Below are 57516 nucleotides of genomic sequence, written 5' to 3'. Positions count from 1 at the left end.
GACGTGCGAAACATTTCGCAAGAATCTACGAATTGTTTCGCAGCAACATATGACGCCTCCCGTATCCCGGCAACCAAGGCCGGATCCCGAGCCGTGATCAGCCCGGACAACGATGAAATGTTCACGGAGGTTGAGCAGGGGGCTACTCATGTGCCGCAAGGGGCGCGGCAGGAAGGTCGCCCCCATGAGACATCCAATGATGCGAAAGTTCCGCGCTTTGCTCGTGTCGAGTGCCGTGGTCGTCGTCCTCGGCGGATCGGGTACGGCACTCGCCGCGGCCGCCGCCCCGGACGATATGAACGGCTGCATCAACCGCTTGCTCGGTACGCTGCGAATCATCGACCCGGCGAAGGGCCAGCGCTGCCTGAACCAGGTCGAGACGGCCGTCTCCTGGAACAAGATCGGCCCAGCTGGACCACAGGGAATCCAGGGCCCTGCCGGCCCCCAAGGTGATCCAGGCGCGCAGGGGCCTATAGGTCCTCCGGGCGCGAAGGGAGAACAGGGCCCCGCCGGACCTGGCCTGGCCTCTCTCGACGAACTGGAAGGCAAGCCCTGCAATGTGGGCAAACCATTGGCGGGCGTCACCCACGTGTCGATCGACGACACCACCCACGCCATCGCCCTGACGTGCGCCCCCGCCCAGCACCGCCTCACCGTGACGACCACCGGCGACGGCACGGTGACCAGCGTCTACCCCGGCACGGTCAACCCCGCCTTCGGCATCGACTGCGGCGATTACTGTACGGGCACTTACGACAACACCACCAAAATCGGCCTACGCCCTGACAACGGCACCCGAGGTTGGTTCACCGGCTGGACCGGCGACTGCACCGGTACGGACCCCCGCTGCACCGTCACCATGACCGAGGCCAGAAACGTCACCGCCACCTTCGCCCCCGCGACTTACCTCAAACTCAGCATCAAGGTCCTCTCCGACATCTGCATCGGCAACTGCGACCTCAACCGCGTCTACCCCCGAGCCGAGGCCACCACCAACGGCTCCTCCCTCGACGGCCCCTCGTGCTACGCGTTCAGCGCGATCTACCGTCCCGGCGGCTACACAGGCGCCCAATGCTCCTTCAAATACCCCGCAACCGGCCAAGCCGAAGTCACCCCCAGCGACCTGGCCCCAGTCGACGGCCACAAATCCGTCTTCGACCACTGGGAAGGCGCCTGCACCGGCACCACCACCCCCTGCCACCTCACCGACATGACCACCGACCGCGAACTCACCGCCGTCTTCCGCGCCGTGTAACCACCACCCACTAGGAGGTCCAGGGCCACACGCCGCTCTGGACCTCCTAGGGCTGGGGTGGATCCCCCACCCACCCGCCCTTTGGGACGCTCGCGCTCGGCCCCATCGGCCTTCGGCCCCGGGAGCGGCTTTGGCCATGAAAGCGTGGCGGGGTCCCGGAGCGAGGCTTTCGCCAAAAGGCGGGCAGAGCTCGCGCGCGATTCGGTGGAATCGAAGAAGGTCAGCTTGCCACCCAGCCGCAACGCCCGGAAGAAATCGCGCATCGTCCCGCGGGTATCGCGTAGCCCCCACGGGCGTCTGGGGGCGTTCCGTAGGGACTCCAGAGAGGTTGGTGGGGCGGTGCCGATGTTCGGCCGAGGGACTCCGGCTCGTGAGCCGGGTGCGCCAGGTCGAAGCCGCCGCCCCACCGCCGACGGCCTATCCAGCTCGACCGACGCGCTACTTCAGGACCCGATACCGCAGGTGAGTGGCATGGCGGGACTCGATCACCTCGGCCCGTTCCAGTTGGATCTGACCGCCCAGGTGCTCGAACAGCCGGGTGCCGTCGCCCAGGATCACCGGGGCGACGTGCAGGAACAGCTCGTCGATCAGCCCGGCCGCCAGTGCCTGCTGGATGATGCTGGCGCCGCCCATGATGTGCACCAGCTTGTCCCCGGCGGCCGCGGTCGCTTGCTCGATGGCCTGCTCGATGCCCCCGGTGATGAACGTGAACGTGGTCTTGTCCTTCACGACGACCTCGTGCGGGTGGTGGGTGATCACGAACACCGGCATCCGGTGGAACCCGTCGACGCCCCAGCCGCTGGTCTCCTCGTACACCTTGCGGCTGGTGATGACCGCCCCGGCGATCTGGCGCTCCTCCCCGATGGCGAAGTCCATGCCTCGATCCTCCTTGACCCAGTCATGCAGGATCTCGCCGCCCTCGCCCAGTCCCGGGTACTGACCGAGGTTCGGGCCGGTGACGAAGCCGTCCAGCGACATCGAGATGTTCGCCTCCACAAATCCCATCCTCTTGCTGTCCTTCTATGGGTCCGTTCACCCATACAGACGTGCCTGCCCGGGGAACTCATCGCTCGTTCGTGAGTGCTGGCCCACGCGAGACCGGTGACGGCTCGTGACCGCGGTCATCGCGATGGCCACGGCACGCGAGTACGCGTACACCCGCGCCAGAATGGGCGTGGCCCGGACAGGAGGAGCACCCGTGAACGGAGACGAGCCGGACTTCGACGACCTCACACGCAGATACCGGCGCGAGTTGCACGTGCACTGCTACCGGATGCTCGGGTTGTACGACGAGGCCGAGGATCACGTCCAGGAGATGTTCTTGCGCGCCTGGCGCTCGCGCGAGAACTTCCAGGGCCGATCGAGTGCGCGCACCTGGCTCTACCGGATCGCGACCAACGCCTGCCTGGACACGCTGCGCCGCGACGCCCGCCGAGCCACCGGGGCGCCATCGGGCACCGACCCATCCGTCGCGGCCATGCCATGGCTGCAGCCCTATCCGGACGCGGAGCTGGTCGCCGATCAGCCTGACCCGGAGGCGACGGCGGTGAGCCGGGAGACGATCTCGCTGGCGTTCCTGGCCGCGATCCAGTTGCTGCCGCCACGGCAGCGCGCGGTGCTGATCCTGCGCGACGTGCTGACCTGGCCCGCCACCGAGGTCGCCGCCCTCATCGAGACGACCGTGCCCGCAGTCAACAGCGCCCTGCAACGCGCCCACGCGACGCTGCACCACCGCTGGCCCAGAGGCAGGCTGGACTGGTCCCCGGCCGCCGAACCCGACCCGGAGCAAAGCCGTTTGCTCCAGCGCTACATCGCCGCCCACGAACAGGCTGACCCGGAGGCGTTGATCGCCGTGCTGCACGAGGACGTCCGCCTGTCCATCTCCCCGGCGATCGGACAGTGGACAGGCCGCGAGCAGGTCGCCCGCGCCTTGCGCGCCGGCATGACCACCCTCGGCCGCTGGCGACTCCTCCCAACCACCGCCAACGGCCAGCCCGCCGTAGCCGGCTACCTACGCCGCCCTACCGACGAGGCGTTCCACCCGTTCGTCCTCTCCGTCCTCCACATCGAGTACGGCCAGCTAGCCGATATCACCGCCTTCGAACAACCATCGCTGTTCCCAGCCTTCGGCCTGCCCACCAGCCTGTGACCCACGCCCACCCGGATTCGACATCGTTTCGACTGCGGCGCACCATTCCCACACGATCGTGCCCACCGCAACCGCGATGGCGGGGGGCGAGCGAGCCCGAGGGAGGACAAAGGGGCGAGTCTCACCGTGTGGCGGCTGTGGTTCGTGTGGGGAATCACGGGGACGGTGGGCTCGGGCGGAGCTCGGCGGAGGACAAGGGGAGTTCCACCGTGTGGTGGCTGTGGTTCGTGGGACGGCGAGCTCGGAGGAAACGAAAGGGTGGATGGGAGAACCACGGCGATGCGCCTGTCGTTTCCTTCGGGCGACCACGGTGATGGCGGGGTCGGGCAGAGCCCGTGGGAAAACAAACGGGCTGGGTGGGTGGGAGAACCACGCGGATCAAGCTGTCGCTTCCTTCGGGCGACCGCGGTGATGGCGGGGGCGGGCGGAGCCCGAGGGGAACAAACGGGCTGGGTGGGTGGGAGTTCCACGGCGATCAATTGGTGCCGGGGGCAGCGGTACCAGTCATTCGCTCTTCACGTGACGGCGCTCGGTGCTAGCGAAGGGCTTAGTACACGTAGGCGCTGTTGGCTGTTAGGCCTACTGGGGACACCAGTTGGTTAGGGAATATGTACTGGAATGGGCCGCCGAGGGTGCAGTTGGTGGAGGTGTAGAGGACGGCGGTTTTGGTGTTGCGGTTCACGGCGGATTTGACTCGGCCGCCGCCCCAGCCGTGGGCGGTGAGGTCCACGCATACGCCGGTCGGGTTGAGGGCGCTGGCGGTGAAGACGGTGCCAGTGAAGGAGGGGCCGTCGTACAAGCAGAGGGCTCCGGGGGACGGGCAGGGGGTGGCGGCGTTCGCGGGGGCGGGGAGCAGGACGGTGGCCGCGGTTACGGCGAGGGCGGTTTGGACCCATTTTCCCGGCATGTCGTCTCCTGTTGGTCGATAGGTGTTCGTCCTATCAGGAGCCCCGTAGGCGGGGTCAACAATGCGTGATAGTCGGGCGACCGACCATTTTCCCGGAAATTTCGTTGCATAGGGTGTCACCTGCGTTATCGGCCTGACCTGGTCTATCGCGTACAACTGGGACTCCAGATGAAAGCTTCACCGATCCATTGACTCGTGGAGTCTGGACGTGGAGCGGTCGTCTGTGTAATTTCCGGGACATGCCGGACTCGGGAGTGAGGCACGCCCGCGCCATCGCCAGTCGTTACCGATTGGTTCGGGAACTGGGGCGCGGTGGCACGGGTTCGGTGTGGCAGGCCCACGATGAGGTGCTCTCGCGGGACGTGGCGCTCAAACGGGTGCCTGTCCCCGTGCACGCCACGCCGGCTGATCGAGACCAGGCGGCGCGCCGGATCCGGCGCTGGTCCAGGGCGACAGCGCGATTACGGCATCCATCCGTGATCCGGGTCCACGACGTCGTCGACGACTCCGACGGCCTGTGGATCGTCATGGAACTGCTCGACGTGGAGTCGCTGGAGGACCGGCTGGCACGCCTCGGCCCGCTGCCGGAGCGCGAGGCGGCCCGGATCGTCCTGCACGTGCTGGACGCGCTGCGGGTCGCGCACGCGGCGGGAATCGCGCACGGCGACATCAGGCCAGGAACCATCCTCCTCGGTCCCGACGGGGAGGTGGTCTTAACGGATTTCGGCATCGCGCCGCCGTCGGGCTATCCGACGATCACCACCCGCGGGACGATCGTGGGCTCGTTGTCGTACATGGCGCCGGAGCGGATCAGAGGCGAGGAAGGCGGCGCGGAGAGCGATCTCTGGTCGCTCGGGGCGACGCTGTTCGCGGCCGTCGAAGGCGAGCCGCCCTACGACCGGCGCGACCCGGTGGCCGCCCTGACCCAGGAGCCGCCGCCCGTGCAGCGGACCTGGCTGCTGCGCCCTGCCCTGCTCGGACTGCTCCGCCGGGATCGCGCCTCGCGGATCACGGCCGACCAGGCCATCGACCTGCTCACCATCGCGGTCGCCGATCTGGAGCGGGAGATCATGGAAGTGCCCGACGCGGTCCGGAGCTCGGGGGAGTTCGCCTGGTTCACCCGTCGCGAGAACCCCGCTCCAGGACAGCGCGGCGAGGGGGTGCCACGTAGACGCGGCGCGCATGGCGTGACCTGGTGGGATCGGGGTTCCGCGGTGCTGCGGGAGGGAACCGCCCACTGGGCCGCCTGGCTGGAGGCCACCTACGGCGCCCCGGACGTCGTCCGTACCCCCACCACCGCCGGGCGACATGTCCGGAAATCTCGCTTCTTCGGGCTATTGGGTCTCAAGGACTCGCGCGCCCAGACGGGGTTCACCGCGTCGCTGCTGAGCATGGTCGTCACCACGCTCGTCGCGTTCTCGCTGCCGGTCTCGGTCCCGTGGATGATCGTTCTGCCGCCCGCCTTCATGGCCCTGCTCGTCCTGATCGCTCCATCCCTGCCGGAATCCCTGACCCCCGACGCGGGCTGGCCGCGCTGGACCCTCGTGGCCGGCACCCTCCTGCCGTTCAGCGGCGCGACCATCCTGCTCGCCTCCGCCGGCGCGTTCCAGATCGCGATGATCGGCGCCGGCCTCTGGCTCGGCTACCTCAGCATGCTCACCTGGCGTCTCAGCCCGGTCGCCGCCGTCGCCCCCCTGGTCGGAGCGGCCATCTACCTGGTCAGCCTCGCCGTAGGCCTGCTCGAACTCTATTCCGGTACGCCCCTGCTGCGCCTGCCCGCCGCCATCCTCCTGGCCCAGGTCGGCGCCCTCGCCGCGGCTTGGTGGTCGGGCTGGGCGGCCTCGGTGGTCTGGCGGCAGCAGTACCGCCCGATCTCCCTGACCGCGCTCCAGGAGAGCTCCTGAATGTCAGTGGGAACCTCTAGATTCTGACCCATGGGTGTGAGCGTCGACGAGTTCCTGGACATGCTGAACGAGCTGCCCGAGGTCACGCAGGGCCACGGCGGCGAGTGGATCTCCCTGAAGGTCAACGGCAAGGGTTTCGGCTACCTGTGGGAGCGAACCGAAACCGTGGGCCTCAAGTCGACGATCGAGGAGCAGCTGGCCCTGGTGGCCGAACGCCCCGACATCTTCGAGATCCAGTTCACCGCCGGGCGGTTCGGCTGGGTGGTCGTGCACCTGACCAAGATCGACCGCGAAGAGCTCTTCGAACTGGTCACCGAGGCCTGGCGTCTCACCGCCCCCAAACGCCTGCTCCAAGCCGCCGGCCTGGATGATCTCCCCTAATATCAGACCCATGATCCCCGACCTTCCTTTCCGTCCCACGCCTCTCACCGACGAGGAGGAGGCCCGCTTCCGATCCGCGATGACCGGCGAGGTGATCCGCCACCTCACGACCTCGGGCACGTTCTCCATCTCGGCCGACACCCCGGAAAGCCGCGCCCGCTTCCAGGACATCGCCCGCCTCGTGAGCGACGCCCTCCACCGCCCGGTGACCAGCTACTCCAACGGCCGCCGGATCACCATCACCTTCCCTCCCGACGCCACCGCATAGCAGCCCGTCCGAGAAACAAGCAGGTCGCGGGTCGGACTGGAGTCGCTCGGCCTCTTCGTGCATGCGCTCCGTGAGGCACTGGTCAGGGGATGGCCTGGCGGATGGTGTGGAGGGCCGGGGTCAGGATGTCGGCTGGCTGGGTGAGCGAGATTCGGAAGCAGCCGGGGGCGGTGGCGGAGTAGACCTCGCCTGCGGAGACGAGGATCTTGTGCTGCCGGAGGCGGTCGGTGAGTTGCAGGCCGGTCAGGCCGGTGGCGGAGGCGTCGGCCCAGGCGTAGAAGCCGCCGAGTCGGCCGGGGGAGTGCGCGGGAATCAGGTCGCCGAGTATGCGCTGGGCCAGGGCGTAGCGTTCGGCGTAGCAGGCGGAATGGTGGGTGGGGGTGGGGCCGCGGCCGTCTAGGGCGGCGATGGCGGCGTATTGGGCGATGGCGGGGGCGCAGCCGGCGGTTGTTCCGTGGAGGGCGGCGACGGGGGTGCGGTACGAGGGTGGGGAGATCAGGGCGCCTACCCGCCAGCCGGTCATCGCGTGGCTTTTGGAGAAGGTGCGGCAGGCGAAGGTGAGGTCGGGGCCGGTGGTCAGGGGTGAGGGGGCACGGGTGCCGTCGAAGACGATGGACTCGTAGGCCTCGTCGCTGAGGATGGTGGCGCCGTGGGATCTGACCAGGTCGACGAGGGTGGCCAGCAGGTCGGCGGAGGCGACGGCGCCGGTCGGGTTGGCGGGGGAGTTGACGACGACCAGGCGGGCGCCGGCGGTGAGTCCTCGGTCGATTTCGTCCAGGTCCAGGAAGGCGGCGCCGCCTGGGCCCTGGCGGTAGGTCAGGACGGGGATTCCGAGGGACGCGGCCAGCACCCGGTAGTTGGGCCAGGCGGGGTCGGGAACCAGCAGCGGACGGCCGGGGGAGCAGGCGGCCGCGATGGCGACAGCGACGGCGCCGGTGCCGCCGATCGTGATGACCACGTCCTCGGGGGAGGGGCGGTGGCCGGTCGCGGTGGCGATGTCCTCGGCCATCAGGGTACGGAGTTCGGCCAGGCCGAGCTTGGGCGTGTAGCCGGTCCGGCCTTCGGCGATGGCCGCGATGCCGGCCTGGCGGAGCGCGGGGGCCACCTGCTGGTCCGGTTGGCCGACGCTCAGGTCGATCTCGTCGGCGAGCGGTGCGGCGGCCATCATCCTGGTCACTGCCGAGTCAGGCAACGGTCTCCCCCAATCGGTTCGACCGACACCGTATAGGCCCGAACCTGTCTAAAACATGTCGATATGGGCGGAAGAAACATTAAGGGTACATATCAGCAATTCTGGTGAAACGGGGCGGGCCTCGAATGCCTCTCGGAGGGCAGAGATGGCTCCGTTCCTCCGGCGAGCAATCCCTACCAGCCAGGAGGACCCGCCCATGACCGTTGCCCGTGTCCGTTCCCGCCGATCGATGATCGTCGCCGTTGTGTCGGCGGCCCTGACCCTCGGCGTGACGTCCTGTTCTTCGTCCTCGGACTCCGCGGGTGCGGCGGCGTCCGCCCCAGCCACGTCCGCCACGCTGGTCGCGGCGGCCGATCCGTCGCTGGTGCCGTACAACTTCCTCGACGACGACGGCGCGACCTGGAAAGGGCTCAACGTCGACCTGGCCGCGGCGCTCGGGGAGAAGCTGGGCCGGACCATCACGTTCGAGAACGTCGCGTTCGACTCGATCATCCCGGGGCTCACATCCGGCCGGTACGACCTCGCGCTGACGGGCATGTTCGACACCAAGGAGCGGGAGAAGCAGGTCGACTTCGTCGACTACATCACCTCCAAGAACAACTTCCTGATGAAAACGTCCTTCGCCAAGGACATCCAGGGGTTCGACGACCTGTGCGGGGTGACAGTGGGCATCCCCAGCGGGGCGCTGGAGGGGCAGTACCTGGACGAGGCGTCCAAGAAGTGCGTCTCCGGCGGGAAGCCGAAGATCACCGTCAACGAGTACAAGGATCTGAGCGCGACGCTGCTGGCGCTGACCAGTGACCGGATCGAGGTCACTCCGAACGACTCGGCTGCCAACGCGTACGCGATGACCCGGCAGCAAGGGCTCAAGGTCACCGGCGGCTACGCCACCGACGGCTACTTCGCCGCCGCGTTCCCCAAGAACAGCGCGCTGACCCAGGAGGTCAGGGACGCCTTCGCCGCGATCATCAAGGATGGGGCCTACGGCAGGATCCTCCAGACCTGGGGAGTCGACGACCGGGGACTCACCGAGCCGCTCATCAACTCCGCGGCCTTCTGACCCGCCGATGGTTCAACGACCGGTGATACCGGCAGCCGAGCACCACAGACCTGTCGACCAGGTCGCCGATCAGGATCACGTCGTCGTCCCGCGGTCCAGGCCATGGCGCTGGGTGGGGATCGTGGTGATCCTCGTGGTGACCGCCCAGGTGGTCTCCTCGGTGCTGACCAACCCCAACTACCAGTGGGACATCGTCGGAAAATACCTTTTCGACAGCCGGATCCTGGCCGGTCTCGGCACCACGCTGCTGCTCACCACGGTGGCGATGGCGCTGGCCTGCCTGCTCGGCCTGGCGCTGGCGTTGATGCGCCGGGCGGACAGCAGGATCCTGCGCGCGACCGCCGGCGGCTACGTCTGGCTGTTCCGCGGCACGCCCGTGCTGGTCCAACTGATCATCTGGTACAACCTGGCGATCCTGGTCCCGGTCATCTCCATCGGGATCCCGTTCGGCCCGCAGTTCTGGGCCGCCCAGACCAATGACCTGATCTCGCCGTGGACGGCCGCCATCCTCGGGCTCGCCCTGAACGAGGCGGCCTACCTCTGCGAGATCATCAGGTCCGGGATCACCGCGGTCGACCACGGCCAGACCGAGGCGGCTCAGGCGCTCGGCATGAGCCGTACGCACAGTTTCCGCAGGATCGTGCTGCCGCAGGCGTTGCGGGTGATCGTCCCCCCGGCCTCCAACGAGGCGATCGGGCTGCTCAAGTACTCCTCGGTGGTCAGCGTGATCGCGCTGCCCGAACTGCTCTACGCCGGGCAGCTCATCTACGGCCGCACCTACGAGACCATCCCGGTGCTGATCGTGGTCAGCATCTGGTATCTGGTCGTCGTCACCCTGCTGACCTGGCTCGAACATCGGCTGGAGCGGCGGCTCGGGGCCGGTTTCGCCGCGCGGCACGGTTCGGCGGCGCCCTACCGGGCGGGGAGGTGGAGCCGATGGCTGGCCCCGAACCGGTGACCGCGCGGGACGAGCCGCTGGTCCGGCTGACCGGCGTGCGGAAGCGCTTCGGCGACCACCAGGTCCTGCACGGCGTCGACCTGGAGGTGGCGCGCGGCGAGGTGCTCTGCCTGATCGGCGCCTCGGGGTCCGGCAAATCCACCCTGCTCCGGTGCGTCAACCACCTGGAGCGCCCCAACGCGGGACGGGTGTACGTCGGCGGCGAGCTGATCGGCTACGAGGAGCGCGGCGGGAGGCTGCACGAGCTGCACGAGCGCCGGATCCGCGCGCAGCGGGCCCGGATCGGCATGGTCTTCCAGCATTTCAACCTGTTCCCGCATCTCACCGTCCTGGAAAATGTGATCGAGGCTCCCATCCGGGTGAACCGGCAGCCCCGGGAGCCGGCGACACGCGCGGCCCGTGCCCTGCTCGACCGGGTCGGGCTGGGCGACAAGGTGAACGCCTATCCGCGCAGCCTGTCCGGTGGGCAGCAGCAGCGGGTCGCCATCGCCCGCGGGCTGGCCATGCGCCCCGAGCTGATGCTCTTCGACGAGCCGACCTCCGCGCTCGACCCGGAACTGGTCGGCGAGGTCCTCGACGTGATGCGCGACCTCGCGGCCGGCGGCATGACCATGATCGTGGTGACCCACGAGATGGGTTTCGCCCGTGAGGTGGCCACCCGGGTGGCCTTCATGGACGGCGGCCGGATCCTCGAGCAGGGCACGCCGCGCCAGGTTCTGGCCGATCCCCGGCACGAACGCACCCGATCCTTCCTCTCCAAGGTGCTGTAGATCGTGATGACCTCACCCGCGTACGGCCGGCCCGCCCGCATCATGACCCGCAAGGAGGCCGCCCTGCTCTCCCCGACGGTGCTCTGCAGCGAGCCGGACCGCCCGGCGCTCGCGCCCGTGGCGGCCCTCCAGGGGCAACGGGAGTGGGCGGTCGGCGCGTTCGAGGACGTCCAGCGCGCCGCGCACCAGGCGTCGGTACGGGAGACCAGGCTGGTCCTGATCGCCGGAGCGAACCCGGGCTGGCTGCTCAGGGCGACCAAGTCGCTGCGCGCGGCCTGCGCCTCCCCGATCGCCGTGGTGGCGGGGCCGCTCGACCATGACCAGGTGCTCGCGCTGCTCGGCGCCGGCGCGAACCTGCTGATCGACCGGCATTGCGGCCCCCGTGAGGTGCTCGCCCGGCTGACCGCGCTCTGCCGGGGAGCGCGCCGCGACGAGACGCTGCGGATCCGCTGGCTCCAGGCCGGCGAACTCCGGGTCGACCTGGGAGCCCGCCGGTGTGTGCTCGGCGAGGACGCGGTCCAGCTCAGCCAGAACGAGTTCGACCTGCTCGTCTACCTGATGCGCCGGTCGCAGCAGACGGTGCCGCCGCACGAGATCGTGCACGGGGTGTGGCGGTGGAAGCACGGGGACGGGCTGAACACCCTGCGCATCCACATCGGGCGGCTGCGCCGCAAGCTGGGCGACACCCCGTCCGGATCGCGGTGGATCGCTTCCGTACGCGGGGTGGGTTACCAGTTCCTCCCGCCGGTGGCCGAGTTCGGGGACGACCGGAGCGAGGAGCGGCTGCGCGAGACGGTGGCCACCCTCAACGCCCAGAACGACGCGCTCTATTCGATCGTCGACAACCTGCTCGCCATGCCGGACGTGACCGCGCTCGCCGACACCGTGGTGCGCTGGGCCGTGGACCGCAACTTCTGCGACGCGGCCACCGTGTTCCGGCTGGGGCGGGACGGCCGGGGCGCGGACATCTCCACCCTGGTGGCCTCGGCGGGGATGTCGTCCCGGTGGACGCAGTCGCTGGCCGCCGGGCATCCGGTGGAACCGGGGTTCATGGGCGCGCACGCCTATCGGAGCGGCAAGGTCGTGCAACTGTCGGACGTGAGCAGGCTGGCCGGCCGCTTCCCGGTGACCGCCCGGATGTCGTCGGCCGAGGACCTGCACGCCTGTGTGCTCTTCCCGCTCTTCGTCGGCGGGCGGGTCTGGGGGGACCTGGCCTTCGTGAGCCGTACTGTCCGGGCGTTCGACCCGGCCCGTACCGCCTTTCTGCGGGCGGTCGCCGGCATGGTCTCGCTGGCGCTGGCCGCCCTGTACGGGAGCGGGGGTGACGGCGGTGCGGAGGATGACTGACGCCGACGTGGCGGCGGTGGGCATCGAGCCGCGGACGCTCACCGCGGCGGTGGCCGCCGCGCTCGCCGACCTGGGGGCGGGGTTGGCCAGTCAGCTTCCCAAGCAGACCCTGTCCACCGGCGACGGCGGCTTCTTCCTCACCGTGGCCGGCGTGGTGCCCGCACTCGACCTGGCCATCAGCAAGTGGGCGTCCTACCGGCCAGGACGCGCCGGGTCCCCGGGGGTGTCCACCTCGGCCATCCTGGCCACCCGGTACGGCGACGCCGCCAACCTGGCGTTCATCGAAGGGATGCTGGCCACCTGGCTGCGTACCGCCGCCACGGCGACCGCGACCGCCCAGGCGCTGTGCGCGGAGCCGCCCGCCCGGCTGGCCCTGGTCGGCTTCGGGCCGACCAACCAGTGGACGCTCCGCTACCTGGCGGCCGTGCTGCCGCCGCGCGAGGTCCGGGTGGCCGTACGGTCCGCGGCCTCGGCGGCCCGGGCGGAGGCGGCACCCGGAATGCTGCCGGAGAGCTGCACGGTCTCGGTCACCACCGACGTGGCGGCGGCGGTGCGCGGCGCCGATCTCGCCGTGTCGGCGACCGGCGCGCGGACGGCGCTGGCCGATCTCGGCACGCTGGCGGAGCGCGGGGTCGCGGTGAGCCTGGACGGCAGCCTGACCTGGCGCACCGGCGCGCGGGACCTGGTGGTGACCGACCGGGCCGCCGACCCGACGGCGATCTTCACCCCCGGAGCATGGCCTGGTCACGGGGAGGGCCGCCGGGTGCTGGCCGACCTCGCCGGCTCGGCGGTGGCGGACGTGGCGCTGGTCGCGGCGTTGCTGGGGATTACCCGCGGGGAGGCACGGCTGTGATCGCCGTACCCGCCGTCGAAAGGTCCCACCAGGCCGGTCCCGCCGCGGCACTGGCCGTGGCCGCCGCGTTCAGCGCCTTCCCCAGTCCTTTCTACCGGGACTACGCGGCGCTGCTCGGCGGCGGTGCCTGGCCGACCGCGCTGCTGTTCAGCGTGCACGGCGCGACGGTCGCCGGCGTGATGGGCCTGGTCGGGACGGGGCGGCTCGCCGGCCTGATCGCCCGCGCTGAGCCCCGGCGGGTGCTGGCCGCGGCGATGCTCATCGACGCCGCCGCAGGGCTGCTCTATCTGGTCTCACCCGACCTGGCCGTGCTGGTGACGGCGCGGATCGGGACGGGGGTCGCGCTCGGCGTCGTCTCCCCGGTGGCCACCTCGGCGCTGACGGCGCACGCTCGCGGAGCGTCGATCGCCACCGCCTGCCTGCTGGGCGGGGTGGGAGCCGGCGCGTGCTGCGCCGGGCTGGCCGCGAGCCTGGGGAACAGGAGCGCCGCGTTCGGCGCCGGGATCGCGCTGCTCGTGATTACCGCGCTGCTGGTGGGCCGGAATCGGGCCGTCGCATGGGCACCATTGTCGCGGCCCGGTGAGGGCGGCACACAGGTACGCGACCCCGGCACGACTCCGCTCGCCGCCTGCGTGGTGGCATTCGCCGCCAACGGTGTGCTCGGCCTGTTCACCTCGGTGCTTCCGGGGGAGGTCGCCGCAGCCGCTGGCCGGGACGGCGACCCGCTGATCACCGGCGCTGTCGTGGCGCTGGTGCTGCTGAGCGCCGGGGCCTGCCGGCTGCCGGCCCGGCCGGTGGGCGCGCTGCCGACCGGGGCGCTGCTGGCGGCGGGCGCCGGCGGGCTGGCGGCCGGATGGGCCGCCGGCGTGCTCTGGCTCGCGCTGCTCGGCGGGGCGCTGCTGGGCGCAGCCGCCGGATTGGGCTACGCCGCGGCGGTCCGCGCCGCCTCGACAGGCAGGAACGGGGCGGCGCGGCTGACCGCGCTGGCCAGGGTCCAGTTCGGCGGCCAGCTCGGCCTGGTCCTGCCCGTGCTGATCTACGCATCCGTCAGGTAAAGGAAATCGATCATGATCAACCCAGTGGCCCAGGCCGGGCAGCACGGAGGAGGCGGTCAGGCGTGCGCGTGAGCTTCGACATCGGAGGCACCTTCACCGACCTGGTGCTGCTCGACGAGCGGACCGGCCTGGCCTGGCTGGGCAAGTGCCTGACCACCTACGACGACTTCTCCCGCGCCATCGAGCAGGGCGTCGGGGAGGTGCTGGCCGCCGCGGGCGCGACGGCCGCCGACATCGACCGGCCCGCGGTCGGCGCCACCACCCTGGTCACCAACGCGCTGATCGAACGGCGCGGAGCCCGGACCGCACTGGTCACCACCCGCGGCTTCCGCGACGTGCTCGACATCGGCCGGGAGTGGCGCTACGACCTCTACGACCAGCGGCTGGTCAGGCCCGACCCGCTGGTTCCCGGCGAGCTGCGGCTGGAGGTCGCCGAACGGCTCCGCGCGGACGGCACGGTCGAGATCGCCCCCGATCCGGCGGACCTCGCGGCGGTGGCCGACCGGCTGGCCGAACTGGGCGTGGAGTCGGTCGCGGTCTGCCTGATCAACGCGTACGTGGACGCCGCGCACGAGCAGGCGGTCGCCGCCGCGCTCGCCGAGCGGCTGCCGGGCGTCCCGGTAACCCTCTCCGCCGAGCTGGCGCCGATCATCAGGGAGTACGAGCGCACGGTCACCACGGTCGCCAACGCGTACGTCCGCCCGGTGGCCGGTGAGCACTTCCAGGACATCGAACGTGCGCTGACCCGCCTGGGCCTGGCCGTGCCGCTGGTGCTGATGCAGTCCAACGGCGGCGTCGTCACCACCGGGACCGCGCGCCGCCACCCGCTGCGGCTGCTCGAGTCGGGACCGGCCGCGGGCGCGATCGGCGCCGCGCACATCGGGACGCTGCTCAGGGTGCCCGACCTGATCGCCTTCGACATGGGCGGCACCACCGCCAAGGTGTGCGTGATCACCAACGGCGAGCCTGGCGTGCTGTCAGGCTTCGAGGTCGGCCGGGTGCACCGGCTCAAAGCCGGCAGCGGCCTGCCGGTGACCATGCCGGTGGTCGACATGCTGGAGATCGGCGCCGGCGGCGGCTCCATCGCCGCACTCGACGACCTCGGCCTGCTCAAGGTGGGCCCGCACAGCGCCGGCTCCCGCCCAGGCCCCGCCGCGTACGGCCTGGGCGGCGACCTGCCGACGGTCACCGACGCCGACACCGTGCTCGGCTACCTGGACCCGGACTACTTCCTCGGCGGCCGGATGCGCCTGGACGTGGCCGCCGCCGGACGGGCGATGACCGAGCACCTCGGCGCGGCCTTCGGCGGGGATCCGCTGGCCGCCGCGGCCGGCGTGGTCCGGGTGGTGGACGAGCACATGGCGCTGGCCATGCGGGTGCACGCCACCGAGCGCGGCCACGACCCCCGGGATTTCACCATGGTGGCCTTCGGCGGCGCCGCCCCCGTGCACGCCGCCAGGGTCGCCCGCATCCTGGGCATGCGCCGGGTGGTGGTGCCCAGCGCGGCGGGAGTGCTGTCGGCGACGGGACTGCTGGTGGCGCCCCCGCTGGTGGAGGTGTCCCGCACCCAGCTCACCCGGCTGTCGGCCTGGCCCGCCGACGCGGTCGAGCAGGTCTTCGCCGACCTGCGCCGGCAGGCGGAGGCGGAGCTGGCAGAACCCGCCGTCCGGTTCGAGCACGCCGCGGACATGCGCTTCGCCGGCCAGGGGTTCGAGATCGAGGTGCGGACCGAGCCGGGGGACGGCCCGGCGGAGTACGCGGCCAGGTTCGCCGCCGAGTACAGCCGGATCTACGGCGTGCCGGCCGGGCACGGCGACGCCGAGGTGGTGACCTGGCGGATCCGCGCCTACGGCCGTTTCGACCGGCCCGAGCTGGTGCGCACGGTGCCGCCGGCGGCCTCGGGCGGGGCCTCGGGCCGGACCAGGCGGGTGTGGTTCCCCGAGACCGGCCTGGTCGATGCGCCGGTGCTGCGCCTGCTTGAGGAGCCGCCCGGCACCCGGGTGGTCGGGCCCGCGGTGTTCCAGATGCCGGAGAGCACTGCCGTGGTCGGCCCCGGCGACCTGGCCGAGATCGACGAGCACGGCAACCTGCACATCGCGGTCGCAGGCTCGCCCGGCCGGGCCGTGACCGAGCGAAGCGGGACTGAGCGGAGCGGGGCGACGGCATGACGCTCGACGAGATCCGCGGCTACCTGGCCGCGGCCGGGCTGCCTGGCCGGGATCCGGACACCCCGCCGACCAGCACGGGAAGGTTCGCCGACGGCGGCTGGTACAAGTGGGAGGTCGCCGGCGCCCTGCTCGGCCCGACCGTGCGCGCGCTGGCCGGCCGGTTGCGGCCGTACGGGATCAGGCTCCACCAGGTGACCAACACGGTCGGCACCATGCGGCTGCTCGACGCCGAGCTGGCCGACCTGGTGGCGGCCTGCGCCGAGCACGACGCACAGCTGCGGGTCGCGATCGGGCCGCGCGGCATGTTCGACATCGGCGGTCAGCGGCTCGCCGCCGGGGAGGTGGCCGCGGCCAGCGCCTACCGGCTGCGCGGCATGGAGCAGGTGGTGCGCGCCGCCGACGACGCGCTGCACGCCGCCGAGCTCGGGGTCCGCGGCTTCCTGGTCTTCGACGAGGGCGTGCTCTGGCTGCTCGACCGGATGCGGGCCGACGGGCTGCTGCCCGACACCGTACGGCTGAAGGCGTCCTCCAACATGGGCGCGGGCAACCCGCTGCACGCCAGGCTCCTGGCCGGTCTCGGCGCCGACTCCGTCAACCTTCAGCGTGACCTGGACCTCCGCATGATCGCCGCGGTCCGGCAGGCCACCCCGGCCGCGCTGGACCTGCACACCGACAACCCGCGCGCCACCGGCGGCTTCGTCCGCGGCTACGACGTGCCGGAGATGGTGCGGGTGGCCGCGCCCGTCTATCTGAAGTCGGGCAACGCCGCCCAGGACTTCGCCGACGAGGCCCCCAGCGAGGAGGCGGTCGGCCGGATCGCCCGGCAACTCGCCCTGGACGCGCAACTCCTCGCCCGGCTGTTCCCTGCGGCCACCCCGTCCGACACCAGAGAGCTCTAGGAGACCACCATGATGACCTGGGATGCCGCGACGCTGCAGATCGTCTGGCAGCGGCTGATCTCGGTCGCGGACGAGATGGCGGCGGTGCTGCTGCGGACGGCGTTCAGCTCCGTCGTCCGCGAGTCCAACGACCTGGCCTGCGCGGTGCTCACCGCCGACCTGGACCTGCTGGTCGAGTACGGCAGGTCGGTGCCGGTGTTCACCGGGACGGTGGCAGGCACGGTCCGGGCCATGGTCGAGGAGATCGGCCGGGACCGGCTGGAGCCGGGCGACGTGCTCGCCACCAACGACCCGTGGGTCGGCAACACCCACCTGCCCGACCTGACGGCCGCCACCCCGGTCTTCCACAACGGGGAGATCGTGGCGTTCGTCGCCAGTATCTGCCACCTCTCCGACATCGGCGGCGCCTCCGAGGGCGCCTTCGCCCAGGACATCTTCGAGGAGGGCTTCTGCCTGCCGCCCGTGAAACTGGTCGAACGCGGGACCCCGAACGCGCTGATCCGGCGGATCCTGGCCCGCAACGTGCGGGTGCCGCGGCAGGTGCTCGGCGACGTGGACGCGCTGGTCGCAGCCAACGCCCTCGGCGTGCGGCGGATCACCGCGATGCTGGCCGACGACCCCGACCTGGACCTGACCGAGGCAGGCCGGCGGATCTGCGCCGCGACGGAGTCCGCGGTGCGCACCGCCATCCTGGGCATCCCCGACGGTTCCTACGGCGCCACGGTCGAGCTGGACGGGTTCGAGGAGCCCAAGCAGATCACGGTGACCGTCGAGGTCGCCGGGGACACGATGGTGGTGGACTACGCCGGCACCTCCGGCCAGAGCAGGTACGGCATCAACTCCGGCTCGCCGACCCTCGGCTACACCCGGTACGGCCTGGCCTGTCTGCTCGCGCCCGACCTGCCCAACAATGAGGGCGCGCTCCGCCCGGTCACGATCAGGATCCCGGACGGCTCGCTGCTCAATCCGGACAAGCCGGCTGCGCTCAGCGCCAACTTCCCGGCGCACGCCATCCCGGCCGTGCTCTCCCGTGCGCTGCTCGGCCCGCTGCCTGCCAGGGTCGCGGCGGCGGCCGGCACCCCGTTCTGGGTCGTCGGCGTACGCGGCAGGGACGACGCCGGCCCGTTCGCCTCGCTGCTGTGCTTCAACGGCGGGCAGGGCGCGTGCGAGGGCCAGGACGGGCATCCCACGCTCAGCACGCCGAGCAACGTCTCCAACACCCCGGTGGAGGTGATCGAGGCCCAGACGCCGCTGCTGGTGGAACGGAAGACGATCGTGCGGGGCTCCGGCGGCGCGGGGGCCTGGCGCGGCGGCGACGGCCAGGAGGTCGTGCTGCGCAGCCTGCATGACGAGCCGCTGGACATCGTCTTCCTCACCGAACGGATCGACCATCCGGCGCCCGGCCTGGCGGGCGGCGCGGACGGCCTGCCCGGCGCGCTGCGCATCGACGATGTGCCGGTCGCCGAGCCCAAGAGCCGGACGGTCCTGGCCCCCGGGTCCCGCATTCTGCTCCGCACCCCCGGCGGCGGCGGATTCGGCACGCCGTGACGTCCTTTTCATCCCGCCTATTGAGTCCCATGGAGACCATGCAATGACTGACGCCATGACCGGCACAAAGACCGACACCGGGACCACCGACCGCAACGGCTGGACCTCGACGGGCACCACCGTGGTCCCGCCGCGTGGCAGGCTGGCGCTCAAGCTTCGCGCCGGGCAGATCCTGACCGTCGTCGACGTGCGCGGCCAGCAGGTGATGGACCTGATCGCCGCCATGGTGGATGACCAGGACGAGCGCCTGTCCTGCATGTTCTCCCGGGTGAGTTCCGGCAGATGGGACCTGAAGGAGGGCCACGTGGTCTACTCGACCAAATGCGCCCCCATGTTCCGGGTGGTCCACGACGACAACGGCATCCACAACATGACCGGCGGCTACTGCTCGCAGTGGTCCAACGCCATCCGGTACGGCACCGGCCAGACCTTCACCTGCTACGACAACCTGACCGCCGACTGGGTGGAACTCGGGCTGGACACGCAGAAGATCTCCCCGGACATGTGCATCTCGCTGTTCATGAACATCGCCCACCACCCGGACGGGCGGATGGAGATCAAGGAACCGACCACCTCGCCCGGCGACCGGATCGTCCTGGAGGCCCTCGCGGACGTTTACGTCGGCCTGTCGAACTGCCCCGAGGAGCACAATCCGTGCAACGCCTACCACCTCACTGAGATGGAGGTGACCGTGAGCGGGGGACCGGCCGACGAGACGTGATCAAAGTGGCATACGTCCAGGTCAGCGCCTCGTGGCCGGGCCCACTTGGGCCACTGGTCGCCCGCGTTCGACTTTAGCAGGGTTCCGTCAGGGGGACCGGGTCGGGGCGGGCGCAGGTGGTGGTGATGGGGATGGCCTGGGCTGTGGTGGTGGAGGTCAGGAGGGATTCCATGATGTCCAGGACGTGCAGGGCCAGCGGTGCTGACGCGCGGGGGAGTTCGCCGGGTGGCGTGGTTGTGAGGTCGGCCAGGCCGTAGCCCCGGGAGGCGTTTCGGTAGCCCGCCAGGGTGGGCAGGGCTTGCCAAGTGCCGTCGATGGGGTGGATGAGGACGTCGCCGTCGAATGTGTTGGGGTCGGGAACGATCAGGGACGCTTTCTCGCCGTGGACTTCGATGGGGGCCGCCCTGGTCGCGGCGGCGTCGAAGCTCATCACCAGCGTGGAGAGAGCGCCGGAGTCGTGGATGAGGATTCCGGTGACGTGCGTGTCGACGGTCACGGGGATCGTCGTGCCCGCGCGCGGGCCTGAGGCGATGGTGCGCTCGGGGCGGGCATGACCGGCGGCGCCGATCACCCGGCTGACGGGGCCGAGCAGGTGGATCAGGGCGGTGATGTAGTAGGGCCCCATGTCGAGAAGCGGACCGCCGCCGGGAGCGTAGTAGAAGTCAGGGTTAGGGTGCCAGCGTTCGTGTCCAGGAGTGACCATGATCGCGGTGGCGGCGATGGGCGCGCCGATCAGGCCGTCGTCGACGTGCCGGCGGGCGGACTGGACGCCCGTGCCCAGGACGGTGTCAGGCGCGCAGCCGAGGCGCACCCCCGCGGCTGCCGCGGCGCGCATGACCTGCAGGGCCTCGGCTTTGGTGGCGGCGAGCGGCTTCTCGCCGTACACGTCCTTGCCCGCGGCGATCGCGGCCAGCGCCACGCCGGCGTGCGCGGCCGGGACGGTCAGGTTGAGCACCACATCCACACCGGGGTCGGCGATCAGCTCGGCCACGGGCAGGGCACGGGCGTCATTGGCCACGGCCACCGCCTCCGCCCGCGCGGCGTCCAGGTCCGCCACCGCCGCCAGGCGCAACCCGGGCAACCGCCCGATAGTCGTCGTGTACGCCCCTGAGATCGCCCCGCACCCGACGATCCCGACATTCACCTGCTCGCCCATACCATCCCTCGCTCGATGACGGTACGGACGCTGGGGTCCCGGAGCACGTTCAGGTCATGGCCGGGCGTGGCGACGAAGACGCGGCCCGCACCCCAGCTCCTGGTCCAGATGGCGGGCACGGTGACCGCGCGATTCCAGGGGGCGCGGGCCGGATGGGTGGTCGTCGCGAGCACGTCGTTGTAGTCGTCGGCGAGCACCCAGTACTGCTCGGTGACGAGGTCGAAGTCAGCCAAGCCCGTGGTGATCGGGTGATCGGCCGCTTCGGGCAGCATGGTCACGCGATACGGGATGAAACAGTTGTCCTGCGCGCCGTCCACCTGCTCGTGCGGCGGCTTCGCCGGATGGCAGGCGAACTGGCCGCCGACCAGGTGCAGGTAGTCGGGGTTGTTCCGGAAGGAGTCGACGATGCCGCCGTGCCAACCGGCCAGACCGGTCCCCGCGCTTACGGCGGCCGACAGCCCGGAACACTGCTCAGAGGTGATCTCGCCCATCGACAGGCACTGCACGATCAGGTCGACGGTCGCCATGTACGCGGCGTCCGCGTACGGTTCCGGCGAATCGCACACGCGTACGTCGAAGTGCTGGTCGCGGAGGTAGGGGATGAACAGGTCGGTGGCGGCGACCGGCTGGTGCCCTTCCCAGCCGCCGCGGACCACAAGGGCATTCCGGTTCTCGTTCACGAGGCCAATCCGGTCAGGAGACTCCACTGCCGGAATTATCCCCGAATAAGCGGATCAGAGGAAACCCTTAACGGTCCGGGCGGCGGGGGTTACCGCCCGGACCGACCGGTTTACGGCCTGGGGCGGCCGTAGTCGAGGGGGAGGGCCTGCAGGCGTTCGACCGGGATCTCGGAGAGCACGAGGTATTTCTCCACGCCGTCGGGGACCAGGTCGGTGGGGTCGAAGAGCAGGGTGTAGGGGTCGACGCCGCCGTTGTGGGCCATGTACGGGCGAGGATCTTCGGCGTAGGTGACCAGGGCGCCGCCCTTGTCGGTCATGATCAGGCCGTACTCCTGCATGGCCCGGGCGATCGTGCGGGCGGCGGGGCTGGTGAGGGTGCTGACGTCGAAGGTCGGGTCCAGGCGGAAACGCTGGCCCTCGCACGGGATGTCGGCGCCTTCGACCCAGCCGTCGTTGCGGGAGGCCGGCCAGGAGTTACAGTTCGCCCGGGTTCGCACCGTGACGATGTTCAGGGCGTGGTCGATGCGGCCGCGGCGGAGCTCCTCGATCCGGATCGAGAACGCGCCGAAGGGCAGGCCGGTGGCGGTCGCGCCGAGCGGGTTGTCGAAGATGCCGGGGTTCTTGGAGTAGTGCTCGATCTTGCCGCCCCAGCAGGCTGACCAGTTCCCGGCGGCGTCCTTCTCGGCGCGCCAGAAGTCCCAGTAGGTGTCGGTGGACGGCTGGTAGATCGCGACCGAGGCGTCGGTGCCCTTGGAGACGATCATGTCAGGTGGGGTGGGGACGGCGGCCAGGCTGTCGGCGATCACCGGGGCCAGGTGGGGGAGGTTGAGGCAGTCGGAGAAGGTCCACTTCTTCTTCGGGGTGTGGCGGCCGACGGTGTAGATGGGGGCCGAGTATTCGTCGGTGTTGATGGCCCACGAGCCGAAATTCTGTTCCTTGTCGAGCTTGATGTTGTCGACGATGGCCTGGGAGTTGGGCGCGAGCCGTACATAGCGGGGGATCTTCGTATTCCACGGGCCCTTGGCGGAGAAGCCGTTGGTGGGGCCGTGGTGGGACGAGGCGAGCGAATGGCCGGGCAGGGCCAGGATGGCGGTGGCGATCAAAGCGATCACCGATCGTCTGCGCATGAGGGGTCAGGCCTCCTATTAATGAGAAAGACGTGATCTGGCAGCCGCAGCGGCGGATCACCTCGTCGGTGGCCATGCGGCTGGTTGGGACGGGTTTCTCGTTAATACGGGTGGGTTTGACGATCAGCGTAGGTCGCGGGTGCTGCCGGGGCTTCCGGGGTGAACCCCAGGGATTTCGTGTGGCCACCCTGGTTCTGGCAGCACTTGGCGGAGTTCGTCGCGGGTGGTGATGTCGAGTTTCCTGAACACGTTGGTGAGGTGGAATTCGATGGTCTTCACGCTGAGCACCAGGCGTTCGGCGACCTCCCGATTGGAATTCCCGGCGGCGGCCAGGGTGACGACCGCCCGTTCGGCGGGGGTGAGCGCGGCCAGCGCGGCCGGGGGCGCGTCCAAGGTCATTCCGGCCTGGCCGGCGGCGTCCAGGGTCTGGATTATGTAGGCGTTCGCGCCGATCGCGGTGAACCGTTCAATCGCGACGCGGAACGAACGTTCGGCCCCCGCGCGGCGGCCCAGCGCGTGCAGGCACCGGCCGACGGACAGCTCGATCCGCGCCGCTTCCAGGCGCATGCCGGTCTCCCGGGCGATTCGCAGGGCGACGCGGTATTCGTCCAGCGCCTCCTGATGCCGTCCGGAAACGGACGCGATCTGGGCCTTCACCCGGGCCACACACATCTCGACCGACCTGCGGCGCGACGACCCGAGCCGGACCTGGAACCGCGCCAGCGCTTCGGCGGCTTCGGTGACCCTTCCCAATCGCGAAAGCGCGTCCGCCCGCACCGGCCCGAGCAGGTGCGTGCCGGGCTCCTCCACCGGATAGATCGCCTCCGCCTCCTCGGCCGCCGCCAGCAGCCACGCCGCGTCATCCCTGGCCTGAGCGAGTACGGCTTGCGCCGCCGCCGCGTACACGATCCCCGCCGGGGTTCCGACCTGGCGCGCCCACCGGCTGGCCCGCTCCGCGTGAGCCTCGGCCCTGGCCCATTCCGCCTGCGCCGCGAGCGGATAGCAGGCGATCGCGTGCAGCATCGCGTAGTCCCAGACGCGGCTGTTGTCCTCCGCGTCACCGACCGCGAGCTCCGCGTGCAACACGGCCTCGCCGAGCGCGCCCAGCCGGTATTCGGCCTCCCCGAGAAAGCCCAGCGCCTGCCCCACCCGCAACGGCTCGCCCCGCGTAGCCCGGTTCACCGCCGCCGCCAGATCGCTCCGGCCGCCCTCCAGGTCATCCGTCCACAGCCGGATCATCCCCCGCGCCACCAGCCCGTCCAGCCCCGACGGCGCCCCCGGCGCGTCCACCCCCGCGAGCGCGGCAAGCGCCTCCCCGCTCCGCCCGACCACCGCCAGCCCGATCGACTTCGCGAACCACGCGAACGCCGCGACCCATGGCACCTTCGCGGTCGCCACCGCCGTCGTCGCGTGCTGGATCATTTCCGGGTACGACACGGTCAGCACGCCGAGGATGGTCAGCTGGGACGCGATCCTGGCCTCCAGATCCACGGGCTCCCGCTTGTGCCGTTCACCCGACACCAACGCCCGCCGCAACGCCATCGCCGCTTCGGCAACCTGCCCGGTCAGCAAAAGCTGATATCCAAGCACATAGTCGGCCCACCGCCGGATACCGTCCCCGGACGGCAGGTCGGCGGCCTCGCCCGGCCGGGAGATTCCGGCTCCCGGCGACCGGTCGGAGATCTCGCTTTGTAGTTGGATGCCGCCTTCCGATGCGAGGCTGGCGACCTCGCCCGGTCGAGGGATTTCGTCCCCCGACGGCCGGTCGGCGATCCCGCTTTGTCGCTGGATGCCGCCTTCAAATGAGAGGCCGACAACGCCGCTCGTTCGAGGGATGCCGCTGTCCGATGACGGTCCAGCGATCTCGCTTTGTCGTTGGATGCTGCTTTCCGATGCGAGGCTGGCGACCTCGCCCGGTCGAGGGGTTTCGTCCCCCGATGGCCGGTCGGCGATTTCGCTTTGTCGCTGGATATCGCGCTCCGACGAGAGGCTGGCGACCTCGCCCTGATATTCCAGGCTTGTCGCGATATCCCCTGCTACCAGCAACGCCTCGACCGCCGCCAGTAGCCGAGGTCCCCGCGTCGGCCCTGCTGGCGTCAGTTCCAAGGCATGGCGCCACAGCATGGCCGCTAGTGGTATCCAGCCCTGCGCCAGTTGCTCCCGTGCCGCCCGTTCGACATCTCTGGCCAGTTCCTCGTCCTGCCCTTCGGCACCGGCGATCCGATGCCATAACGCTCCGGCACCACCCCGCCGCGCCGCTCGCCGGTGCAGCTCGCGCCGCCATCCGCGATCGATCTCGTGATAGACCAGCCCTCGCACCATCGTTCCGGGAAATCCCAGCTCCATTCCTGCCGAGCCGGGCACCTCCTCCAGCAGGCGCAGCTCGATCGCCTCGGTAACGGCCTTCCTGAAGATCTCCTCGGCAACGGTCGATCCGGGTATATCACCCCGGTCCGGCTCGATCGCCTCCGTGGCGAGGGTCTGCGTTTCCACCAGGGTGCGGAGGGCGGTGAGGGTGGATTTGGTGCCGAGGACGGCAGCCGCCGCGAGGACATTTCGGGTGGCAGGGGAACATCGTCCGAGGTGGGATCTGAGGGTGGTGGTCAGGGTTCGGGGAGCGGGGAGAGGGCCGTGGCCGTAGTTGATGGCGTGGAGGGGGAGTTCGTTCAGGAGATGGCGGGCGTGCAGGGGGTGTCCGCCGGTGTGGGTGTGGAGGCGGGCGGCGCCGCCGGGGGAGAGGCCGGGGTGGCCGTGATCGACGGCCAGGCGGATCAGGTCGGGGGCGGTCAGGCCGTGGAGGGAGAGGCGGAGGCCCCGGTCGGAGTCGAACAGGCGGCGCCAGTTGTCGTCGAGGGCCGGAGCGGGGCCGTCGTGGATGATGCGGTCGAGCGGGCCGGGCGTCTGGTGGATCACGATGAGCAGGATCGGGTCGGCCAGCAGGCGGCGGGCGGCCAGGCGGATGGTGGCCAGCGAGAGCCGGTCCGCCCAATGGGCGTCGTCGATGACGAGGACCAGGTCCTTGCGGTCCTGCAGCTCGCGGGCCAGCGCGTGGCCGATGAACACGGGATCCGCGCGCGCCTCCCAGGGGGTGCTCGGTGACCCGATCGCCGGGAGGGCTTGAGCGATCTGGGTGAGCACACCCCAGGGGAGATCGATCTCCGCTTCGTCGCCGCTGGCCCAGACGAGGGATTCCGGTTTGGCTTCGCGGAGGAAACGGCGTACTAATGCGGTTTTCCCGATACCCGGATCACCGTCAATGCTGATGATCCGTGTCTCGCTGTGCTGGGCGCTCTCCCAGGCCTGGTTGAGAACGGCGAGTTCGCGTTCCCGCCCGACGAAACCACTTTCCGGCACGATCACGCCTCGCCTCCGTGGACAACCGTCGTACGCACGATTGAACCGCTGAACGGCCGTTAAGGCGGAGCGTTCGGTTTGATCGGCGGTGGTTGGACGCGGCGGCCGTGGATTCGGGTCGATGCGTCGAATCCCATTCACCGACAGTGCCACAGGGCATCGCGGAAGGACACGGTCAGACGTCGGCGGCGTGCATGTCGGTCGGCACCGCCATTGAGGCGAAATATCGAGCTAAATCGGCATATGTGGGGCACGTGCCCGGGCCCGGGTGCGCCGGGTGCCGGGTCCGGGCACGTGCGGTCAGCGTTTCGTCGGGGTCAGGATTCCTCGGGTCAGGATTCCTCGGGTCAGGATCTTGCGGGGTCAGGGTTCTTCGCGGTCGGTTTTCTTCGGGGTCAGGGGAGTTCGAAGGCGGGGGTGAGGGCCGCGCCGCGGTGGGGTTTGTACTGGTCGTAGCCGCGTGGGTTGCACTGGAGGCCGCCGTTGATGCAGTGCGTGACCAGGGCCTGCAGGATGGCGGGGTTGTCCCAGGCGTTGAAGAAGTCGTAGTGCCAGGTGTAGCCGCGCCCGCTGGAGAGACGGGCCTGGGTGAGGTCGCCGCTCGCCGGGAAGGCGATCTTGAATTCGAGCATCGGCACGGGGACCGGGTGGGACTCCGGGCAGTAGCCGCTGACCGGGTAGGACATGTGAGACTTGTGGTTAGCGCTGTCCAGGTTGACGCCGTCCCAGCAGCTGGGCGCCTGGTAGCGGACGTTCACCTGGCTCCCCGCCGGGCAGTTAGTCGGAATATCCCAGCTAAAGGAGATATTTCCGCATTCGAAGCCTTCGACGGTGCCGGGGGAGTCGCGGAACTGCTCCAGGGTCGCGGTCGGGCTGCCGACCACGAACCGCAGGCCCTGCGGGAACGACTGGACCCGCCAGTATTCGAGGATGCCGGACTTGTAGTAGATGACCTGGTCACCGATGGGCTGGATCAGGTCGGCGCCCTTGTAGAAGCTCGGGAACCAGTAGGCGGAGCGGTCGTGCGGGTTGGTGCAGGAGGTGCTCCCCGCGAGGAGGGACGCCGCCGTGCTGCTCGCGTTGGTCGTGGTGTTGCCGACGAAGGTGTGCATGTGGGACGCGCCCGGCAGGCCCGGGTAGACGATCGGGTCGTCCGGGCGGTTCTGAGTGAAGGCGCAGTTGGCCTGGAACTCGTGGTGGGTGACCTCGTCGGTGAAGGTCGGGCTGGGCATGGGGGTGGAGCCGCTGCCGCCGGTGCCGTACACCTTGAACTCCCAGAGGGAGTAGCCGTAGCCGGTGCCGCGGGCGGTGCCGTACATGCGGACGTAGCGTCCGGAACCGGTCACGTTGAGGGTCTGGGTGCCACCGGTGCCGGTCGTGGTGGAGTAGATGTCCGTCCACGTGGTGGTGTTGGGGGATGTCTGGATCTTGAAGCTCTTGCCGTACGCGCCTTCCCAGGCCAGCACGACCTGGGAGATCGTCGCCGTGGCCCCGAGGTCGACCTGGATCCACTGCGGATCGCTGAACGCGCTGGCCCACCGGGTCCCGTTGTTCCCGTCGACCGCCGCCCCGGCTCCGTAGCCCCCGCCCTCAGTGGACGACGCCGAAGCCGGCCGACCCTGCGACAACAAACTGTCCGCCGCCGCTGCCGCGCTGCTGACAACGGCGAGACCCGCTGCGACCAGCGCGACGAGAGTAGCGATGACCAGGCCTAACTGGTATCGCCCCGATCTCCTGGATGGATGCACAGCCTCTCCTTATGCATGGGGGGTGCCCCGCCGTCCGAACAGACCGCGAGGGGGAGAGCGCTCTCCACGTGAGATTGGCCCCCTGCATCCGGAATTGTCAAGACGTGCAGCTCCACATTTCCGAAACATCCAGTTCACAGCCCTGAAACCGGATTCAAGAAACGGGTGCGCCATGGGAGAGCGCTCTCCATTCAGCTACCGCAGGTCACGCTCCACCCGGACAATAGGCTTGTCAGGTCCGGACATGATGAGGTGAGGCCTGATGCCAGCACTGCCGGATGACAGCTGGCTGCTCAGCATTCGTCCTCAGCCTGCATGCGTCACCGCCGAGGACTATGAGGCGCTTCCGGAGGAGATCGCAAAGGCCATCGAAATCGTGGACGGCTGCGTCGTGTACTGCGCGGTCCCCACCCCTGATCACCAGACCGCAGGCAGGCGCCTGGCCAACCTGCTGGAACGTCATGCTCGCGTGGCGATGGATAATGGCCACGAGCCCATCACCGTGAACAATGACATCGATCTCCGGCTGCGGGATGTCCCGCTGCTCAACCGTCGTCCCGACGTGGCGCTCTATCGCTGTCTGGACAGAGATCAGGGCGAACGGCTGCGCGCCGAGCATGCGCTCCTGGTGGTGGAGATCGTGTCTCCCGGTTCGGAGACCCAGGACACGACCGACAAGCTCGGTGAGTACGCGAAAGCAGGCATCCCGCACTACTGGATCGTCCGGCTCGATCGCACCGGCGTGTCGATCATCGAGCGTTATCGACTCGACCGGGCGACGATGCTCTACAAGCACACAGGCACCTTCATGAAGGACGAGGCAGGAGGGCCTCCTGCCGTCGCCAATCCCATCCCCATCAGCGTCGACTGGGCAGATCTGCAGTTCTGACTGTGATGGTTGTGCGGAGCGGGAGGGTGTTGGCGTTCGGGCCGGACAGGATGGTGAAGGTGCCGGGTTCGGTCTGCCAGGAGTGGTGGGTGGGGGACCAGTGCTGGTAGGAGCGGGGGGTCAGGTGCAGGGTTACTTCGGTGGATTCGCCGGGGTTTGCGGTGGCGGGGGTGTAGGCGGCTAGCCAGCGGTGGGGGCGGGGGTTGGTGGTGGGAGGGGCGGAGAGGTAGAGCTGGACGAGTTCGCGGCCGGGGCGGGGGCCGGTGTTGCGGAGGCGTACGCGGATGGTCAGGGGGTTGTCGGCGGTGATGGACTCGTACGACCAGGTGGTGTAGCCGAGGCCGTGGCCGAACCAGTAGGTGGGGGAGTCGGGGCGGCGGAGCCAGGCGCGGTAGCCGATGTCGAGGGATTCGGTGTAGTCGAGGGTGCCTGCGGCGGGGGTGGTTGTGGCGATGGGTGAATCGTTCCAGGTGGTGGGGAGGCGGCCGCCGGGTTCTGTGCCGCCGAGCAGGATGTCGGCGAGGCCGTGGCCGGCCTGCTGGCCGGGGAACCAGGTCAGCAGGAGGGCGGGGATCTGGGTGTGCCAGGGCATGGCGATCGGGCCGCCGGAGTTGACGATCACGATGGTGCGCGGGTTGGCGGCGGCGACGGTGGTGACCAGGTCGTTCTGGCGGCCGGGGAGGGCGAGGGAGGTGCGGTCGCGGCCTTCGCTTTCGATCTCTTCGGTGGTGCCGATGACGACGATGGCGACGTCGCAGGTCCGGGCCAGGTCGGCGGCGGCGGCGAGTTCGCGGTCGTCGTCGAGGCGGGGTGGGTCGGCGGCGAGTACGGTGGCGCGGCCGGTGTCGGGGGCGAGTTGCCGCCTGGCGACGAGTTCGACGGGGGTCTGCGCGGTGAGGGCGAGGTGCGCGGTGCGGTAGGGCGGGTGCAGGTGCACGGTCGCGGGGTCGTCGGTGTCGCGCGGGATCTCCTCGTCCAGGAGCGTACGGCCGTCGGCTTCCAGGGCGACGCGCCCCCATCCGGCGACAGCCAGCCGCCAATCTCCGGATATAGCTGGATTTAGCAGGGCGCGGACTTCGACGGTCGCGGCGGAGTCGACCACGGTTGGTTCCAGGAGGCGGCCGGTCAGGCGGTGTTCGGCGTGGATTTCCACTCCGTCGGCGTCCAGGATCCTGACGAGCAGGCCGGGTTCGCCGGTGCCGGGATTGCGGGCGTTCACGGTTTCCAGTGGCGTGGGGAGATCGGTTGTCGACACCCCAGGGGCGTACGCGACCTCGGCGGTTCCGCACAAAGCATCGCGAATGCCATCCAGCGGCGAGACGACGGAATCCGGATATACCCCGGCGCTTCCCCCGCCCTGGATCCGGACGGCCGCCGCGTTCGGCCCGATCACGGCCACCCGCCGCAGGCTTGCGGGGTCGAGCGGCAGCAGGGCGCCCTCGTTCCGCAACAACACACATCCCGCGGCAACCGCCTGCCGCAACAACGCGGCGGTGTGATCGGGAACCGGGTCACCATGACCGCCTCGCGGCGCGAGGGCGCGAGGCCGGTGCTCCTCAGCGGTCGCGTCCATCACGTCATTTCCGCCGGGATCCAGTGCCCCCACGCGCTCGGCCAGGCGCAGGATGCGGCGGACCTTGTCGTCGATGGCGGACTCGGGAACCTCACCGGATCGTACGGCGGCCAGGAGAGCGTCACCCCAGTACGCGTTCGGACCCGGCATGGCGAGATCCTGCGCGGCCCGGCCCGAGGCCAGGGTGGATCGCACGCCACCCCAGTCGGAGATGACGACCCCATCGAACCCCCAGCGCTCCTTCAACGGATCCGCGAGCAGAGGACTTTCCGACATCGTCGTCCCATTTACCGCGTTATATCCGGACATGATGACCCAGGCGCCGGCGTTGACTGCCTCCTCGAAAGGGGCCAGGTAGAGCTCGTGCAGGGCCTGCTCGTCGACGCGGACGTCGACTGTCATTCGCTCGGTCTCGGAGTCGTTCGCGGTGAAGTGCTTGGCGGTGGCTGCCACCCCGCCGGATTGCACGCCCCGGATGTAGGCCGCGCCGATCCGCCCGGTCAGCAGAGGATCCTCCGAGAAACACTCGAAATGCCGGCCGCCCAGTCCCGAGCGGTGCAGGTTGAGCGTGGGCGCCAGCAGGATGTGCACCCCCTTCCGCCGGGCTTCGGCGGCGAGCAGCGCGCCGAGCCGCTCGACCAGGTCCTCGTCCCAGGTCGCGGCGAGCGCGGTCGGCGAGGGCAGGGTCGGCGAGGTGTTCCTCTCGTCCCAGCCTTCACCGCGCACCCCCACCGGCCCGTCAGAGCTGAGCATGGCCTGCAGGCCGATGGCGGGCTCAGCGTGGGTGCGCCACACCGTCGCGCCGGCGAGCAGCCGGACCTTCTGCGCCAGGTCCAGTTTCTCCACCAGGTGGTCGAGCTCGTCGTCGATCACGCCAGGTCCTCTCGTCGAGTACGGAGAGCGCTCTCCATTAAGCCCTAGGGTCAGGGCCCGCTCCGATCCGTGTCAATGGCCAAGCTCAGAACCCCTCACGCCGATAAATCCCGAAAAGCCGATAAATCCCGAAAAATCGTGTGTCGGGAAAGTGAGCGGAACATTTCGGATTGGGACGATTCCCCCTTGACAACCCTTGTCCGGCAGCGCCAATCTCTCGGTATGGAGAGCGCTCTCCCCAACGTTTCCGGTCCCGGCCGGCACCCCCCGTTCCGAGGAGAGCCCGTGCACCCGTCACCCAGCTCAGGCCGTCTGCGATTAGGCCTGGTCACCGCCATGATCGCCGCACTAGTCGCGGCCGGCCTGGCGCTCATCACCCCGGCCCTGGCCGCCGACACCCTGCTGTCCCAGGGCAAGCCCGCCACGGCCTCCTCCTCCGAGGGCGCCGCCTACGCCGCGTCCGCCGCCGTCGACGGCAACCTGACCGGCACCCGCTGGGCCAGCTCCTTCAGCGACCCGCAGTGGCTCCAGGTCGACCTGGGCGCGACAGCCACGGTGTCCCAGGTCGTCCTGACCTGGGAAGCCGCCTACGCCTCCGCGTTCAAGATCCAGACTTCCCCGAACGCAACAACCTGGACAGACATCTACACGACCACCACCGGCACCGGCGGCACACAAACCCTGAATGTTTCCGGCAGCGGGCGCTATATCCGCATGTACGGCACCGCCCGCGGCACCGGCTACGGCTACTCCCTCTGGGAATTCCAGGTGTACGGCACGACCGGCACGCCAACCCCGACCCCCACCGCCACCTGCGACCCCCTCAACATCGCCCAGGGCAAACCCGCCACCGCCTCCTCGATCGAGAACGCGGGAACCCCCGCCTCCGCCGCCGTCGACGGCAACTCCACCGTCACCCGCTGGTCCAGCGCCTACAGCGACCCGCAGTGGCTCCAGATCGACCTCGGCACGACCTACCAGATCTGCAAGGTCGTCCTGACCTGGGAAGGCGCCTACGCCACCGCCTTCAAAATCCAGACCTCCCCGAACGCAACAACCTGGACAGACATCTACACAACCACCACCGGCACCGGCGGCACACAAACCCTGAATATTTCCGGCAGCGGGCGCTATATCCGCATGCACGGCACCGCTCGCAACACCGGCTGGGGCTACTCCCTCTACGAATTCGCCGTCCACGCGGGCACCACCACAAGCCCGAGCCCAAGCCCCTCCCCCTCCCCGTCCCCCGACCCCGTCAACTGGACCGAAGTCTGGCGAGACGACTTCACCGGCCCCGCCGGAACCTCCCCCAGCGCCGCCAACTGGCTCCTCCGCACCGGCACCCAATACCCCGGCGGCGCAGCCAACTGGGGCACCGGCGAAGTAGAAACGATGTCCGCCTCCACCGCCAACGTCTCCCTCGACGGCACCGGCACCCTCGCCATCAAGGCCCTCAAGGACGGCGCCGGCGCCTGGACCTCCGGCCGCGTCGAAACCCAGCGCACCGACTTCGCCCCCCAACCCGGCGAGATGCTGCGCTTCTCCGCCCGCCTCAAGCAGCCCGACGTCACCAACCCTCTCGGCTACTGGCCCGGCTTCCGCGCCACCGGCGCCGCCTACCGCGGCAACTACAACAACTGGCCCACCGTCGGCGAGACCGACATCATGACCAACGTCAACGGCCGCAGCCAGCTCGCCAACACCCTCCACTGCGGCACCGCCCCCGACGGCGTCTGCAACGAGTACAACGGCCGCACCAGCGGTTTCGCCTCCTGCGACGGCTGCCAGACCGGCTACCACGAGTACACACAGATCATCGACAGGACCAAGCAGGACGAGGAGATCCGCTTCTACCTGGACGGCCGCCAGACCTGGGTGGTCCGCGAGAGCCAGGTCGGCGTGACCGCCTGGCAGGCCGCCGTACACCACGGCTTCTACCTCCGCTTCGACCTGGCCATCGGCGGCTCCCTCCCGAACGCGCTCGCGGGCACGACCACACCCACCGCGGACACCACCTCCGGCGGCACGCTCAACGTCGACTGGGTTTCGGTCGCCCGCCAATCCGGGACCACTCCAACTCCGATGACCGACCCCGCCACTCCGGCCGGGCCGAGCGTCGTCCGCGTCACCGGCACGCAGGGCAACTGGCAGCTGACCGTCAACGGCGGGCCGTACGAGATCAAAGGCCTGACCTACGGCCCCCCGCAGGCCGCCGCCGACGGCTACATGCGCGACCTCAAGGCGATGGGCGTCAACACGATCCGCACCTGGGGCGTGGACGACACCCAGACGCCGGTCCTGCTCGACCGCGCCGCCCAGCAGGGCATCAAGGTGATCGTCGGGCACTGGCTCAACCAGGGCGCCGACTACGTCAACGACACCGCGTACAAGACGAGCGTGAAGAACGAGATCGTCGCGCGGGTCAACGCGCTGAAGAACCGGCAGGGCGTGCTGATGTGGGACGTCGGCAACGAGGTCATCCTGACCATGCAGGACCACGGCCTCCCGGCCGATGTGGTGGAGGCCCGCCGGGTGGCGTACGCGAAGTTCGTCAACGAGGTCGCCGACGCCATCCACGCCGCCGACCCGAACCACCCGGTCACCTCGACCGACGCGTACACCCACGCCTGGACGTACTACAAGGCGCACTCCCCGTCGCTGGACCTGCTCGCGGTGAACTCCTACGGCGCGATCGGCACCGTACGCACCGACTGGATCAGCGGCGGCTACACCAAGCCCTACATCGTCACCGAGGCCGGCCCCGACGGCGAGTGGGAGGTCCCCAACGACGTCAACGGCGTCCCGACCGAGCCGACCGACCTGCAGAAACGCGCCATGTACACGGCCAGCTGGAACGCCATCCACGGCCACACCGGCGTCGCGCTCGGGGCCACCGAGTTCCACTACGGCCTGGAGAACGACTTCGGCGGCGTCTGGCTGAACACCTTCACCGGCGGCTGGCGGCGGCACGGCTACCACGCGCTGAAGCAGGCCTATTCGGGCGTGGCCTCGGCCAACACCCCGCCCGAGATCACCTCGATGACGGTGAGCACCCCCACCGCGGTCCCCGCCGGACAGCAGTTCACGGTGGAGGCCAACGCCACCGACCCCAACGGCGACCTGATCAGATACAACCTGATGTACAGCAACAAGCACATCAACGGCAACCGCGGCTTCGACCACGTGCGCTTCACCCAGACCGCGCCCGGCCGCTTCACGGTGACCGCACCGCAGCAGATGGGCGTCTGGAAGGTGTACGTCTACGCGTACGACGGCCACGGCAACGTCGGCATCGAGCAGAAGTCGTTCCGGGTCGTGCCACCGGTGGTCCAGGGCACCAACGTGGCGATCGGCAAGCCGACCACCGCGTCCACATCCCAGGCGACCGGCGACGGCGGCCCCTTCACCCCGAACCGCGCCACCGACGGCAGCTACACCTCCCGGTGGGCCAGCGAGTGGGCCGACCCGCAGTGGATCCAGGTCGACCTGGGCGCGACCACCGCGATCAGGCACGTGCAACTCGCCTGGGAATCCGCGTACGGCAAGGCGTACCAGATCCAGACCTCGCCCAACGGCACAACCTGGACCAACGTCTTCACCACCACCACCGGTGACGGCGGCTTCGACGGCATCGACCTGAACGTGTCGGCCAGATACGTCCGGGTGAACATGACCCAGCGCGGCACCCCCTACGGCTACTCGCTCTGGGAGTTCGGCGTCTACAGCTGATCGGGACGGCCGTCGCGCTCGCGCCGACCAGCGTGAGCGCGACGGCCGCGGGGAACGCATGTCACGATGAGGTCTCGACGCGAACAACGGGCGACATTTCGTGATCTCACTGACATGAGGAGATTGCTGCTCGTAGCAGTCCTGCTGGTGGCCGGAGTCGTCCCGCGCGCTTCGTCCGCCGCGAGTACCGCGAGCCCTCGCTGGCCGTACCCGCAGAAGTTCTGCGACGAGCGGCCCCGCGCGGCCGCCCCCGCCGGTTTCGGCCCGGCGCAGACCTTCGGCGGCGACGAGCACACCAACATCACCGGCGTCGGCTTCGAGCGGCGCGGCGACCGGACCGTGGCGGTCAGCACCGGCCAGGAAGGCACCCTGCGGACCTGGGCGCTGCCGGGGCTGACGCCGCTCGGCGAGCCCGAGAGCGGCGGCGAGATCGGCCGTGAAACCGAGGACGTGCGGACCGGCCGCCTGAACGGCCGGACGGTACGCGTCACGGCAGGGGACGAGCTGCGGGTCGTGGACGCGGGCACCGGCCGCCTGATCGCGCCGATCATGTCTCTCGGCGAGGACAACAGCGTCCACGCGATGGTCTTGTTCACCCTTGGCGGCAGGCTCACCGCGGCCGTGAACGGCAACGGCGGCGACGAGAACGAACCAGGCCCCGACGACGTCACCCTCGGGGACCTCGCCTCGGGGACGAAGGCCGGCAAGATCGACGGCGACTTCTCGACCGTGCGAACGGCGACGATCGGCGGCAGGGCCGTGCTGCTCACCGTCAACCTCGGCGCCGACCGCTACGAGCTCGGGACCGCCTATCCGCCGGCCGGCACGGTCTCGCTCTGGGATCCGGCGACGCGGAAGGAGATCGCCCGGCTGCCCGGCCACCCGCCGCCCGCGCAGCCCAGCGGGTACACCAGCCTGGTCTACGACCAGGTCCAGCTGGCCGTCGGCGACCTGGACGGCCGTCCGGTCGCGCTCACCGGAGGCGGCGACAACGCGCTCCGCCTCTGGGATCTCACCACCGCGACGCAGCTCGCCGCCACGACCCCGATCGGCCACACCGACGAGATCGAGTCCTTCGCCATCGCCGAGCGCGACGGCCGCAGGGTCCTCGTCTCCGGCGGCGCCGACGGCACGGTCATGGTGTGGGACCTGGCCACCCGCCAACGCGTCGAGGTCCTGCGTGACACTGCCCCAACCGTGAAATATCCGCTCTTCACTGACATTCCGGGGATGAAGCCAATTGTCAGTACCTGGGATGACGAGTTGCGTTATTGGGAGCTCGGAGCCACGGGTGCGCTCGAACCGATACTGCCGGGATTGGGCGCCGGCTGGATTCTCTCCTTCCACGGCCACCCCGCCCATCTCGGCGAGGAGTCCGGCCGGGTCCGCCTGCGCGACCTGACCACCCGCGCGCCGATCGGCGCGCCCATCCCGATCACCGGCGAGCAGCCGGTCACCCGCGCCATCGTCACCCGGCTGGCCGACCGAGACGTCGTGATCGACGTCAGGAAGCGGATCAGGATCTGGGATCTGTACACCGGCCGCCGCCTCGGCACCATCCTCGACGTGCGCTCACCCGGCTCCCGGGAGGCCCGGCCCGCCGCCGCCCAGGTGAGCTGCACGACCCTCGTGCTCAGCGGCGCCGGACCCGTCGTCCGCGTCTGGGACCTCCGCACCGGCCGCGAACTCCGCCAGCTCAACGGCCACGGCGGCACCATCGTCCACATCAGGACCGGCGTCATCGGCGACCGCCCGATCGCGGTCACCACCGCCGAAGACGGCACGGCCCGCGTCTGGAACCTGACCGACGGCACCCAGCTCGGCCCGCCGATCAGCGTCGGCCGCCGCTACGGCGTCATCCAGCTGACCTACCTGAACGGCCGCACCCTGCTGATCAGTGCCGGGCGGGACGAGCGGGTCCGGATGTGGGACCTGGGCGGTCAGTGACCGGGATAGTGATCCTTAAATTCGAACAAACATTCAAAAACCAGGATGATGCCGGGGTGGTGGAACGGCTTGACTGGTCATTCGCGTTCATGGCGATAATGCCTAGCCCCGTATTCCGCGCCTCTCGTGATTCCCGCTGGACGTGGCCCGGGACGCGGGGTCCGGGCTTCATGGCGTTGTGGAGGTACGGGGTTGCGTGTCGCGCGGAGTTGCTTTATCGGCCTGCTGGCAGTTGTTGCGGCGACTGGGTGTTCGTCTGGCCCGTCCCTGCCGGAAGCCGGCGCTCAACTCGCCGCGGACGGCAAGGCCGTTATGGCATGGGACAACTGGGTGGACGACTCCATCGACATCACGAACGCGGCCACCAGCGACGTCTCCTGTGATGGCGGGTTGAAGCGCGTCTTCACCGCCACTGGCCAACTGCCGACTCTCAACCCCGATCCGGACAACAAGCTCGACGGAGCGGAAAGGCAGCTCGGAGCCAGATTCACCGAACGAGGATACCTGCCAGACATCAGCGGCCCTGACCAATCAGATCTCATCGACTCGCGCACCATCGTCTGGGTCAAAGAGGCAGCCGGACTCTGGTTCTCCATCACGATTACGCTGCCATCGGATACGAGAATCGCCGTGCAGCTCAACGGCGAGACCAACTGCGAGTAGTCAGCTGGTCGAGCCCGATGTGGGGCGCAGGGCTATTGCTGATTTTCGTGTCTTTTCGCTCTCGCCACGGGCTCACTGCTGGTCACTCCGTCGATCCCGTCTTCGATCTTCTTGTCAAAGGCCGAGCCGTCACCGTCCTCGTCCGTGGAATCCGACCACGCGTCGAACATCTCGAATTTCTTGCTGTCCTTGAGAAGGTCGTCCAGCTGAAGCGGCTTACCGTCCTTCATCAGGCTGGGCGGCCACGGCGGATCGGCGGGATACCCTCCCTCCCACAACCTGGTGGCGATCTCGTAGCGCTGCGCCAGGACCCATTGGTCGCGCGCACTGTCAAGCTTGCCGACCCGGGTGCCCGCCGGGTCTCCATCCTTCCAGGAATCCAGCCCCTTGCCTGCGGTGAACTTGGCCGCCTCCCAGGCGAACAACCAGATCGCCTTCTTTGGATCGGGCACCCTGTCCAGCGTGACTGACGTGGCATCGGCGATGATGCCGCGCATCCTCTCATCAAACTCGTCCATGTCCCCGCGAACCTTCAGCGCCGCCGCGTACTCCATGCCGGCCAGGTCACCGATCGCACTGGCCGTTACCGCGAAGTAGCCGGGATCCTTGGGCGGGCTGTCCCGCACCCCTTCGCCATCGAGACGGGCGGCTTGAACCAGGAGGTCACCGCGTAGCTCGCTCATTGCCTTGTCGAAGGTGTTCGTGTTCTTCTCATCGGCGGCGAAGGTCTTCAGGAAGCCGTAGGTGTGCCCTGTGCTCAGATAGAAGCCCGGCGTCAGCCCTGGAATCGTCGAGAAATCGGGGGGCGCGGTCATCCCGGAGTCACGGAATCGGCCGTCGCCGATGACTGCGCCGGCGAGCATTTCGTGCCTGTAGGAGGCGGCCAGTTCGGCCATGGAGTCCTGAGCGGCGTCCGGCATGTCCTGGCCGAGGGGCGCGGTGGTGGTGATGGTGTCGAAGGCGAAGGCCACCGCGTCGGCGCTGTGCGCGCCCGGCTGCTCGTGGTAGGTGCCCGATCCGCTCGCCAACGCCCGGCCCAGCGCGTCCGCCGTGTCATCCTCAGCCTGCCGGGCGTACTCCAACAGCAGGTTCATTCGCTCCGGGCGGGTCAGCTCCACCTCTGGGCGGCCCATCTCGGCGAACACCGACCGCACGGCCACCGGGTCATCGGCGATCACCTGCAACGCCAGCGCGACCGAGTCGATCGGCAACCCGTAGGCGTGTGACTCCGCCACCCCCACGCCTCGCCAGTCCCGCACCGGGTCGGCCACAAAGTCGTCCAGGACCAGCCGCGCGGTCTGCGCCAGCACCGCCGGGGGCGCGCCTGACCCCGTCAGCAACGCCAGCCGCTGCCAGGCCACCGCCGGGATCGCCGGAGCCGCCAGTTCGCGCCGGTACTCGGCCATCCCCGGCGGCGGTTTGGTGGCCCGCAATGCCGCGCCGAACACCGCCGAGAACGCCGCCAGATCCGCACGCGCCGTCGAACTGCCGGTCTCCATCAGCAGGTTCGGCAGGGCCTGCCGTACCGGCCCGGGCAGCGCCGCCACGAACGCTGCCGACGCGTCCTGGTCACCGGCCAGATGTTTGAGTTCACCGATGTGCTGATGCACCAGTTCACCCTTGAACTTCGCGGTGAAGTCCTTGTTGGACAGGATGCCGGTGCCGAACATGGCGGCCAGGTCCCGGCCTTTGGCGTGCGCCTCGGCCAAGGTCATCGTGACGTCGGGGATCTGTACGAACGCGGCCCTGCCCACCCGGTCGGCGGCTATTGCCAGTTCGTGGCGGCGGCGCATCAATGGCAGTTGGTCCCGCGTCCACGCGCTGATCCGCTCCAGCTCCGTCAACGCCGACGTGTCCACCCCCAGCCGCGCGAACTCCCCCCGGAACCGCTGCACGAACGCCTGCAACGCCTCCGCGTCCGCGTCCATCGAATTGATCATCGCGAGCAGCCGGTCAGGGTCGACCCCACGGAACTCGGAACTGTAAGGCGACATCACAACCGCCCGCTTCGCTGCCGCCGATATGCGTCCGCCGTGGCTTCCGGCACCCTGACGGGCTGCCCGGCCAGGGCGTCGTCGATCGCCCGCTCCATCCGGTCCGATGCCCGCCGGAGCTGGGTCCGCCGCAGGCCGAGGTTGTCACGCCAGCGCCGGGCCTCCGGCCCGAGCCACACCAGCCCGCCGCCCATGTCCTTGTCGGCTTTCGCCAATGTCTGCTCGACCACGTGCAATTCACCGCGAATTCGGCGCTGTAAGTCCAGCAACGCCGTGTGCATCGGATTCGCCGTCTCAACCATCCGGGCCCTCGCTCCCGTACGGATACCGATCCAAGCCGAAGGTCCCATACTCCACCCCCGCGTTGAAAGACCGTTTGGTTATTGACCCTTCCCCTCGCGGAATTTCGCGGCAAGGAGACTTAGGCGGTCAGGGAGGGCGCGTGTTCGCGGGCGTGCCGTACCAGGGTGAGCAGGATCTCCTTCACCGATTCGCGGTCGCGGACGTCGGAAAGCACCACCGGGACGTGCTCCGGCAGTGCGAGCGCTTTGCGCACCGCCTCCGGCGAATGCCGTCGCGCCCCGTCGAAGCAGTTCACGGTCACTACGAACGGGATGTTCCGCTGTTCGAAGTAGTCCACCGCCGGAAACGCCTCATTGAGGCGGCGGGTGTCGGCGATCACTACCGCGCCGAGGGCGCCGATGGACAGTTCATCCCACATGAACCAGAAGCGGTCCTGGCCCGGTGTGCCGAACAGGTAGATCCACAGGCCCTCGCGCAGCGTGATGCGGCCGAAGTCGAGCGCGACCGTGGTAGTGAGTTTCATCTCCACCCCGGTCGTGTCGTCCACCGCCGCGCTGTGGTCACTGAGCAGCTCCTCGGTGTGCAGCGGCTGGATCTCGCTCACCGCCGACACCATCGTGGTCTTGCCCACGCCGAAGCCGCCCGCGACCAGGATCTTGATCGCCAAGGTCTCAGAGCGCGCGTAGTCCATTGAGCACTTCCTGATAGGTCCGCTCGTTCATGGCGGCGGCGGAGGCCACCGGGCGGTCGATCGACACCAGGCCCTCCCGCCGCAGGTCGCTCAGCAGCACGCGGGTGATGTTGAGCGGCAGGCGCAGGTGCACGCCGATATCGGCCACCGTCGTCGGCCGGACGCACATCCGGAGCACCGTGATGTGCTCCGGCGCCAACCCCACCGGCTCGTACGGCATGCCGAGCGTCGTCACCACCGCGACGACGTCGAACGCCTCCCCGATCGGCCGGGCCCGCCCGCCGGTCACCGCGTACATGCGGACCAGCGGCCCCGGGTCTTCCTCAGCGCCCATGAACCTGCCCGCTCGCGGCCCGTGGTCGCGTGCTCAGATGCTCCCCGACCCGTTTCACCAGCATGGTCAGTTCGTAGGTGACCACCCCGAGATCGGCGTCCGCGGCGGTCATGACGGCCAGCCTGGCGCCGTCCCCGGCCGCGGTGACGAACAGGAACGCCGCGTCCAGCTCGATGATCGTCTGCCGGACGCCGCCGACCCCGAACCGCCGCCCCGCCCCTTGGGCCAGGCTGTGGCTGCCGGCCGCGATCGCCGCCAGATGTTCGGTGTCCTCGCGGTTCAGGCCCTGGGAGCCGCCCATCGCCAGCCCGTCCGCGGAGAGCACGATCGCGTGCAGGACACCGGGTGTGCGCCGGATCAGGTCGTCGAGCAGCCAGTCCAGCTCCTTCACGAGTTCAGCCATCCGTCGTGTCCTTTCGTGTGCCGTACAGGTCGGGCTGACCCGTTTGCCTGCGCCCGCGTTCCCAGCCGCGCTGCATGGCCGTCATCAGACCGGCCCGCCGCTCCGCCGTGGACGCGTCGATGTCAGCTTGGTTGCTCGGCCGTTCCGGCTCGGCCCCCCGCAGCTGGGCGGCGAGATGAGTTTGCGGCACCCGCTGCGGCAACCCTTCCATATCGTCGTCTTCGCTCAGGACGAGTGGCGGCGGGGGCGGTGGGGTGCGTGCCGGGGGTGGCGGCGGGGGTGGCTGGTGCCGTACCGGGCGGGTGGGCATGGTTCCGGCGCGCTCGTCGGCGGCGGCCAGCATGCTCGGCGGGATCATCACGATCGCCGTCACCCCGTCGTACGGGGACGGGCGGAGGACCACCTTCACCCCGTGCCGGGCGGCCAGCCGGGCCACCACGAACAGGCCGAGCCGCTCGCTGTCGGCCAGGTCGAACTCGGGCGGTTCGGCCAGTCGCCGGTTGAGCGCCTCCAGCTTGGCCGGCTCAAGACCGAGGCCGCGGTCCTCGATCTCGATGGCGTAGCCGTTGGCGGCGATCTCGCCGCGGACGAACACCCGGGTGCCCGGCGGCGAGAACACGGTGGCGTTCTCGATCAGCTCGGCCACCAGGTGCATCAGGTCGGTGACGGCGGTGCCGACCACGGTCGGCGCGTGCCGCATCTCGTGCACGGTGACCCGGGTGTAGTCCTCCACCTCGGTGACCGAGCCGCGGACCAGGTCGAAGATCGGCACCGGCTCCCGCCAGCGGCGGCTCGGCGCGGAACCGGACAGGATGATCAGGTTCTCGGCGTGGCGGCGCATGCGGGTGGACAGGTGGTCGAGCCGGAACAGGTCCTCCAGCGTCTCCGGCTCCTCCTCCCGGTGCTCCATCACCTCCAGCAGGCTGAGCTGGCGGTGCAGCAGCGACTGGCTGCGCCTGGCCAGGTTGAGGAAGACCTGGCCGACGCTGCGGCGCAGCTCCGCCTGCCCGACCGAGGCCCGCACGGCCTCGCTGAGCACCGAGTTGAACGCCTCGGAGACCTGCTTGACCTCGGCCGTCCGCCCCTCCGCCATGGTGGGGGTCTCCTCGGCCGGGTCCACGCTGTCGCCGCCGCGCAGCCGCCGTACCAGATCGGGCAGCCGGGTTCTGGCGATGGCGACGGCCGACTCCTGCAGGTCGCTCAGCTCGCGGACCAGGCGGCGGCCGAACCGGACCGAGACCAGGATCGACAGCACGACCGCGATCAGGCCGAGGCCGCTGATCAGCGCGGTCCTGGTGAACACGGCGGTGATCCGGGACTCGGCGTCGTCGAGCGCGCGCTCGATGGCGGCCGCGGTGACCCGCTCGATGGCGGCGCTCACCTCGCCGGCGTCCCGAACCCACTGCTCCAGCTCGTACGGCAGTTCGCCCGGCGTCGGCACGAACGCGACGATGCGGTCCTCGCCCGCCACCACCCCGCTGTACACGGGCAGCGCGAAGATCCGCTCCAGCTCCACGCGCAACTCCGGGCTCAGGTCGCTGTGGCCGTTGCGGAGCAGGAACTTCCGGCTGCTGGCCAGCTCGCTGAAGGCCGTGTGGGTGGACGGCGCGAGATCCTTCTTGGCCACCGCGTCGGCGATCAGGCTCTGCTCGCGGGCCAGCAGGTCCACCGCCAGTTCGAGCGACCCGAGCGAGCGGATCTGCGAGTACTGCTCCAGCGACATGCCGTCGTTGCGGGCCAGACCGGCCATGAAGCTGTAGATCTCGTCCACCAGGTCGCTGTAGACGCGCATCGCGGTCAGGCCGGTGCTGGTGCCCGTGTCGACCGACCGCCGGGTCGCCGACAGCCCGTCCAGCTGGGTGATCAGTTCGGTGGTCTGCTCGGGCAGGGTCTGCGGGTCCTGCTCGGCGGTGGCCGCCCGGAACACGTCCAGGGCTTTGTCCGTGGCCCTGCGCTGCCTGGTCAGCTCGCCGCGCGCGCGGTCATCGTCGTCGTCGTGGAGCGCGACAACGCTGAGCCTGCGTTCTTCGCGGATGTTGTTGTTGAGGTCCTCCACGGGACCCAGATAGGAGCTGTAACGTGCCGCGATCCCCAGCAGCGTGGTCGCTTCGCCGATGGCCGTGACCGCCGTATAGGCCCAGATCGCCGTCAGCGACAGCAGCGGGACCACGAGCAGGGAGAACGCCTTGGACCGGATGGTGTCACGTCTGAAACCCATGGCTCTCGTCTCGCTCGGGTGCTGGCGCCATCATGCAGCGCCCCCGAACGCACGGCAGCGCTGATTATGCGCCGCCACAATCAGAGCAAGATAGTTCTCCTCCGGCCCCGCCCGCAACTCCGCTCAACTGCCGGGGAACCCTGTGAATCATGGAGTTCACTCCGCGGCAGCCCGAAGATGGGGATAATCGCGGGGGATCGACCGTTCTGATCGAATGGGGACCCCTTTGTCGGCGGAATCCGTCAGCTCACTGCTGCCCTATGGCGGCGCGCTGCTCGCGCTGTTCGTGTTGCTGTGGATCGTCGACAAGCTCGCCGGCGGCATCGTCGAGGAGCTCGGCAAGCGCTTGCTGGACCGCCTGCAGGCCGGGCCCGAGCGCAACCTGCTCAAGCGCCGCGCGCTGAAGCTGTATGTCGCCGCTGTCCGCAAGAATTACGGCACCCACACGATGGGCTTCCGCCGCGACGACGCCCCGATCGCCGTCGAGGAGGTCTACATCCCCGTCCGGTATGAATCCGGCGGCGAGCGACTCGACGTCGAGGAGCGGCTGCGCAAAGCGGACCGCGCCGTGGTCGTCGGCGAACCGGGCGCCGGGAAGTCGATGCTGCTCAAGCACCTGATGCTGGCGTGGACCAGGGACCCGCGCCGCGACCCGTCCGTCCCCGTGCTCGTCGACCTGCACCTGTACGGCACCAGCGGCGCGACGCTGAAGGACCTGGTCGCCCGGGCGCTGAGCCATGGCAAGTGGCAGTTCACGCTCAAGCAGCTCGACGCCGCCCTCGGCGAGGGCCGGTTGCGCCTGTACTTCGACGGCCTGGACGAGGTGCTGCGCGACCGCCACGCCGCGGCGCTGGCCGAGCTGAAGGACCTGGCCCAGCGGCACCACAGTTGCCCGATGGTCGTGACCTGCCGCGACGAGGTCTACGACGGCGAGCTGGCCGCCGAGTTCGGCCCGCCGATGAAGGTCGCCGACCTCGACGACGCGGCGTTGCGCCTGCTGCTGCGGCACCTGCTCAAGGACGACGAGCGGATGGAGTCGTTGTTCGGCGCGCTCCAGGCCAACCGCCCCGTGCTGAGCCTGGCGCGCAGCCCGATGCTGCTCACGATGATCGCGTACCTGCATCTGGAGGGCGTGTTCGGCGAACGGGGCGAGCGGATGCCGCGTTCACGCTCGGAGTTCTACGAGAAGGCCGTCGCGTACCTGCTCCGCCGCGACGAGGCCCGGGGCCTCGGCCAGGTCACCCGGCACGGTCCCGCCATCAAGCTGGCGATCCTGCGCAAGGTCGCGCTGATGCTGATGAGCAGGCAGGAGGCCGACGGCCGCGGCGACCGCAGGGCCATCACCCGCCGGGATCTGCTGGCGGTCATCCGGGCCGAGGGAGAGGACTTCAACCTCGACCGCGCGGAGGCCGACGAGGTGATCCGCGAGATCGTCGAGCGCAGCCGGTTGCTGATCCGCCTGGAGGGGGCCGAGGAGCTCTACGGCTTCCGGCACCTGACGTTGCAGGAATACCTGGCGGCGCTGGAGCTGGGGAAGAACTGGGAGGAACTACTCCAGCATTATCGGCGTCATCCCGAGACGTGGCGTGAGGTCGTCGGGCTGTGGTGCGGCCTGGTAGCCGACGACTCGGCGCCGTTGCTACGCGCGATCTACACCGGCGAGGGCGACGAGGGACGCGTGCTGGTCGTGCGCAGCCTGGCCGAGGCCACTCGGGTCGAGAGCGCGTTCGCCGACGAGGTCATCGGCCACTTCCTCGGCCAGCTGACCTCGGGCGTGCTGGCGGATTCGACCGTCCGCGCGCTGGGCGCGCTCGCGGGCGTCGGCGGCCCGCGCGGCAGGACGGTGCTGGACACGCTCCTGCGCATGGTCGGCCAGGCGCATCCGGGCGCCGTCGGCGAACATGCGGATCGCCTGCCGGTTCCCGCGCCCGCCATCGATGAGCCCCGGCGCCAGGCGATCCGCGTGCTCGCCGCCTCCGGCCATTCCGAGGCCGGGGCCGCGCTGACCGAGCAGGCGCCGTCGGACCCGTTCGCCCGCGCAGAGCTGCGCTCGATGGGAGAGCTGGCGATCCCCGCTTTGCGAAAGGCCGCGCAGAGGGGTCTGCTCTGGGCGATCGACGACATCGGCCTGATCGGCACCCCGGCCGCCGCCGAGGCGCTGGTGCCCCTGCTCGCGCCGGATTCCCCCGCGCCGGAGTCCGCGCGCCTGCCGGCCGCATGGTGGCTGGCGGTGCTGCTGAACAGCGACGACGTACGGGCCGTGCTGGACAAGGACCGTCGCGATGAGGTCGTGCCCGGCGAGCGCCTGGAGTGGGTCGTCAAGCCATACCGGCGGGAGTGGTCGCCGCGTCTGTCGTCGGTCGTGGGCAGGGTCGCCTGGCTTATCAGCGAGGGCATCAGGGCGGACGCCCTCGGCCCGCTGCCTCCGGTGACTCCGTTGATCGCATTGCCGTTGCACGCCGCCAGGCTGGGATCCCGTGGTGGTGAGCGGGTGGTGTGGTCGGTGGATGCCATCACGAAAAAGCGGATGGACGAGCTACGCGAGCACGTTCCCGGCGTCTCCGTCCTGGCGCATGTTCGGGGCTCTCCCCAGGAGAGCTACGCGATGCTTGAGAACGTGGGGCTGGCGGCACTTTCAGGGACCGTTGAACCGCGTGTCCAGGTCGCCGCTCAGGCCTTGGCGGACCGGGTCATCGCCAAAACCGTAGAGGGCGGAGCCAGCAGCCAAATAATCCGCGCCCTCGACTGGCGCGTCGGGCTCATACTGGTGGCCAGCTTCGGAGCCAGGCGCTGCAGCCGGCAGGACTGGGAGGCGCTGGCGGAGCGCACACCGGAGCCACGCGTGCTGCGGCTGATCCGAACCATCGTGTGGGGGCTGCTGGCGTGGTGTTTTGCGATAGCGGGATCCGTGAGGCTGTGGGGCACGATCACCGGATCGTGGACGTTTGGTCCGGCATGGATCGCCTGGATCGTTGCGGTGTCCACCGTCGTCGTGATCGCCAGCGTAGTGATCGTCGTGTTGGAGGACATGGGCAAGCTGTCCAACGACCTCCTTGGCGGGGTGAGCGGGTTCACCATGCTATTCGGGGGCCTTATCGTCGCGTCCGGGTTCCTCATCTATGGCACGGTCACCACCGTCACGTGGCTGGAGCCGTCGATCGGGACCTGGGCAGGCTGGGTCGTCGTCGTGGCCTCGGCAGGGTTGGCGTTGCTCCTGGGCAAGGCCGTGTCGTCGAAGACCCGGCGGTTCCAGAATCCGTTCCAGAGCATCTTGGGGAAGTGCGCGCCACATCTGCTTCCGGCTCCGGAAGAGGAGGCGTGACCGTCAGGCCAGCGGCAAAAGCCGCACTATGTACCGATGAGCGGTATATATAGATGACATGAGACAGATGCAGGAGCCGACGTTCCTGATCCTGACCGCGCTCGCGGCGGGACCGCAACACGGCTACGGCGTGATCACCGACGTCGCCGAGATCTCCGAGGGCCGAGTGGTGCTGAGGGCGGGAACCCTGTACGCCGCTCTCGACCGGCTTCGCGCCGAAGGACTGATCGAGGCCGATCGCGAAGAGATCGTCGACGGCCGGGTGCGCCGCTACTACCAGCTCACCGGCGAAGGCGCGACCCGCCTGGCCGAGGAGGTCGACCGGATCACCCGGCACGCCACCGCCGCCACCACCCGGCTGCGGCAGCGCTTCAGCACGGCCTGGGGGATGCCATGACCGCGCTGGAAGCCCGGTACCGGCGGCTGCTGCGGTGGTATCCGCAGGCGCATCGCGCGATGCACGAGGAGGAGATGCTCGGGGTCCTGATGGCGGGCGCGGAACCGGGGCGCACCCGCCCGAAGGTCGCGGAATCGGCCGACCTGATCCGGGGAGCGGTGCGGATCCGGCTCCGGCACGCCTTCGGCCCGGAGTCGGCCCCGTCCTGGCGGAGCGCGTTCGCGCCGGTCGTGCTGGTCGCGGTGCTGGTGACGCTGCGCCCGGACCGGCCGGCCGTGCCGTACCGGAAAATGCTCGGCTGGTCGGCGCTGCTGGTCGGCGCGGGGCTGCCGCAGCTCTTCCAGTACGAGATCGGATTCGCCGAGAAGATCGGATTCCTGGGCTACGAGGCGGAGGCTTTCCTGTTCATGTTGCCGCTCACGGTGCTGGCCGTCCTCGCGGGCCAGGCCGTCCGCACCGCGACCGGTCGACGCACGATTGTGCTGGCCGCCGTCCCGGTGCTGCTCATCACCGGCTACGACCTGCTGGTCCGCGTGATGACCGGCTCCTGGCTGTTCGGCTCGCTCGGCCTGCTCATCCCGGCCGTCATCATGTTCGTGCTGGCCCGACGCGGAAAGCCGGTCCCCCAGACGCCCGTGCCGGGCTGAGGTCCGCTAACCGGAGACGATCGCCGATCTGGTCCGGCGTACGCACTGGAGCAGGCCGACGGCGGCCAGGCAGGCGATGGTGGCCGAGCCGCCGAAGGAGACGAAGGGCAGCGGCAGGCCGGTGATGGGCATCAGCCCGACGGTCATCCCGACGTTCACGAACGCCTGGAACGCCAGCCAGCTCACGACCGCCCCCGCCACCACCCGCCCGTACGGCGAGGCGCTGGCCGCGGCGATCCGCAGCCCGCGCCAGAGCAGCGCCGTGACCAGCAGCAGGATCGCGGCGCACCCGGCGAACCCCAGCTCCTCACCGGCGACGGTGAAGATGAAGTCGGTGTGCTGCTCGGGCACGAACCCCCCGGCCGTCTGCTCACCCTGGAACAACCCCCGCCCGAGCAATCCGCCCGAGCCGATCGCGATCTTCGCCTGCGTCGCCGTGTACCCGCTGCCGTCCGGATCGGCCGAAGGATCGAGCAACACCGCGAGCCGCTCGATCTGGTACGGCCGCGCCACCGTCACCAGCCAGGCCACCGCCCCGGCCGAGGCGAGCACCAGACCCGCGATCAGGCGCTTGCTCGCCCCGGACACGAGCACCGCGCCGGCCGTGGTCGCGGTGAAGACCAGCGCCGTGCCGAGGTCCGGCTGCAGCATGATCAGCCCGATCGGCAGCCCCGCCAGCCCGAGCGCCGCCAGCACGCCGCGCGCCCTCGGCCCATGTTCGCCGTGCGCCAGCGGCACCGCCACCACGAGCACCAGCGCGACCTTGGCCAGCTCCGACGGCTGGAACCGCAACCCCAGATCCAGCCAGGACCGCGCCCCGTTGACCCGATCCCCCAGCGGCAGCACCGCGGCCAGCAGCACGACCGCGACCAGGTAGACCACCGGCGTGAACGACCGCAGCACCCGAAGGTCGAACCGCGCCAGAACCGCCATGGCCACCAAGCCGAGCCCGACGGCCACCCCCTGCCGCCGCGCCAGCTCCGCGCCCCCCGACGACCAGACCAGCAGCAACCCGATCCCCGACAGGGTCACGGCCACCCCGGCCAGCACCCAGTCCACGCCACCCCGCTCGGGCGCCCACCCTCGCCCCGCGCTCACCCGGGGACGCCCACCCAGGTGGGGATCTCTCATCGGCCGGACGATCGTCATAGGGAGATGCCCTCCCAGATCGCTCGCGCGGCGGGAGCCGCGGTTTCCGCGCCGGTGCCGCCCTGGGAGACGACCACGACCACCACGTGTCGCTGGTCGAATGAGGCGAACCAGGATGTGTCCGCACGGCCGGACACTTCGGCTGTTCCGGTCTTGCCGGCGATGGAATGGGTGAAGCCGGTGAAGGCGGTGGCGGCCGTACCGGTCCGGGGGACGTCGGTCAGGGCGTCGCGGATGAACGCCAGGACGTCGGGCGGGACCGGAACACGCTCGGACGGCGGGGTGATCGTCCGGATGACCTCGCCGCCGGGGCGGACGACGGCCTTGGCCACGCGGGGGCTGAACAGCGTGCCGCCGTTGGCTATCGCGGCGTAGGCGCGGGCCAGTTGCAGCGGCGTGACCAGGACGTCTCCCTGGCCGATGGCGAAGTTGGCCGCGTGTCCCGGCAGGTCGCCGGTGCCGGGCACCGCGCCTTTGGCCTCACTCGGCAGGTCGACGCCGGTCCTGGCGCCGAACCCGAATCCCTTGGCCACCTCGCCCAGGACGCCGTCCCTGCGGCCGGCCCAGAGCTCGTCCGCGATCCGGTAGAAGATCGTGTCGCAGGACTGCACGAGGGCCTCGCGCAGGTCCATCCGGCCGAGCGCGAAGCCGCCGAAGTTGCGGAACGACCGGTTGCCCACCCGGTAGTACCCCGGGCAGTCGTAGCTCGCGGACAGGTCGTATCCGGCTTTCGCGGCGGCGGCCACCGAGGCGACCTTCCACGTCGAACCGGGCGGCCACTGCCCGAGCACGGCCCTGGACGCGAGCGGCAGCGCCTCGAATTCGCGCTGGGACACCCCGCCGGTCCACACCTCCGGGTCGTAGGAGGGGTTGGCCGCCAGCGCGGTCACCCGGCCGGTCGCCGCCTCCAGCACGACGGCGGCGCCCGAGTCCGCGGGCAGCCCCCGCCGCCGGGCCCCGGCGATGGCGTCGGCGAGCGCGCGCTCGCTGACCTGCTGGATCCGTGCGTCGAGACTGGTCACGAGATCGGCCCCCGGGACCGGCGGGATCTCGCGCAGGACATGCGCGACCTCGCCGGTGCTGCGCACGACCACGTCCCGGCGGCCGGGGGTTCCCGCCAGCTCGCGGTCGTACCCGGCCTCCAGACCGTCCTGCCCGCTCCCGGCCTGGACGTAGCCCAGGGTGTGCACGGCGGCCGGACCCAGCGGATACGTGCGAATCGGCTGGAGTTCGGTGCTGACGCCGGGAAACTCCTCCTGCCGCTCGGTGATCTGCAGCGCCGTCGGCACGTCCACCTCGCCCTCCACCGGAATCGGCTGGTACGGCGACCCCGGCCAGCACGGCCGCCGGACCTCCCCACCGCACAACCGCACCCGCTCGGCCACCCGCTCGTACGGCTCCCGCAACACCTCGGCCAGCCGCGCCAGCACAGAGCGCCCCCCATCGGCCTGATGGGTGAGCGCCATGTAGTCCACCGCCACGACCGGCACCGTGCGGTTGGCCACCAGCGGCAGGCCGGTCGCGTCCAGGATCCTGCCGCGCACCGGCGCGATGGCCACAGTCCGGACCCGGGTCTCCGCCGCCGCCCGCACGTAGGCCGGACCGTCGGCCACCTGCAGGTACCAGAGCCGCCCGAGCAACGTGACCAGCATCGCCCCGATGACCACGTGCAACACGAGCAGCCGCCCCGGCCTAGGCATACCGCCTCCGCAGCACAGCCCGCCCGGCCCCCATTCGCCGCCTCGACAGCCCCGCCACCGCGACGGCGCACGCGACCACCGCCCCCAGGTTCCACCCGACCTGCCAGGCGAGATCGTCTAGGTCGAGCCCAGCCAGCGCCAGGGTGGCCGCCACCGTGATCACGCCGAGCAGCCCGACCCAGGAGGCCGCCGACCTCTCTGCCGCCGACCGCTCGCCGAAGGCCGACAGGGAACGCTCCTGGAACCGGCGAGCGCCCAGCTGCCCGGCGGCGTACCCCGCGAAGGTGAGGACCAGGGCGCCGGTCCCGATCGTGTGCTCCGCCGGTGGCGCGACATCCGCCGCGATCCCCGCCACGAACCCGAGCACCGCCCCCGTTCCCGGCGCCCGCGCCAGCACCACGACGGCCACCAGCGCCAGCTCGGGACCACCCCACCGGCCGATCACCATCAGCTGCGCCACCGGCGCGAGCAGCACCAGCACGACGGCCCTCACGGGAGCACCACCGTGACCAGATCGACGGTGGTGAGTGCGGCGTACGGGCGGACTAGGGCGGTCTGGGTGGACGCGCCCGGGGTGGGCTCGACCCGGATGACCTCGCCGATGGGCACGCCGGGGACGTAGGGCCGGTGATTGTCGGAGCCGAGGGTGGTCACCCTGTCGCCGGGCGCGAGGGCGGCCTGGGGATTCAGCAGGCGCAACAGCAGCAGGTCGTCGTGACCGGTGATCGTGCCCACCTCCCCGGAGGGCAGCCGGGCGCCGATCGAGGAAGCGCGGTCGGTGAGCAGGGAGACGGTGGCGGTGGTCGGGCCGGCCCAGGTGACGCGGCCGATCAGGCCGTCGGCGTTCAGGACGGTGAGGTCGCGGGTGATGCCGTCGCCGGTGCCGATGTCGATGGTGATGGTCCCGGGGGCGAAGCCGACGGCGTGGGCGGGCAGGCCGCGGTGGGCGGGATCCGGCAGGGGGATCGCCGCGGGGGTCTGCCGCCGGGCGAGGTCGCCGGCGCGCAGGGCCGCGTTCTCGCGTTCCAGGGCGCGTAATCGGTCCGCGTTGTCGCCGATCCTGGTCGCCGCGGCGATGAGCGAGGCGGTCGTGCCGTACAGCAGGGAACCGGCGCGGCGGAGCGGATCGAGCGGGGTCCAGCGGTCCAGGGCGATGAGCAGGAGGGAGACGGCGGCGAGCAGCAGCAGCACGCGGGCCGGGCGGCTTGTCATCGGCGTTCCTAGCGGCGGGATTCTGGCAGGAAGACCTCGCGCAGCGCGTCGAACCGCTCCACGCACTGTCCCGCGCCGAGCGCCACCGAGTAGAGCGGCCGCTCGACGAGGTGGATCGGCATGCCGGTGGCCTTGCCGAGCCGATGCGCCAGGCCGCGCAGCAGGGCGCCGCCCCCGGTGAGCACGATCCCGTTGTCCAGCAGGTCCCCGGCCAGCTCGGCGGGACACTGGTCGAGCGTGCTCTGCACCGCGTCGATGATCGTCTGGACCTGGCCCTCGATGGCCTCGCTGATCTCGGCCCGGTTGATCTCGGCGGTCTTCGGCAGCCCGGTCACGAGATCCCGCCCCCGGATCGTCATCGTCGTCACCTCGGGCTCGGCCGCCGCCTCCCCTTGCGGGGCCTGCGACGGCTGGTCGGCCCGGCGGAACGGATTCCATCCGCGAGCCGCGGGCACGGTCTGCTCCGGCGGTTCCTCGGCTGCCTCCTCGTCGGCCACCGGTTCCACCGGCAAGCCGGTCCGATGCCGCCCCTTCGGCGCGTCGGCCATCCGCTCGTCCTGTACGGCCCCGAGCGTGATCTTGATCCGTTCCGCCGTGTGCTCCCCGAGCAGGAGGGCATGCTCCTTCTTGACAAAGGTGATGATCGCCTCGTCCAGCTCGTCACCGCCGACCCGGATCGACTTGGCCACCACGGTCCCGCCCAGCGACACGATCGCCACCTCGGTGGTGCCGCCGCCGATGTCCACGACCATGCTCCCGGTCGCCTCGCTGACCCGCAGCCCCGACCCGATCGCGGCGGCCATGGCCTCCTCGACGATGTGCACCCGCCGGGCCCCGGCCTCGTAGGCGGCCTCCTTGACCGCGCGCTGCTCGATCCCGGTCGTGCCGCTCGGCACGGCCACCACGATCCGGGGCCTGGACAGGAACCGGCTGCGGTGCGCCTTCCTGATGAAGTGCCGCAGCATGCGCTCGGCCGCGTCCAGGTCGGCGATGACGCCGTCCTTGAGCGGCCGGATCGTGGCGATGTGCGGTGGGGTGCGGCCGATCATCCGCTTGGCCGCCTTGCCGACGGCGACGATCCGATCGTTGTGCAGGTTGATCGCCACGACTGAGGGCTCGTTCAGGACGATCCCCTTGCGGCGGACGTAGACCAGTGTGTTGGCGGTACCCAGATCGACCGCGATGTCCCGGCCGAACAGACCCCACGCAATGCCCATCGTTACCAGCCTTAAGACGGGGGGAACTCCGTCTGCCCTGGACGCGAGGGGTTAAACGGCCGCGCGGTGGACGTCCTCGTCTATCCGGACGCGTAGGCCGTCCAGAACGAACTCGAGGTGTCGCCGCCAGGCGTCCTCCTCGACTGTCGTGGCCGCGCGCAGGATGCCGGAGTTCGCGAGGAACATGGCGGTCAGGTCGGCGATCCGGAAGTCCCCGCGCAGACTGCCGTCGGCCTGGGCCGCCTCGATGAACCGGGCCGCGTGGGCGAGGGCGTCGTCGCAGTGGTTGGTCAGCTCCTGCGAACCGGGGTAGCGGCGGGCCATGATGTCGTCGACCGGGGGAGAAGCGGCCTGGAGCTCGAGCAGGCGCGTCACGTAGAACCGGAACCGCGACCACGGGTCGGGCTCCGCCTGCGCCTGCGCCGCCAGCCTGCCCGTACGGTCCGCGGCGATGACCGGAACCACGGCGTCGATGAGCGCTTCGCGGGTGCCGAACCGGTTGTAGAGCGTGCCGATGCTCACCCCCGCGGCACGGGCCACCTCCTCCAGCGGGGCGCAGAAACCCTGGGCCAGGAACACCTTGACCGCCGCCGCCGTGAGCTTTTCCAGGTTCTCCCGAGCGTCACGGCGCAACGCCCTCGTACTGTCCGCAGGCGCCATGCTGGGTCTCACCCCCTAACTTGATGGCTTCCTCAAGTTGGTGTTACCGTACGGAAGGTAACTTGAGGTAAAGCTCAACTTATCACGGGAGAAACGAGGTTGGCAGCCGTGGTCAGCACCATAAAGGTCGACATCTGGTCCGACATCGCGTGCCCGTTCTGCTACATCGGGAAGCGCAAGTTCGAGGCGGGCGCCGCCGCGTCCGGTCTGCCGGTCGAGGTCGAGTTCCACTCCTTCGAGCTCGCGCCCGACACACCCGAGGACGTCGAAGAAAGCCACGTGCAGCTCATCGCGCACAAAATGGGCGTCACTCTGGCGCAGGCGCGCGACATGGAGCAGAACGTTTTGAAACTCGCGCACGCCGTCGGACTCGAGTTCGACTACGGCCGGCTCAAGCCGACCAAGACCCTCCGGGCGCACGAGCTGCTGCACTATGCGAAGGCACGCGGACGCCAGGCGGACATGAAAGAACGGTTGCTGGCGGCCTACTTCACCGAAGGCCGGCACGTGGGCCGCGTCAGCGAACTCGCGGACCTCGCCGCGGAGATCGGTCTCGATCGCGACGACGTCGTTCGATCGCTCAACAGCGACGAGCACCTCTCGGATGTGCGCGCCGACCTGCGGCAGGCCGCGCGGTACGGCATCCGGGGCGTGCCGTTCTTCGTCTTCGACGGCAGGTACGCGGTCTCCGGCGCCCAGGACGCCACGACGTTCGCCGACGTACTGACCAAGGTGAAGGAGAACGCGGCATGAGCAGCCCTGCGAGAACCGATCAGTACCCCGAACCCGACGGACCGACAGGGCTGCTGACGGTGCTCGGCGACGCCGACGCGGCGCTGTGCGAAGGAGACGCCTGCCTCCTCCCGTCCCCGCCCCCGTCCCAACCCGGCTAGGCGATTGCACGGTGGCCTAGCCTCGGCGACATCGCGTTCAACAAGACGGATGGGATAGAGGCACACTCTCGGAGCTCTAGGCGCGGTGAACTCGCGCCGTTCGGATTGAAGGGGAGTGAGATCGTCGCCGTGTCGGGGACGCATCGGCACTCGCCGAATCGTCGGCAGCTCGCCGTGAATAGGGGCGCGATGCAGCATGCCACGCGCACGGTCACCCATGAGCTCGCTGTCGGCGGCGTTGCTGTCGGCCATGGCCCCCGCCGCCATTGGGAACGCCAGCATCAGGTCGTCGACATCGACGACCGGGTGCACGATTCCGGCCTCACGGCCACGCTCGAGCAGGGGCTGGAAAGCGGCCACGGTGCGGGCGGAACGCCCGGTGAACAATTCGATGTCGGCGCCCGATAGCACCCGGGTGAGACTGCGGTTTTCTCGCTGCGGTGCGCCGCCAGGGATTCGAACCCCGGACGCGCTGATTGAGAATCAGCGGCCCTACGCGATCAACGTCCGCCAGCCGCCTGGGTATCCCGTGTCGTACCGTTTCGTTCTTGACTCCGTTGATTTTCATGCCGGTCCTTCCGCGCCCGTGTCGGATAGGTTCCTGACATCCGAGCACACTACGAGCGCACCGAAACCCACCCGGTGCGCTCGTGATCTGTCACCAAACGTAAGGGGTGCAAGCTTTCGCCGGCTCGCACTCGACCGCGGATGGGGGCGTGACAGACACTCCATCAGCCTGCCGTCAGGCCCAGGGCTATGGACAGGACACATAGCGCCGAGTCGATCAACCGCATTTGGGACGGAGGGACGGTGATATGGGAGAGACAAGGTTTCACGAGCTTCGGCCGTAGCCGGTCTGGGCCTCGGTGTGCGGGGACGCCGAGTACGTCACGTCAGAGCTGATGACCAACGCGCTCCGGTACGCACCCCGGTCGGGCTCGGCAGCGGCTCGGTCATCGTGGAGTGCCTCCTGCCGCCCCTGCCAGGCCCGCGTCGCCGTCTACGACCTCGGCCGGGGCGGCACGCCGAGGTTCACGGCACCTATGCCGCTGAGCGGCCACGGGTACGGGTTACGCGGTCATGCTGATCGCGAGCCAGGCGGGAAGGAGCGGCAGCCCAGACAGGCGCGGTACCGGATGGTGCGGGCATTTTGTCCGCCTGGGCCTTCGTGTTCCTTGGTATGGCCGGGGTCTATTCGACCGGTTTCAAGGAGTAGCGCCGGAAATTCCGGTTGTGGCTTATCGTCTGTGCGACGGCAGGGAGGGCGGAGCCGATGGACGCAGTACGCGTACGTATACCCGTGGGGGAGACAGATGGGGAGGGGCAGTACATCGAAGCTGAGATCGAACCTGGTCCGGGTATCTCGCTGGCCTCGCGCGGAGGGAAGCTCGAAGAGACCAGTTGGTCGCTGGCCGAGGCATTCGACAGGGTCGGGCCCGCGCTCGAAGTCATCCTTGGCAAGCTGCGGTCCCAGCTAAGGGCGCCGAAGGAGATCGAGGTCGAGTTTGGTTTGACGCTCGGCGGAGAATTTGGGGTGATCTTTACGAAGGGGACGGCGGAGGCATCTTTCACGGTCAGGGCCAAATGGGACGATGGCACGCCCTGAGCACGGGATCGTAGAGGTTCTTGGGCGCGACCAGAAGCCTATTGGGCTGGGCTTCCTGGTCGGTGACTTGCACGTCCTCACCTGTGCGCATGTGATCAACGACGCTTTGGGCCGGGAAACGCGGGAGTCGTCACGGCCCGGGAGCGTGCACGCCATCCTGCTGCGTTACCCCTTCGCTGATGGAGATGTCGTACGGTCCGCCCACGTCAAAGCATGGTTGCCTCAGGAGCGAGAAACCTTCGATTATGCGGATGTCTGTGGGTTGGTGCTGTCGGAGGCGATTCCTGGGCCAGGGGCGGCGATGACGCTGGCAGACGAGGGGACCGATCCCGATGACGTGCAGATGTGGGGGCCATCACCGGTTCGCGAGACTGGGGGACACGTCGTTGGGCAACTAATGGGCGCCGTAGATGCCGTCCGCTATCAAGTGGATCAGCAGCTTGGGGGCGTGTTCGTTGCCCGCGCAGGCTTCAGCGGCGGGCCGGTCTGGTCGCGCACCACCCAGCAGGTCGTTGGCATGCTGCAAGCGGTTGGTGGCGAGGATGTTTACGTGATCAACCCAGCCGTCCTGATCCAGGCGTGGCCAGATGTCCTGTTCCGGCCACCTCCGTGTCCGTACATCGGCTTACGGGCATTCGACGAGTCCAATCGCGACTCGTTCTTCGGACGCAACCAGTTCGTTCAGACGCTTGTGGATGATGCGGTACTGCTTCCGCTTGTTGTCGTAATGGGCCCGTCGGGTAGCGGTAAGTCGTCTGTGATCGACGCTGGACTGGTCCCTCGGCTCAAGGAGCAGGGTGGAACTGCGGCGATCAGAATGCTGCCCGGCCGTCAGCCCTTCCGCGCTCTCGCGCGTGCTTTCGCTGAAGCCAGCGCCGCGCCGCTCGCGGAGTGGCAGGAAAGACTGAGGCGTCACGGTCTGCGCCACTGCGCCCAGCAGTTTATAGAGGACGCTGGATTGGGCCGCCTCGTTTTGGTGGTTGACCAGGTCGAGCAGATCATCACGAGTGCACAGCCGTACGACCCGGAAGAGGTTAGTGTTTTTTTCGGTTTGCTCGCCGAGTTAGTAGCGGAGAGGCATAGTCAAGGGCGCCCGTACTTGGTGGGCGCCATGAGTATCCGAAGTGACTTTTTCGGGCAGTTCATCACGATGGCTCGTGAGGACATTGGTGAGTACGTTAAGGTACATGCGCGTACGCTTCGTCCGATGTCTGAGGATGAATTGCGGCAGGCCATCATGAGCCCGGTGAAATATCCGATCACGATACGCGACTCACTGGTCGAACGGCTCTGTGGCGACTTTCGGGGCCGTCACGGGGAGCTTCCCCTGTTGCAGTTTGCGCTGACGCGGCTATGGGAGCAGCAACGGGGTCGTGAGCTGTCGCTGGAGTCATACCACCAGATCGGTGGCGTCTCGGCGCTAGGACGGTACGCAGACGAGCGAATCGAGTTGATGTCCGATGCTGAGAGTGCGTTCCGCGAGCATATGCCTGTGATGTCGCAGTGTGATCGTATGGATTTGTAGCGTTACCGCCGGTCGGTGGGCTCGGATGTGCTGGGATGGCCGGGTGACCGAGCGCAAGCCGTACCCCA

Annotated in this window: 48 protein-coding genes and 1 tRNA gene; 27 read left to right on the top strand and 22 right to left on the bottom strand. The window is 69.6% G+C overall.

Annotated elements, in window-relative coordinates; all coding sequences use genetic code 11:
• Window positions 1-184 precede the first annotated feature (184 nt).
• Window positions 185-1255 (top strand): hypothetical protein, encoded by a 1071-nt coding sequence (locus tag ABGB08_RS08785; RefSeq protein ID WP_347588210.1) that lies wholly within the window; start codon window positions 185-187, stop codon window positions 1253-1255.
• 438 nt (window positions 1256-1693) lie between these two features.
• On the opposite strand, the gene ABGB08_RS08780 is transcribed toward ABGB08_RS08785, so the two are convergent.
• Complete coding sequence (locus ABGB08_RS08780) at window positions 1694-2260, bottom strand: dihydrofolate reductase family protein (protein ID WP_347588208.1); 567 nt, start codon at window positions 2258-2260, stop codon at window positions 1694-1696.
• A gap of 106 nt (window positions 2261-2366) precedes the next feature.
• Here ABGB08_RS08780 and ABGB08_RS08775 point away from each other — a divergent pair, with 106 nt between their 5' ends.
• The gene (locus tag ABGB08_RS08775) at window positions 2367-3404 is read left to right on the top strand and encodes an RNA polymerase subunit sigma-70 (protein ID WP_347588206.1); all 1038 of its coding nucleotides are present in this window, start codon (window positions 2367-2369) and stop codon (window positions 3402-3404) included.
• 547 nt (window positions 3405-3951) lie between these two features.
• Here the strand turns inward: ABGB08_RS08775 and ABGB08_RS08770 are convergent.
• Window positions 3952-4311 (bottom strand): peptidase inhibitor family I36 protein, encoded by a 360-nt coding sequence (locus tag ABGB08_RS08770; RefSeq protein ID WP_347588204.1) that lies wholly within the window; start codon window positions 4309-4311, stop codon window positions 3952-3954.
• A gap of 239 nt (window positions 4312-4550) precedes the next feature.
• Here ABGB08_RS08770 and ABGB08_RS08765 point away from each other — a divergent pair, with 239 nt between their 5' ends.
• The 3 genes from ABGB08_RS08765 to ABGB08_RS08755 are packed head-to-tail and all read left to right on the top strand — an operon-like array spanning window position 4551 to window position 6864.
• A complete protein-coding gene (locus tag ABGB08_RS08765; RefSeq protein WP_347588202.1) occupies window positions 4551-6215 on the top strand; it encodes a serine/threonine-protein kinase in 1665 nt (554 codons plus the stop codon).
• 30 nt (window positions 6216-6245) lie between these two features.
• A complete protein-coding gene (locus ABGB08_RS08760; protein WP_347588200.1) occupies window positions 6246-6596 on the top strand; it encodes an MmcQ/YjbR family DNA-binding protein in 351 nt (116 codons plus the stop codon).
• Between the two features lie 10 nt (window positions 6597-6606).
• Window positions 6607-6864 carry a hypothetical protein gene (locus ABGB08_RS08755; protein ID WP_347588198.1) on the top strand — a complete coding sequence of 86 codons (258 nt, stop codon included), beginning with the start codon at window positions 6607-6609 and terminating at the stop codon, window positions 6862-6864.
• An 82-nt stretch (window positions 6865-6946) separates the two neighbouring features.
• On the opposite strand, the gene ABGB08_RS08750 is transcribed toward ABGB08_RS08755, so the two are convergent.
• Window positions 6947-8056 (bottom strand): pyridoxal phosphate-dependent aminotransferase, encoded by a 1110-nt coding sequence (locus tag ABGB08_RS08750; RefSeq protein WP_347588196.1) that lies wholly within the window; start codon window positions 8054-8056, stop codon window positions 6947-6949.
• Between the two features lie 196 nt (window positions 8057-8252).
• On the opposite strand from ABGB08_RS08750, the gene ABGB08_RS08745 reads away from it, so the two are divergent.
• From ABGB08_RS08745 to ABGB08_RS08700, 10 genes are all read left to right on the top strand, one after another.
• Window positions 8253-9116, top strand: coding sequence for an ABC transporter substrate-binding protein (locus tag ABGB08_RS08745; protein ID WP_347588194.1), 864 nt, complete (start codon window positions 8253-8255; stop codon window positions 9114-9116).
• Window positions 9117-9237: 121 nt separating this feature from the next.
• Complete coding sequence (locus tag ABGB08_RS08740; protein ID WP_347588192.1) at window positions 9238-10074, top strand: amino acid ABC transporter permease; 837 nt, start codon at window positions 9238-9240, stop codon at window positions 10072-10074.
• Window positions 10053-10844 (top strand): amino acid ABC transporter ATP-binding protein, encoded by a 792-nt coding sequence (locus ABGB08_RS08735; protein ID WP_347588190.1) that lies wholly within the window; start codon window positions 10053-10055, stop codon window positions 10842-10844. The genes ABGB08_RS08740 and ABGB08_RS08735 overlap by 22 nt, the downstream gene beginning before the upstream one ends.
• A 6-nt stretch (window positions 10845-10850) precedes the next feature.
• Entirely contained in the window at window positions 10851-12191 is a 1341-nt protein-coding gene (locus ABGB08_RS08730; protein ID WP_347588475.1) for a winged helix-turn-helix domain-containing protein, read from the top strand.
• Complete coding sequence (locus ABGB08_RS08725) at window positions 12184-13044, top strand: hypothetical protein (RefSeq protein WP_347588188.1); 861 nt, start codon at window positions 12184-12186, stop codon at window positions 13042-13044. The genes ABGB08_RS08730 and ABGB08_RS08725 overlap by 8 nt, the downstream gene beginning before the upstream one ends.
• A complete protein-coding gene (locus ABGB08_RS08720) occupies window positions 13041-14099 on the top strand; it encodes a hypothetical protein (RefSeq protein ID WP_347588186.1) in 1059 nt (352 codons plus the stop codon). The genes ABGB08_RS08725 and ABGB08_RS08720 overlap by 4 nt, the downstream gene beginning before the upstream one ends.
• Window positions 14100-14167: 68 nt before the next feature.
• Complete coding sequence (locus ABGB08_RS08715; RefSeq protein WP_347588184.1) at window positions 14168-16267, top strand: hydantoinase/oxoprolinase family protein; 2100 nt, start codon at window positions 14168-14170, stop codon at window positions 16265-16267.
• Window positions 16264-17166, top strand: a complete 903-nt coding sequence (locus tag ABGB08_RS08710; RefSeq protein WP_347588182.1) for a hypothetical protein — start codon at window positions 16264-16266, stop codon at window positions 17164-17166. The genes ABGB08_RS08715 and ABGB08_RS08710 overlap by 4 nt, the downstream gene beginning before the upstream one ends.
• 9 nt (window positions 17167-17175) lie before the next feature.
• Complete coding sequence (locus tag ABGB08_RS08705) at window positions 17176-18714, top strand: hydantoinase B/oxoprolinase family protein (RefSeq protein WP_347588180.1); 1539 nt, start codon at window positions 17176-17178, stop codon at window positions 18712-18714.
• 43 nt (window positions 18715-18757) lie between these two features.
• A complete protein-coding gene (locus tag ABGB08_RS08700; protein WP_347588177.1) occupies window positions 18758-19435 on the top strand; it encodes an urea carboxylase-associated family protein in 678 nt (225 codons plus the stop codon).
• 73 nt (window positions 19436-19508) lie between these two features.
• Here ABGB08_RS08700 and ABGB08_RS08695 read toward each other — a convergent pair whose 3' ends face one another.
• The 5 genes from ABGB08_RS08695 to ABGB08_RS08675 form a co-directional block, all read right to left on the bottom strand.
• The gene (locus ABGB08_RS08695) at window positions 19509-20591 is read right to left on the bottom strand and encodes a Gfo/Idh/MocA family oxidoreductase (RefSeq protein WP_347588175.1); all 1083 of its coding nucleotides are present in this window, start codon (window positions 20589-20591) and stop codon (window positions 19509-19511) included.
• Window positions 20576-21271, bottom strand: a complete 696-nt coding sequence (locus ABGB08_RS08690; RefSeq protein ID WP_347588171.1) for a ThuA domain-containing protein — start codon at window positions 21269-21271, stop codon at window positions 20576-20578. Before ABGB08_RS08690 ends, ABGB08_RS08695 begins: the two co-directional genes overlap by 16 nt.
• A gap of 110 nt (window positions 21272-21381) precedes the next feature.
• Window positions 21382-22398 carry a hypothetical protein gene (locus tag ABGB08_RS08685; protein WP_347588168.1) on the bottom strand — a complete coding sequence of 339 codons (1017 nt, stop codon included), beginning with the start codon at window positions 22396-22398 and terminating at the stop codon, window positions 21382-21384.
• Between the two features lie 123 nt (window positions 22399-22521).
• Window positions 22522-25758 carry an AAA family ATPase gene (locus ABGB08_RS08680; protein ID WP_347588166.1) on the bottom strand — a complete coding sequence of 1079 codons (3237 nt, stop codon included), beginning with the start codon at window positions 25756-25758 and terminating at the stop codon, window positions 22522-22524.
• A 389-nt stretch (window positions 25759-26147) separates the two neighbouring features.
• The gene (locus ABGB08_RS08675; RefSeq protein WP_347588164.1) at window positions 26148-27500 is read right to left on the bottom strand and encodes a DUF1996 domain-containing protein; all 1353 of its coding nucleotides are present in this window, start codon (window positions 27498-27500) and stop codon (window positions 26148-26150) included.
• A gap of 262 nt (window positions 27501-27762) precedes the next feature.
• Here ABGB08_RS08675 and ABGB08_RS08670 point away from each other — a divergent pair, with 262 nt between their 5' ends.
• Window positions 27763-28389: a Uma2 family endonuclease gene (locus ABGB08_RS08670; RefSeq protein WP_347588161.1), complete on the top strand. Its 627-nt coding sequence runs from the start codon at window positions 27763-27765 to the stop codon at window positions 28387-28389.
• Here the strand turns inward: ABGB08_RS08670 and ABGB08_RS08665 are convergent.
• Window positions 28358-30835, bottom strand: coding sequence for a glycoside hydrolase family 3 C-terminal domain-containing protein (locus ABGB08_RS08665; RefSeq protein ID WP_347588159.1), 2478 nt, complete (start codon window positions 30833-30835; stop codon window positions 28358-28360). The two genes, ABGB08_RS08670 and ABGB08_RS08665, sit on opposite strands and share 32 nt — an antisense overlap.
• A gap of 336 nt (window positions 30836-31171) precedes the next feature.
• Here ABGB08_RS08665 and ABGB08_RS08660 point away from each other — a divergent pair, with 336 nt between their 5' ends.
• The 3 genes from ABGB08_RS08660 (at window position 31172) to ABGB08_RS08650 (ending at window position 37177) form a co-directional block, all read left to right on the top strand.
• Window positions 31172-34567: a discoidin domain-containing protein gene (locus ABGB08_RS08660; protein WP_347588157.1), complete on the top strand. Its 3396-nt coding sequence runs from the start codon at window positions 31172-31174 to the stop codon at window positions 34565-34567.
• 114 nt (window positions 34568-34681) lie between these two features.
• The gene (locus ABGB08_RS08655; RefSeq protein WP_347588155.1) at window positions 34682-36514 is read left to right on the top strand and encodes a hypothetical protein; all 1833 of its coding nucleotides are present in this window, start codon (window positions 34682-34684) and stop codon (window positions 36512-36514) included.
• 192 nt (window positions 36515-36706) lie between these two features.
• The gene (locus ABGB08_RS08650) at window positions 36707-37177 is read left to right on the top strand and encodes a hypothetical protein (protein ID WP_347588153.1); all 471 of its coding nucleotides are present in this window, start codon (window positions 36707-36709) and stop codon (window positions 37175-37177) included.
• Window positions 37178-37209: 32 nt separating this feature from the next.
• Here ABGB08_RS08650 and ABGB08_RS08645 read toward each other — a convergent pair whose 3' ends face one another.
• From ABGB08_RS08645 to ABGB08_RS08620, 6 genes are all read right to left on the bottom strand, one after another.
• The gene (locus ABGB08_RS08645) at window positions 37210-39171 is read right to left on the bottom strand and encodes a hypothetical protein (RefSeq protein ID WP_347588151.1); all 1962 of its coding nucleotides are present in this window, start codon (window positions 39169-39171) and stop codon (window positions 37210-37212) included.
• Window positions 39171-39473 carry a hypothetical protein gene (locus ABGB08_RS08640; protein WP_347588149.1) on the bottom strand — a complete coding sequence of 101 codons (303 nt, stop codon included), beginning with the start codon at window positions 39471-39473 and terminating at the stop codon, window positions 39171-39173. The genes ABGB08_RS08645 and ABGB08_RS08640 overlap by 1 nt, the downstream gene beginning before the upstream one ends.
• A gap of 119 nt (window positions 39474-39592) precedes the next feature.
• The gene (locus tag ABGB08_RS08635) at window positions 39593-40165 is read right to left on the bottom strand and encodes an ATP/GTP-binding protein (RefSeq protein ID WP_347588147.1); all 573 of its coding nucleotides are present in this window, start codon (window positions 40163-40165) and stop codon (window positions 39593-39595) included.
• Window positions 40146-40499 (bottom strand): DUF742 domain-containing protein, encoded by a 354-nt coding sequence (locus tag ABGB08_RS08630; RefSeq protein ID WP_347588145.1) that lies wholly within the window; start codon window positions 40497-40499, stop codon window positions 40146-40148. The genes ABGB08_RS08635 and ABGB08_RS08630 overlap by 20 nt, the downstream gene beginning before the upstream one ends.
• A complete protein-coding gene (locus tag ABGB08_RS08625; protein ID WP_347588143.1) occupies window positions 40489-40902 on the bottom strand; it encodes a roadblock/LC7 domain-containing protein in 414 nt (137 codons plus the stop codon). Before ABGB08_RS08625 ends, ABGB08_RS08630 begins: the two co-directional genes overlap by 11 nt.
• A complete protein-coding gene (locus ABGB08_RS08620) occupies window positions 40895-43120 on the bottom strand; it encodes a nitrate- and nitrite sensing domain-containing protein (RefSeq protein ID WP_347588141.1) in 2226 nt (741 codons plus the stop codon). Before ABGB08_RS08620 ends, ABGB08_RS08625 begins: the two co-directional genes overlap by 8 nt.
• A 226-nt stretch (window positions 43121-43346) precedes the next feature.
• Here ABGB08_RS08620 and ABGB08_RS08615 point away from each other — a divergent pair, with 226 nt between their 5' ends.
• From ABGB08_RS08615 to ABGB08_RS08605, 3 genes are read left to right on the top strand one after another with little or no spacing between them, the layout of a single operon-like run.
• Window positions 43347-46442: an NACHT domain-containing protein gene (locus tag ABGB08_RS08615; protein WP_347588138.1), complete on the top strand. Its 3096-nt coding sequence runs from the start codon at window positions 43347-43349 to the stop codon at window positions 46440-46442.
• Between the two features lie 58 nt (window positions 46443-46500).
• Entirely contained in the window at window positions 46501-46839 is a 339-nt protein-coding gene (locus ABGB08_RS08610; RefSeq protein ID WP_347588136.1) for a helix-turn-helix transcriptional regulator, read from the top strand.
• The gene (locus ABGB08_RS08605) at window positions 46836-47486 is read left to right on the top strand and encodes a hypothetical protein (RefSeq protein ID WP_347588134.1); all 651 of its coding nucleotides are present in this window, start codon (window positions 46836-46838) and stop codon (window positions 47484-47486) included. The genes ABGB08_RS08610 and ABGB08_RS08605 overlap by 4 nt, the downstream gene beginning before the upstream one ends.
• Before the next feature lie 6 nt (window positions 47487-47492).
• Here the strand turns inward: ABGB08_RS08605 and rodA are convergent, their stop codons facing one another.
• Genes rodA through ABGB08_RS08575 form a run of 6 tightly spaced genes read right to left on the bottom strand, consistent with a single transcriptional unit; the run spans window position 47493 to window position 53424 of the window.
• A complete protein-coding gene (gene rodA, locus ABGB08_RS08600; RefSeq protein ID WP_347588132.1) occupies window positions 47493-48617 on the bottom strand; it encodes a rod shape-determining protein RodA in 1125 nt (374 codons plus the stop codon).
• 14 nt (window positions 48618-48631) lie between these two features.
• Window positions 48632-50335: a penicillin-binding transpeptidase domain-containing protein gene (locus ABGB08_RS08595; protein ID WP_347588130.1), complete on the bottom strand. Its 1704-nt coding sequence runs from the start codon at window positions 50333-50335 to the stop codon at window positions 48632-48634.
• Complete coding sequence (locus ABGB08_RS08590; protein WP_347588127.1) at window positions 50328-50828, bottom strand: hypothetical protein; 501 nt, start codon at window positions 50826-50828, stop codon at window positions 50328-50330. Before ABGB08_RS08590 ends, ABGB08_RS08595 begins: the two co-directional genes overlap by 8 nt.
• Window positions 50825-51547 (bottom strand): rod shape-determining protein MreC, encoded by a 723-nt coding sequence (gene mreC, locus ABGB08_RS08585; RefSeq protein ID WP_347588125.1) that lies wholly within the window; start codon window positions 51545-51547, stop codon window positions 50825-50827. The genes ABGB08_RS08590 and mreC overlap by 4 nt, the downstream gene beginning before the upstream one ends.
• An 8-nt stretch (window positions 51548-51555) precedes the next feature.
• Window positions 51556-52764 carry a rod shape-determining protein gene (locus tag ABGB08_RS08580; protein WP_347588123.1) on the bottom strand — a complete coding sequence of 403 codons (1209 nt, stop codon included), beginning with the start codon at window positions 52762-52764 and terminating at the stop codon, window positions 51556-51558.
• 51 nt (window positions 52765-52815) lie between these two features.
• The gene (locus ABGB08_RS08575; protein WP_347588121.1) at window positions 52816-53424 is read right to left on the bottom strand and encodes a helix-turn-helix domain-containing protein; all 609 of its coding nucleotides are present in this window, start codon (window positions 53422-53424) and stop codon (window positions 52816-52818) included.
• A 108-nt stretch (window positions 53425-53532) separates the two neighbouring features.
• Here ABGB08_RS08575 and ABGB08_RS08570 point away from each other — a divergent pair, with 108 nt between their 5' ends.
• The 3 genes from ABGB08_RS08570 to ABGB08_RS08560 all read left to right on the top strand — a co-directional run bounded on the left by ABGB08_RS08570 (window position 53533) and on the right by ABGB08_RS08560 (window position 54725).
• Window positions 53533-54177, top strand: a complete 645-nt coding sequence (locus ABGB08_RS08570) for a DsbA family oxidoreductase (RefSeq protein WP_347588119.1) — start codon at window positions 53533-53535, stop codon at window positions 54175-54177.
• The gene (locus ABGB08_RS08565; RefSeq protein WP_347588117.1) at window positions 54174-54317 is read left to right on the top strand and encodes a hypothetical protein; all 144 of its coding nucleotides are present in this window, start codon (window positions 54174-54176) and stop codon (window positions 54315-54317) included. The genes ABGB08_RS08570 and ABGB08_RS08565 overlap by 4 nt, the downstream gene beginning before the upstream one ends.
• A gap of 189 nt (window positions 54318-54506) precedes the next feature.
• Window positions 54507-54725 (top strand): hypothetical protein, encoded by a 219-nt coding sequence (locus tag ABGB08_RS08560; protein ID WP_347588115.1) that lies wholly within the window; start codon window positions 54507-54509, stop codon window positions 54723-54725.
• A gap of 33 nt (window positions 54726-54758) precedes the next feature.
• Here the strand turns inward: ABGB08_RS08560 and ABGB08_RS08555 are convergent.
• Window positions 54759-54835: transfer RNA gene (locus tag ABGB08_RS08555), tRNA-Glu, on the bottom strand.
• Between the two features lie 755 nt (window positions 54836-55590).
• Here ABGB08_RS08555 and ABGB08_RS08550 point away from each other — a divergent pair.
• Both ABGB08_RS08550 and ABGB08_RS08545 read left to right on the top strand, forming a co-directional pair.
• Window positions 55591-55923: a CU044_2847 family protein gene (locus ABGB08_RS08550; RefSeq protein ID WP_347588112.1), complete on the top strand. Its 333-nt coding sequence runs from the start codon at window positions 55591-55593 to the stop codon at window positions 55921-55923.
• Entirely contained in the window at window positions 55910-57448 is a 1539-nt protein-coding gene (locus ABGB08_RS08545; RefSeq protein ID WP_347588110.1) for a trypsin-like peptidase domain-containing protein, read from the top strand. Before ABGB08_RS08550 ends, ABGB08_RS08545 begins: the two co-directional genes overlap by 14 nt.
• Window positions 57449-57516: the final 68 nt, after the last annotated feature.

This window comes from Acrocarpospora sp. B8E8 (assembly GCF_039871605.1).
Lineage (GTDB): Bacteria > Actinomycetota > Actinomycetes > Streptosporangiales > Streptosporangiaceae > Acrocarpospora > Acrocarpospora macrocephala.
Note: the sequence above shows the minus strand (reverse complement) of the source record. Positions and strands in the feature narration are given on the sequence as shown.

Bases quoted from the DNA above. Each gene is read 5' to 3' on its own strand.
- ABGB08_RS08735 (WP_347588190.1), top strand. From the start codon at position 10,053: ATGGCTGGCCCCGAACCGGTGACCGCGCGGGACGAGCCGCTGGTCCGG.
- ABGB08_RS08745 (WP_347588194.1), top strand. From the start codon at position 8,253: ATGACCGTTGCCCGTGTCCGTTCCCGCCGATCGATGATCGTCGCCGTT.
- ABGB08_RS08695 (WP_347588175.1), bottom strand. From the start codon at position 20,591: ATGGGCGAGCAGGTGAATGTCGGGATCGTCGGGTGCGGGGCGATCTCA.
- ABGB08_RS08765 (WP_347588202.1), top strand. From the start codon at position 4,551: ATGCCGGACTCGGGAGTGAGGCACGCCCGCGCCATCGCCAGTCGTTAC.
- ABGB08_RS08685 (WP_347588168.1), bottom strand. From the start codon at position 22,398: ATGCGCAGACGATCGGTGATCGCTTTGATCGCCACCGCCATCCTGGCC.
- ABGB08_RS08620 (WP_347588141.1), bottom strand. From the start codon at position 43,120: ATGGGTTTCAGACGTGACACCATCCGGTCCAAGGCGTTCTCCCTGCTC.
- ABGB08_RS08635 (WP_347588147.1), bottom strand. From the start codon at position 40,165: ATGGACTACGCGCGCTCTGAGACCTTGGCGATCAAGATCCTGGTCGCG.
- ABGB08_RS08565 (WP_347588117.1), top strand. From the start codon at position 54,174: ATGAGCAGCCCTGCGAGAACCGATCAGTACCCCGAACCCGACGGACCG.
- ABGB08_RS08575 (WP_347588121.1), bottom strand. From the start codon at position 53,424: ATGGCGCCTGCGGACAGTACGAGGGCGTTGCGCCGTGACGCTCGGGAG.
- ABGB08_RS08760 (WP_347588200.1), top strand. From the start codon at position 6,246: ATGGGTGTGAGCGTCGACGAGTTCCTGGACATGCTGAACGAGCTGCCC.
- ABGB08_RS08630 (WP_347588145.1), bottom strand. From the start codon at position 40,499: ATGGGCGCTGAGGAAGACCCGGGGCCGCTGGTCCGCATGTACGCGGTG.
- ABGB08_RS08550 (WP_347588112.1), top strand. From the start codon at position 55,591: ATGGACGCAGTACGCGTACGTATACCCGTGGGGGAGACAGATGGGGAG.
- ABGB08_RS08605 (WP_347588134.1), top strand. From the start codon at position 46,836: ATGACCGCGCTGGAAGCCCGGTACCGGCGGCTGCTGCGGTGGTATCCG.
- ABGB08_RS08645 (WP_347588151.1), bottom strand. From the start codon at position 39,171: ATGTCGCCTTACAGTTCCGAGTTCCGTGGGGTCGACCCTGACCGGCTG.
- mreC (WP_347588125.1), bottom strand. From the start codon at position 51,547: ATGACAAGCCGCCCGGCCCGCGTGCTGCTGCTGCTCGCCGCCGTCTCC.
- ABGB08_RS08660 (WP_347588157.1), top strand. From the start codon at position 31,172: ATGATCGCCGCACTAGTCGCGGCCGGCCTGGCGCTCATCACCCCGGCC.
- ABGB08_RS08670 (WP_347588161.1), top strand. From the start codon at position 27,763: ATGCCAGCACTGCCGGATGACAGCTGGCTGCTCAGCATTCGTCCTCAG.
- ABGB08_RS08610 (WP_347588136.1), top strand. From the start codon at position 46,501: ATGAGACAGATGCAGGAGCCGACGTTCCTGATCCTGACCGCGCTCGCG.
- ABGB08_RS08640 (WP_347588149.1), bottom strand. From the start codon at position 39,473: ATGGTTGAGACGGCGAATCCGATGCACACGGCGTTGCTGGACTTACAG.
- ABGB08_RS08595 (WP_347588130.1), bottom strand. From the start codon at position 50,335: ATGCCTAGGCCGGGGCGGCTGCTCGTGTTGCACGTGGTCATCGGGGCG.
- ABGB08_RS08725 (WP_347588188.1), top strand. From the start codon at position 12,184: ATGACTGACGCCGACGTGGCGGCGGTGGGCATCGAGCCGCGGACGCTC.
- ABGB08_RS08710 (WP_347588182.1), top strand. From the start codon at position 16,264: ATGACGCTCGACGAGATCCGCGGCTACCTGGCCGCGGCCGGGCTGCCT.
- rodA (WP_347588132.1), bottom strand. From the start codon at position 48,617: ATGAGAGATCCCCACCTGGGTGGGCGTCCCCGGGTGAGCGCGGGGCGA.
- ABGB08_RS08580 (WP_347588123.1), bottom strand. From the start codon at position 52,764: ATGGGCATTGCGTGGGGTCTGTTCGGCCGGGACATCGCGGTCGATCTG.
- ABGB08_RS08785 (WP_347588210.1), top strand. From the start codon at position 185: ATGAGACATCCAATGATGCGAAAGTTCCGCGCTTTGCTCGTGTCGAGT.
- ABGB08_RS08700 (WP_347588177.1), top strand. From the start codon at position 18,758: ATGACTGACGCCATGACCGGCACAAAGACCGACACCGGGACCACCGAC.
- ABGB08_RS08560 (WP_347588115.1), top strand. From the start codon at position 54,507: ATGCAGCATGCCACGCGCACGGTCACCCATGAGCTCGCTGTCGGCGGC.
- ABGB08_RS08705 (WP_347588180.1), top strand. From the start codon at position 17,176: ATGATGACCTGGGATGCCGCGACGCTGCAGATCGTCTGGCAGCGGCTG.
- ABGB08_RS08770 (WP_347588204.1), bottom strand. From the start codon at position 4,311: ATGCCGGGAAAATGGGTCCAAACCGCCCTCGCCGTAACCGCGGCCACC.
- ABGB08_RS08780 (WP_347588208.1), bottom strand. From the start codon at position 2,260: ATGGGATTTGTGGAGGCGAACATCTCGATGTCGCTGGACGGCTTCGTC.
- ABGB08_RS08545 (WP_347588110.1), top strand. From the start codon at position 55,910: ATGGCACGCCCTGAGCACGGGATCGTAGAGGTTCTTGGGCGCGACCAG.
- ABGB08_RS08655 (WP_347588155.1), top strand. From the start codon at position 34,682: ATGAGGAGATTGCTGCTCGTAGCAGTCCTGCTGGTGGCCGGAGTCGTC.
- ABGB08_RS08625 (WP_347588143.1), bottom strand. From the start codon at position 40,902: ATGGCTGAACTCGTGAAGGAGCTGGACTGGCTGCTCGACGACCTGATC.
- ABGB08_RS08755 (WP_347588198.1), top strand. From the start codon at position 6,607: ATGATCCCCGACCTTCCTTTCCGTCCCACGCCTCTCACCGACGAGGAG.
- ABGB08_RS08730 (WP_347588475.1), top strand. From the start codon at position 10,851: ATGACCTCACCCGCGTACGGCCGGCCCGCCCGCATCATGACCCGCAAG.